At 43.4% G+C, this 57,671-nt stretch carries 49 protein-coding genes, 1 tRNA gene, 3 rRNA genes and 1 pseudogene (1 of these 54 running past the window's edge); 17 read left to right on the plus strand and 37 right to left on the minus strand.

Translation table 11 applies throughout. From position 1 onward, the window contains the following. Window positions 1-5 precede the first annotated feature (5 nt). The 5 genes from rrf to gmhB form a co-directional block, all read right to left on the minus strand. Window positions 6-121, minus strand: a 5S ribosomal RNA gene (gene rrf, locus CKY02_RS07945). A 121-nt stretch (window positions 122-242) separates the two neighbouring features. Beyond that, window positions 243-3,262: ribosomal RNA gene (locus CKY02_RS07950) — 23S ribosomal RNA — on the minus strand. Between the two features lie 187 nt (window positions 3,263-3,449). Then, a tRNA-Glu gene (locus CKY02_RS07955) sits at window positions 3,450-3,525 on the minus strand. 82 nt (window positions 3,526-3,607) lie between these two features. After that, window positions 3,608-5,152 (minus strand): 16S ribosomal RNA (locus tag CKY02_RS07960). The 16S, 23S and 5S rRNA genes sit together here with 1 tRNA gene alongside, the layout of an rRNA operon. A gap of 500 nt (window positions 5,153-5,652) precedes the next feature. Continuing rightward, window positions 5,653-6,219, minus strand: a complete 567-nt coding sequence (gene gmhB / locus CKY02_RS07965) for a D-glycero-beta-D-manno-heptose 1,7-bisphosphate 7-phosphatase (RefSeq protein ID WP_112894972.1) — start codon at window positions 6,217-6,219, stop codon at window positions 5,653-5,655. Window positions 6,220-6,414: 195 nt separating this feature from the next. Between gmhB and metN the strand changes: the two genes are divergently transcribed. The 6 genes from metN (at window position 6,415) to proS (ending at window position 12,062) form a co-directional block, all read left to right on the plus strand. Continuing rightward, window positions 6,415-7,446, plus strand: coding sequence for a methionine ABC transporter ATP-binding protein MetN (gene metN, locus CKY02_RS07970; RefSeq protein WP_112879165.1), 1,032 nt, complete (start codon window positions 6,415-6,417; stop codon window positions 7,444-7,446). Further along, window positions 7,439-8,092 (plus strand): methionine ABC transporter permease MetI, encoded by a 654-nt coding sequence (locus tag CKY02_RS07975; protein ID WP_112894883.1) that lies wholly within the window; start codon window positions 7,439-7,441, stop codon window positions 8,090-8,092. The genes metN and CKY02_RS07975 overlap by 8 nt, the downstream gene beginning before the upstream one ends. A gap of 65 nt (window positions 8,093-8,157) precedes the next feature. Further along, window positions 8,158-8,973, plus strand: a complete 816-nt coding sequence (locus CKY02_RS07980) for a MetQ/NlpA family lipoprotein (RefSeq protein ID WP_112894884.1) — start codon at window positions 8,158-8,160, stop codon at window positions 8,971-8,973. A gap of 142 nt (window positions 8,974-9,115) precedes the next feature. After that, window positions 9,116-9,514, plus strand: coding sequence for an Rcs stress response system protein RcsF (gene rcsF, locus CKY02_RS07985; protein WP_112894885.1), 399 nt, complete (start codon window positions 9,116-9,118; stop codon window positions 9,512-9,514). Continuing rightward, window positions 9,511-10,218 (plus strand): tRNA (N6-threonylcarbamoyladenosine(37)-N6)-methyltransferase TrmO, encoded by a 708-nt coding sequence (gene tsaA, locus CKY02_RS07990; protein WP_112894886.1) that lies wholly within the window; start codon window positions 9,511-9,513, stop codon window positions 10,216-10,218. The genes rcsF and tsaA overlap by 4 nt, the downstream gene beginning before the upstream one ends. A 125-nt stretch (window positions 10,219-10,343) precedes the next feature. Further along, window positions 10,344-12,062 carry a proline--tRNA ligase gene (gene proS / locus CKY02_RS07995; RefSeq protein ID WP_112894887.1) on the plus strand — a complete coding sequence of 573 codons (1,719 nt, stop codon included), beginning with the start codon at window positions 10,344-10,346 and terminating at the stop codon, window positions 12,060-12,062. Between the two features lie 107 nt (window positions 12,063-12,169). On the opposite strand, the gene nlpE is transcribed toward proS, so the two are convergent. Beyond that, window positions 12,170-12,835, minus strand: coding sequence for an envelope stress response activation lipoprotein NlpE (gene nlpE, locus CKY02_RS08000; protein WP_112879159.1), 666 nt, complete (start codon window positions 12,833-12,835; stop codon window positions 12,170-12,172). A 333-nt stretch (window positions 12,836-13,168) separates the two neighbouring features. On the opposite strand from nlpE, the gene rof reads away from it, so the two are divergent. Then, a complete protein-coding gene (gene rof / locus CKY02_RS08005) occupies window positions 13,169-13,435 on the plus strand; it encodes a Rho-binding antiterminator (protein ID WP_162120179.1) in 267 nt (88 codons plus the stop codon). Between the two features lie 32 nt (window positions 13,436-13,467). Here rof and tilS read toward each other — a convergent pair whose 3' ends face one another. The 19 genes from tilS to rpsB all read right to left on the minus strand — a co-directional run bounded on the left by tilS (window position 13,468) and on the right by rpsB (window position 34,721). Next, complete coding sequence (tilS, locus tag CKY02_RS08010) at window positions 13,468-14,796, minus strand: tRNA lysidine(34) synthetase TilS (RefSeq protein ID WP_112894888.1); 1,329 nt, start codon at window positions 14,794-14,796, stop codon at window positions 13,468-13,470. A 214-nt stretch (window positions 14,797-15,010) separates the two neighbouring features. Further along, window positions 15,011-15,970 carry an acetyl-CoA carboxylase carboxyl transferase subunit alpha gene (gene accA, locus CKY02_RS08015; RefSeq protein ID WP_112879156.1) on the minus strand — a complete coding sequence of 320 codons (960 nt, stop codon included), beginning with the start codon at window positions 15,968-15,970 and terminating at the stop codon, window positions 15,011-15,013. Window positions 15,971-15,983: 13 nt separating this feature from the next. Beyond that, entirely contained in the window at window positions 15,984-19,466 is a 3,483-nt protein-coding gene (gene dnaE, locus CKY02_RS08020; RefSeq protein WP_112894889.1) for a DNA polymerase III subunit alpha, read from the minus strand. Window positions 19,467-19,519: 53 nt separating this feature from the next. Then, window positions 19,520-20,113, minus strand: coding sequence for a ribonuclease HII (gene rnhB / locus CKY02_RS08025; protein WP_112879154.1), 594 nt, complete (start codon window positions 20,111-20,113; stop codon window positions 19,520-19,522). Next, window positions 20,110-21,294, minus strand: a complete 1,185-nt coding sequence (lpxB, locus tag CKY02_RS08030; protein WP_112894890.1) for a lipid-A-disaccharide synthase — start codon at window positions 21,292-21,294, stop codon at window positions 20,110-20,112. Before lpxB ends, rnhB begins: the two co-directional genes overlap by 4 nt. Before the next feature lie 4 nt (window positions 21,295-21,298). Then, the gene (lpxA, locus tag CKY02_RS08035) at window positions 21,299-22,087 is read right to left on the minus strand and encodes an acyl-ACP--UDP-N-acetylglucosamine O-acyltransferase (protein ID WP_112894891.1); all 789 of its coding nucleotides are present in this window, start codon (window positions 22,085-22,087) and stop codon (window positions 21,299-21,301) included. A 3-nt stretch (window positions 22,088-22,090) separates the two neighbouring features. Then, window positions 22,091-22,543, minus strand: a complete 453-nt coding sequence (fabZ, locus tag CKY02_RS08040; protein WP_112894892.1) for a 3-hydroxyacyl-ACP dehydratase FabZ — start codon at window positions 22,541-22,543, stop codon at window positions 22,091-22,093. 51 nt (window positions 22,544-22,594) lie between these two features. Beyond that, a complete protein-coding gene (locus tag CKY02_RS23715; protein WP_146747411.1) occupies window positions 22,595-22,801 on the minus strand; it encodes a hypothetical protein in 207 nt (68 codons plus the stop codon). Then, window positions 22,802-23,830 carry a UDP-3-O-(3-hydroxymyristoyl)glucosamine N-acyltransferase gene (gene lpxD / locus CKY02_RS08050; RefSeq protein ID WP_112894894.1) on the minus strand — a complete coding sequence of 343 codons (1,029 nt, stop codon included), beginning with the start codon at window positions 23,828-23,830 and terminating at the stop codon, window positions 22,802-22,804. A 3-nt stretch (window positions 23,831-23,833) separates the two neighbouring features. Next, window positions 23,834-24,331 (minus strand): molecular chaperone Skp, encoded by a 498-nt coding sequence (skp, locus tag CKY02_RS08055; protein ID WP_112894895.1) that lies wholly within the window; start codon window positions 24,329-24,331, stop codon window positions 23,834-23,836. Window positions 24,332-24,441: 110 nt separating this feature from the next. Further along, the gene (gene bamA / locus CKY02_RS08060; protein ID WP_112894896.1) at window positions 24,442-26,835 is read right to left on the minus strand and encodes an outer membrane protein assembly factor BamA; all 2,394 of its coding nucleotides are present in this window, start codon (window positions 26,833-26,835) and stop codon (window positions 24,442-24,444) included. A 34-nt stretch (window positions 26,836-26,869) separates the two neighbouring features. Continuing rightward, the gene (gene rseP / locus CKY02_RS08065; protein ID WP_112894897.1) at window positions 26,870-28,225 is read right to left on the minus strand and encodes a sigma E protease regulator RseP; all 1,356 of its coding nucleotides are present in this window, start codon (window positions 28,223-28,225) and stop codon (window positions 26,870-26,872) included. Between the two features lie 28 nt (window positions 28,226-28,253). After that, a complete protein-coding gene (gene cdsA / locus CKY02_RS08070; protein WP_112894898.1) occupies window positions 28,254-29,102 on the minus strand; it encodes a phosphatidate cytidylyltransferase in 849 nt (282 codons plus the stop codon). Window positions 29,103-29,111: 9 nt separating this feature from the next. Further along, window positions 29,112-29,807 (minus strand): (2E,6E)-farnesyl-diphosphate-specific ditrans,polycis-undecaprenyl-diphosphate synthase, encoded by a 696-nt coding sequence (gene ispU / locus CKY02_RS08075; RefSeq protein WP_238399107.1) that lies wholly within the window; start codon window positions 29,805-29,807, stop codon window positions 29,112-29,114. Between the two features lie 283 nt (window positions 29,808-30,090). After that, window positions 30,091-31,287, minus strand: coding sequence for a 1-deoxy-D-xylulose-5-phosphate reductoisomerase (ispC, locus tag CKY02_RS08080; RefSeq protein ID WP_112879146.1), 1,197 nt, complete (start codon window positions 31,285-31,287; stop codon window positions 30,091-30,093). A gap of 142 nt (window positions 31,288-31,429) precedes the next feature. Beyond that, window positions 31,430-31,987: a ribosome recycling factor gene (gene frr, locus CKY02_RS08085; protein ID WP_112879145.1), complete on the minus strand. Its 558-nt coding sequence runs from the start codon at window positions 31,985-31,987 to the stop codon at window positions 31,430-31,432. 118 nt (window positions 31,988-32,105) lie between these two features. After that, entirely contained in the window at window positions 32,106-32,834 is a 729-nt protein-coding gene (pyrH, locus tag CKY02_RS08090; RefSeq protein ID WP_112879144.1) for a UMP kinase, read from the minus strand. A 153-nt stretch (window positions 32,835-32,987) separates the two neighbouring features. Beyond that, the gene (tsf, locus tag CKY02_RS08095; RefSeq protein WP_112894899.1) at window positions 32,988-33,845 is read right to left on the minus strand and encodes a translation elongation factor Ts; all 858 of its coding nucleotides are present in this window, start codon (window positions 33,843-33,845) and stop codon (window positions 32,988-32,990) included. Window positions 33,846-33,995: 150 nt separating this feature from the next. After that, window positions 33,996-34,721, minus strand: a complete 726-nt coding sequence (gene rpsB / locus CKY02_RS08100) for a 30S ribosomal protein S2 (protein ID WP_112879142.1) — start codon at window positions 34,719-34,721, stop codon at window positions 33,996-33,998. 431 nt (window positions 34,722-35,152) lie between these two features. Between rpsB and map the strand changes: the two genes are divergently transcribed. Further along, a complete protein-coding gene (gene map / locus CKY02_RS08105; protein WP_112894900.1) occupies window positions 35,153-35,950 on the plus strand; it encodes a type I methionyl aminopeptidase in 798 nt (265 codons plus the stop codon). An 88-nt stretch (window positions 35,951-36,038) separates the two neighbouring features. Here map and CKY02_RS08110 read toward each other — a convergent pair. Continuing rightward, window positions 36,039-36,298: pseudogene (locus tag CKY02_RS08110) on the minus strand (hypothetical protein); the annotation flags it as partial. 231 nt (window positions 36,299-36,529) lie between these two features. Here CKY02_RS08110 and glnD point away from each other — a divergent pair. The 3 genes from glnD (at window position 36,530) to CKY02_RS08125 (ending at window position 40,651) form a co-directional block, all read left to right on the plus strand. Next, on the plus strand, window positions 36,530-39,178 hold the full coding sequence (gene glnD, locus CKY02_RS08115; RefSeq protein ID WP_112894901.1) for a bifunctional uridylyltransferase/uridylyl-removing protein GlnD: 2,649 nt from the start codon (window positions 36,530-36,532) through the stop codon (window positions 39,176-39,178). A 47-nt stretch (window positions 39,179-39,225) separates the two neighbouring features. Further along, window positions 39,226-40,050, plus strand: a complete 825-nt coding sequence (gene dapD / locus CKY02_RS08120; protein WP_112894975.1) for a 2,3,4,5-tetrahydropyridine-2,6-dicarboxylate N-succinyltransferase — start codon at window positions 39,226-39,228, stop codon at window positions 40,048-40,050. 214 nt (window positions 40,051-40,264) lie between these two features. Further along, a complete protein-coding gene (locus tag CKY02_RS08125; RefSeq protein WP_011145044.1) occupies window positions 40,265-40,651 on the plus strand; it encodes a DUF3461 family protein in 387 nt (128 codons plus the stop codon). Window positions 40,652-40,708: 57 nt separating this feature from the next. On the opposite strand, the gene CKY02_RS08130 is transcribed toward CKY02_RS08125, so the two are convergent. Next, a complete protein-coding gene (locus CKY02_RS08130; protein WP_112879138.1) occupies window positions 40,709-41,158 on the minus strand; it encodes a flavodoxin in 450 nt (149 codons plus the stop codon). Between the two features lie 419 nt (window positions 41,159-41,577). Between CKY02_RS08130 and CKY02_RS08135 the strand changes: the two genes are divergently transcribed. The 3 genes from CKY02_RS08135 to CKY02_RS24460 all read left to right on the plus strand — a co-directional run bounded on the left by CKY02_RS08135 (window position 41,578) and on the right by CKY02_RS24460 (window position 43,494). After that, window positions 41,578-41,856: a hypothetical protein gene (locus tag CKY02_RS08135; RefSeq protein ID WP_112894902.1), complete on the plus strand. Its 279-nt coding sequence runs from the start codon at window positions 41,578-41,580 to the stop codon at window positions 41,854-41,856. A 14-nt stretch (window positions 41,857-41,870) separates the two neighbouring features. Beyond that, window positions 41,871-42,899, plus strand: coding sequence for a hypothetical protein (locus tag CKY02_RS08140; protein ID WP_112894903.1), 1,029 nt, complete (start codon window positions 41,871-41,873; stop codon window positions 42,897-42,899). 379 nt (window positions 42,900-43,278) lie between these two features. Beyond that, the gene (locus CKY02_RS24460) at window positions 43,279-43,494 is read left to right on the plus strand and encodes a hypothetical protein (RefSeq protein WP_167405282.1); all 216 of its coding nucleotides are present in this window, start codon (window positions 43,279-43,281) and stop codon (window positions 43,492-43,494) included. Here the strand turns inward: CKY02_RS24460 and CKY02_RS08145 are convergent. The 4 genes from CKY02_RS08145 to syd all read right to left on the minus strand — a co-directional run bounded on the left by CKY02_RS08145 (window position 43,461) and on the right by syd (window position 46,696). Beyond that, on the minus strand, window positions 43,461-43,730 hold the full coding sequence (locus tag CKY02_RS08145; RefSeq protein WP_112894904.1) for a hypothetical protein: 270 nt from the start codon (window positions 43,728-43,730) through the stop codon (window positions 43,461-43,463). The genes CKY02_RS24460 and CKY02_RS08145 overlap by 34 nt on opposite strands. Window positions 43,731-44,539: 809 nt before the next feature. After that, on the minus strand, window positions 44,540-45,286 hold the full coding sequence (gene truC / locus CKY02_RS08155; RefSeq protein ID WP_112894905.1) for a tRNA pseudouridine(65) synthase TruC: 747 nt from the start codon (window positions 45,284-45,286) through the stop codon (window positions 44,540-44,542). 1 nt (window position 45,287) lies between these two features. Further along, window positions 45,288-45,620 (minus strand): YqcC family protein, encoded by a 333-nt coding sequence (locus CKY02_RS08160; RefSeq protein WP_112894906.1) that lies wholly within the window; start codon window positions 45,618-45,620, stop codon window positions 45,288-45,290. A 521-nt stretch (window positions 45,621-46,141) separates the two neighbouring features. Beyond that, window positions 46,142-46,696, minus strand: coding sequence for a SecY-interacting protein (gene syd / locus CKY02_RS08165; RefSeq protein WP_112894907.1), 555 nt, complete (start codon window positions 46,694-46,696; stop codon window positions 46,142-46,144). A 147-nt stretch (window positions 46,697-46,843) separates the two neighbouring features. Between syd and queF the strand changes: the two genes are divergently transcribed. The 3 genes from queF to xni all read left to right on the plus strand — a co-directional run bounded on the left by queF (window position 46,844) and on the right by xni (window position 50,001). After that, window positions 46,844-47,692 carry an NADPH-dependent 7-cyano-7-deazaguanine reductase QueF gene (gene queF / locus CKY02_RS08170; RefSeq protein WP_112894908.1) on the plus strand — a complete coding sequence of 283 codons (849 nt, stop codon included), beginning with the start codon at window positions 46,844-46,846 and terminating at the stop codon, window positions 47,690-47,692. Window positions 47,693-47,814: 122 nt separating this feature from the next. Then, window positions 47,815-49,182, plus strand: a complete 1,368-nt coding sequence (gene ppnN / locus CKY02_RS08175; protein WP_112894909.1) for a nucleotide 5'-monophosphate nucleosidase PpnN — start codon at window positions 47,815-47,817, stop codon at window positions 49,180-49,182. Between the two features lie 63 nt (window positions 49,183-49,245). Beyond that, complete coding sequence (gene xni / locus CKY02_RS08180) at window positions 49,246-50,001, plus strand: flap endonuclease Xni (RefSeq protein ID WP_112894910.1); 756 nt, start codon at window positions 49,246-49,248, stop codon at window positions 49,999-50,001. Here xni and CKY02_RS08185 read toward each other — a convergent pair. The 6 genes from CKY02_RS08185 to rlmM form a co-directional block, all read right to left on the minus strand. Next, window positions 49,998-51,374: a TolC family outer membrane protein gene (locus CKY02_RS08185; protein ID WP_112894911.1), complete on the minus strand. Its 1,377-nt coding sequence runs from the start codon at window positions 51,372-51,374 to the stop codon at window positions 49,998-50,000. The genes xni and CKY02_RS08185 overlap by 4 nt on opposite strands. Beyond that, a complete protein-coding gene (locus tag CKY02_RS08190; RefSeq protein ID WP_193493088.1) occupies window positions 51,374-52,702 on the minus strand; it encodes an HlyD family type I secretion periplasmic adaptor subunit in 1,329 nt (442 codons plus the stop codon). The genes CKY02_RS08185 and CKY02_RS08190 overlap by 1 nt, the downstream gene beginning before the upstream one ends. Before the next feature lie 66 nt (window positions 52,703-52,768). Next, window positions 52,769-54,499, minus strand: coding sequence for a type I secretion system permease/ATPase (locus tag CKY02_RS08195; protein WP_112894913.1), 1,731 nt, complete (start codon window positions 54,497-54,499; stop codon window positions 52,769-52,771). A 60-nt stretch (window positions 54,500-54,559) separates the two neighbouring features. Beyond that, on the minus strand, window positions 54,560-54,964 hold the full coding sequence (locus tag CKY02_RS08200; RefSeq protein WP_192880980.1) for a protease inhibitor Inh/omp19 family protein: 405 nt from the start codon (window positions 54,962-54,964) through the stop codon (window positions 54,560-54,562). Window positions 54,965-55,017: 53 nt separating this feature from the next. Continuing rightward, the gene (gene prtA, locus CKY02_RS08205; protein WP_274382163.1) at window positions 55,018-56,472 is read right to left on the minus strand and encodes a serralysin; all 1,455 of its coding nucleotides are present in this window, start codon (window positions 56,470-56,472) and stop codon (window positions 55,018-55,020) included. Between the two features lie 1,140 nt (window positions 56,473-57,612). Beyond that, window positions 57,613-57,671: the 3' portion of a 23S rRNA (cytidine(2498)-2'-O)-methyltransferase RlmM gene (gene rlmM, locus CKY02_RS08210; RefSeq protein WP_112876497.1), read on the minus strand. Its footprint extends 1,042 nt past the window's final position; the window shows 59 of its 1,101 coding nt (coding positions 1,043-1,101); the start codon falls outside the window, past its right edge; the stop codon is at window positions 57,613-57,615.

Genomic DNA, 57,671 nt, shown 5'->3' on the forward strand with positions numbered 1-57,671 from the left:
TTAAAGCCTGGCAGTTCCCTACTCTCACATGGGGAGACCCCACACTACCATCGGCGCTACGGCGTTTCACTGCTGAGTTCGGCATGGGGTCAGGTGGGACCGCCGCGCTATCGCCGCCAGGCATATTCGGTTTATTCCAGGCGGCGCGTCTCTTCTTCCACTGCCACCCAAATCAATCTGTTCAACAAGCTGAATATTTATCTCTCTGCTGTCTGCCAACAACAAAACACCTTCGGTGTTGTAAGGTTAAGCCTCTCGGTTCATTAGTACTGGTCAGCTCAATGCATCGCTGCGCTTACACACCCAGCCTATCCACGTCTTCGTCTTAAACGTTCCTTCCGTGACTTTTAGTCAAGGGAAAACTCATCTCAAGGCAAGTTTCCCGCTTAGATGCTTTCAGCGGTTATCTCTCCCGCACTTAGCTACCGGGCGATGCCATTGGCATGACAACCCGTACACCAGCGGTGCGTCCACTCCGGTCCTCTCGTACTAGGAGCAGCCCCTTTCAATCTTCCTGCGCCCACGGCAGATAGGGACCGAACTGTCTCACGACGTTCTAAACCCAGCTCGCGTACCACTTTAAATGGCGAACAGCCATACCCTTGGGACCTACTTCAGCCCCAGGATGTGATGAGCCGACATCGAGGTGCCAAACACCGCCGTCGATATGAACTCTTGGGCGGTATCAGCCTGTTATCCCCGGAGTACCTTTTATCCGTTGAGCGATGGCCCTTCCATGCAGAACCACCGGATCACTAAGACCTACTTTCGTACCTGCTCGAGCCGTCACTCTCGCAGTTAAGCTGGCTTATGCCTTTGCACTAACCTCACGATGTCCGACCGTGATTAGCCAACCTTCGTGCTCCTCCGTTACGCTTTGGGAGGAGACCGCCCCAGTCAAACTACCCGCCAGACACTGTCCTCAGCCCGGATAACGGGCCTAAGTGAGAACATCGAACATTCAAGGGTGGTATTTCAAGGATGGCTCCGCGCGGACTGGCGTCCGCACTTCTCAGCCTCCCACCTATCCTACACATCAAGGCTCCATGTTCAGTGTCAAGCTATAGTAAAGGTTCACGGGGTCTTTCCGTCTTGCCGCGGGGACACTGCATCTTCACAGCGAGTTCAATTTCACTGAGTCTCGGGTGGAGACAGCCTGGCCATCATTACGCCATTCGTGCAGGTCGGAACTTACCCGACAAGGAATTTCGCTACCTTAGGACCGTTATAGTTACGGCCGCCGTTTACTGGGGCTTCTATCAAGAGCCTCGCCTCGCGGCTAACCCCATCAATTAACCTTCCAGCACCGGGCAGGCGTCACACCGTATACGTCCACTTACGTGTTTGCACAGTGCTGTGTTTTTAATAAACAGTTGCAGCCAGCTGGTCTCTGCGACTGGCTTCGGCTCCGGGTGTCTCTCCCTTCACCTAACGCCAGCGTGCCTTCTCCCGAAGTTACGGCACCATTTTGCCTAGTTCCTTCACCCGAGTTCTCTCAAGCGCCTGAGTATTCTCTACCTGACCACCTGTGTCGGTTTGGGGTACGATTCAATGTGACCTGACGCTTAGAGGCTTTTCCTGGAAGCCGGGCATCAACCACTTCACCGCCGTAGCGGCTCGTCATCACGCCTCAGTGTTCACGGAAGAGCGGATTTACCTGCTCCTCCCACCTACACGCTTAAACCGGGACGACCGTCGCCCGGATGGCCTAGCCTTCTCCGTCCCCCCTTCGCAGTCACATTCAGTACAGGAATATTAACCTGTTTCCCATCAGCTACGCCCTTCGGCCTCACCTTAGGGGTCGACTCACCCTGCCCCGATTAACGTTGGACAGGAACCCTTGGTCTTCCGGCGAGCGGGTTTTTCACCCGCTTTATCGTTACTTATGTCAGCATTCGCACTTCTGATACCTCCAGCAGGCCTCACGGCACCACCTTCAACAGCTTACAGAACGCTCCCCTACCCAGCAACGCCTCAACGTCACTGCCGCAGCTTCGGCGCATGGTTTAGCCCCGTTACATCTTCCGCGCAGGCCGACTCGACCAGTGAGCTATTACGCTTTCTTTCAATGATGGCTGCTTCTAAGCCAACATCCTGGCTGTCTGGGCCTTCCCACATCGTTTCCCACTTAACCATGACTTTGGGACCTTAGCTGGCGGTCTGGGTTGTTTCCCTCTTCACGACGGACGTTAGCACCCGCCGTGTGTCTCCCGTGATACCATTCTTCGGTATTCGCAGTTTGCATCGGGTTGGTAAGCCGGGATGGCCCCCTAGCCGAAACAGTGCTCTACCCCCGAAGATGAATTCACGAGGCGCTACCTAAATAGCTTTCGGGGAGAACCAGCTATCTCCCGGTTTGATTGGCCTTTCACCCCCAGCCACAAGTCATCCGCTAATTTTTCAACATTAGTCGGTTCGGTCCTCCAGTTAGTGTTACCCAACCTTCAACCTGCCCATGGCTAGCTCACCGGGTTTCGGGTCTATACCCTGCAACTCATTCGCCCAGTTAAGACTCGGTTTCCCTGCGGCTCCCCTATTCGGTTAACCTCGCTACAGAATATAAGTCGCTGACCCATTATACAAAAGGTACGCAGTCACCCCACCCCAAAACGCTCCACTGCTTGATTAGTGTGTTGGGCGTCGCTGTCGCTCCGCCAACCCTCATCCGGGATGACGTTACGCATTTTGCGCGCCACGCAAAGCGAAACGCTTTGGTGGTGGGGCTCCCACTGCTTGTACGTACACGGTTTCAGGTTCTCTTTCACTCCCCTCGCCGGGGTTCTTTTCGCCTTTCCCTCACGGTACTGGTTCACTATCGGTCAGTCAGGAGTATTTAGCCTTGGAGGATGGTCCCCCCCTCTTCAGACAGGATTTCTCGTGTCCCGCCTTACTCATCGAACTCACAACCCGGTCATCTTCGAGTACGGGGCTGTCACCCTCTCTCGCCGGCCTTTCCAGACCGTTCCTCTGATGCCCTGGCTGATGTTGGTTCTGGGCTCCTCCCCGTTCGCTCGCCGCTACTGGGGGAATCTCGGTTGATTTCTTTTCCTCGGGGTACTGAGATGTTTCAGTTCCCCCGGTTCGCCTCATTAACCTATGGATTCAGTTAATGATAGTGCAACGCATTGCACTGGGTTTCCCCATTCGGACATCGCCGGCTATTACGCTTCATATCAGCTTACCGACGCTTTTCGCAGATTAGCACGTCCTTCATCGCCTCTGACTGCCTAGGCATCCACCGTGTACGCTTCGTCGCTTAACCTCACAACCCGAAAATGTCTCGAATTGTTCAGCTTGAGAGACTCTTCACTAATATCTCAGTGATATTAATGAGGATTTCAATTTTTCAGCTTGTTCCAGATTGTTAAAGAGCTTATATCGCTAAACAGATTCACTTAAATCCGCTTAAAGATAACTTGACAACGCCTTTCACCCGTCATCATGCAATATGGCGTCCCCTAGGGGATTCGAACCCCTGTTACCGCCGTGAAAGGGCGGTGTCCTAGGCCTCTAGACGAAGGGGACACGCCGGTCAGCTTCGCAGACTCATTTGCACTCTACTTTCATCAGACAATCTGTGTGAGCACTGCACTCAACCTATCTCAGGTAAGGAGGTGATCCAACCGCAGGTTCCCCTACGGTTACCTTGTTACGACTTCACCCCAGTCATGAACCACAAAGTGGTCGGCGCCCCCCTTTCGGTTAAGCTACCGACTTCTTTTGCAACCCACTCCCATGGTGTGACGGGCGGTGTGTACAAGGCCCGGGAACGTATTCACCGTAGCATGCTGATCTACGATTACTAGCGATTCCGACTTCATGGAGTCGAGTTGCAGACTCCAATCCGGACTACGACAGACTTTGTGTGTTCCGCTTGCTCTCGCGAGGTCGCTTCACTTTGTATCCGCCATTGTAGCACGTGTGTAGCCCTACTCGTAAGGGCCATGATGACTTGACGTCATCCCCACCTTCCTCCGGTTTATCACCGGCAGTCTCCTTTGAGTTCCCGCCATCACGCGCTGGCAACAAAGGATAAGGGTTGCGCTCGTTGCGGGACTTAACCCAACATTTCACAACACGAGCTGACGACAGCCATGCAGCACCTGTCTCTCAGTTCCCGAAGGCACTTCGCTGTCTCCAGCAAATTCTGAGGATGTCAAGAGTAGGTAAGGTTCTTCGCGTTGCATCGAATTAAACCACATGCTCCACCGCTTGTGCGGGCCCCCGTCAATTCATTTGAGTTTTAACCTTGCGGCCGTACTCCCCAGGCGGTCGATTTAACGCGTTAGCTCCGGAAGCCACAGCTCTGGGCCACAACCTCCAAATCGACATCGTTTACAGCGTGGACTACCAGGGTATCTAATCCTGTTTGCTCCCCACGCTTTCGCACCTGAGCGTCAGTCTTCGTCCAGGGGGCCGCCTTCGCCACCGGTATTCCTCCACATCTCTACGCATTTCACCGCTACACATGGAATTCTACCCCCCTCTACGAGACTCCAGTCAACCAGTCTTAGATGCCATTCCCAGGTTGAGCCCGGGGATTTCACATCTAACTTAATTCACCGCCTGCGTGCGCTTTACGCCCAGTCATTCCGATTAACGCTTGCACCCTCCGTATTACCGCGGCTGCTGGCACGGAGTTAGCCGGTGCTTCTTCTGCGGGTAACGTCAAAATCTAACCCTGTTCAGGCTCAATCCTTCCTCCCCGCTGAAAGTACTTTACAACCCGAAGGCCTTCTTCATACACGCGGCATGGCTGCATCAGGCTTGCGCCCATTGTGCAATATTCCCCACTGCTGCCTCCCGTAGGAGTCTGGGCCGTGTCTCAGTCCCAGTGTGGCTGGTCATCCTCTCAGACCAGCTAGAGATCGTCGCCTAGGTAGGCCGTTACCCTACCTACCAGCTAATCCCATCTGGGTTCATCCGATGGCGTGAGGCCCTTTCAGGTCCCCCACTTTGGTCTCGCGACATTATGCGGTATTAGCCACCGTTTCCAGTGGTTATCCCCCGCCCTCGGGCAGATCCCCAGACATTACTCACCCGTCCGCCGCTCGTCAGCAAAAGCGCAAGCACTTTCCTGTTACCGCCCGACTTGCATGTGTTAGGCCTGCCGCCAGCGTTCAATCTGAGCCATGATCAAACTCTTCAATTCAAAGCTTGATGCTCAAAGAATTTCACTGATTAACGCTCTTTTGTTTGGCTAACTTTGTCGGCTTCACTGCGCTACACCTCGCCGTACTGATGTACTGTCTCGGTGCTGCTCGCTTGCCTTCGCGTTATCCCGCCAAAATAACGTTACTAAATTAATTCGTAATGAATTAACTGTTGTTCACTCTTCAAGACTTTAAAACGTATTTTTTTGTGATACGGTCTTGTGAGTGCCCACACAGATTGTCTGATTAATTGTTAAAGAGCAGGCTGAAATAAAACGTGATATTCTCGTTCAGCCGGGCTGCGTATACTACGCTTTTCGCCCGCAGAGTCAAGCGCTTATTGGCTTTCTCTCTGCCCGACCTCACAATGTTTATCAGCGTTGTGTCGGTCAGTGGTGGCGCATTATAGGGCGTTCTTTGGCGCTGGCAAGCGTTTATTTGAAAAAAACTTTTATTTGCGTATTTTTTCCGCAAAATGATGATATAAAGAACAAAAAACCTATTTTTTGATGCCTTTAATTGCTTTAGGTAAGTCTGCAAGACTATTTATTATCAAATTAGCCGCTTGTTCAGCTTCAGTGTTAACGGGCTTACCTGTACGAACTAATACCTTAGTGCCAATTTTTGCCAGCGTCGCGGCTTGCATATCTTCGAGTTTGTCACCAATCATAAAAGAAGCTGTCATATCGATACCAAGCTCCCTCTGCGCATCCAGCAACATACCCGGCTGCGGTTTACGGCAGTCACAACTCTTCTTATATTGCTCTTCAGTTGCATCTGGGTGATGAGGGCAATAATAGATGCCATCCAAATCCACACCACGGTCTGCTAGCGACCAATCCATCCATTCCGTCAGTTGCAAAAACTGCTCTTCATCGAAAATTCCACGGGCAATACCTGACTGGTTTGTGACTAACACTAGTGCATACCCCATCTTTTTCAATTCAATCATGGCTTCAATGACACCATCGATAAATTGAAAATCATCTATTTCATGTACATAACCATGATCGATATTTATTGTTCCGTCACGATCTAAAAATACGGCAGGAATACCTTGTGTCACCCGATTGCTCCAAAAATGTAAGAAGCCCCCAGTATCGCACGATTTAGCCATGAATGAGAATGCAGCAATTAATTTATTCATAGTTGACTTAGACGTCTAGACACCTTAACATCCGATTCAACAGGTAGTTTGCTTTCTCAAAAATGTTCAAGCTATCAATTTTCAAAATTTTTATAAAAATAAATAAGAATAAAAATGATAAAACTGTTACATATCAATAAAATATTCCAGCAGGGTGCCCATTCTATTAACGCGCTTTCAGATATCAGCCTGCATGTTCCGCAAGGGCAAATTTACGGTGTTATTGGCTCATCCGGCGCAGGTAAAAGTACACTAATTCGCTGTGTAAATATGCTTGAGCGTCCAACTTCCGGGCAAGTATTGGTTAATGGTCAGGATTTAACTATCTTGTCTGATAGTGATTTAACTCGTGCACGTCGTCGTATCGGCATGATTTTCCAGCACTTCAATTTGCTGTCTTCAAGAACAGTGTTTGGCAACATAGCTTTACCTTTGGAATTGGATAACATTCCAAAGGCCGAAATCAAAAAACGGGTAGACGAGTTATTAGAGCTTGTTGGTCTTAAAGATAAGCATGATGCCTATCCAGCAAATCTCTCTGGCGGACAGAAGCAACGTGTTGCTATTGCCCGTGCCCTAGCTAATTCACCTAAAGTACTTTTATGTGATGAAGCAACCAGCGCTCTAGATCCTGCAACAACTCGTTCTATTCTAGAATTATTGAAAGATATTAATCGCCGTTTGGGGCTAACTATTCTGTTAATTACACATGAAATGGATGTCGTCAAACGTATTTGTGACCAAGTAGCCGTTATCAGTGGCGGACAACTGATTGAACAAGACATTGTTAGTGAAGTATTCTCTCATCCCAAGACACCTATCGCTCAGGCATTTATTCAGTCAACTTTGCATCTGGATGTCCCCGAAGATTATGTACAAAAAATGCAAAGCCACCCAGCACCAAATCTTAGTCCATTATTGAAATTAGAGTTCACCGGTCAATCTGTAGATGCCCCACTTATTTCAATGGCGGTACGTCGTTTTGATATTGATATGAATATATTAAGTTCTCAAATCGACTATGCCGGTGGCGTAAAATTTGGTGTGATGTTAGCAGAATTACACGGTGAAAATGGTGGCGTTGAGTCAACGATTAAATTTTTACAAGATCATCATGTGAAAGTAGAGGTTCTTGGTTATGTCTGAAGGAATGATTTTATTACTGGCTAAAGGCGTCTGGGAAACTCTAGTAATGACTTTTGTTTCTGGTTTCTTTGGCTTCATTATCGGGCTGCCGATAGGTGTATTGCTATATGTCACCCGTCCCGATCAAATTATGGAAAATAGTAAACTCTATCGTTTTCTTTCAGCGATAGTTAATATTTTCCGTTCTATCCCATTTATTATTTTACTGGTGTGGATGATTCCTTTTACCAGGCTAATTGTGGGAACATCGATCGGTTTACAGGCTGCCATTGTCCCATTAACCATAGGTGCTGCACCATTTATTGCCCGTATGGTGGAAAATGCTTTATTAGAAATTCCATCGGGACTAATTGAAGCTGCTAGAGCAATGGGAGCAACCCCATTCCAGATTATAAAGAAAATTCTGTTACCTGAAGCATTACCTGGTTTGCTCAATGCAGCCACAATTACCCTCATAACTTTAGTCGGTTATTCTGCAATGGGAGGTGCTGTAGGTGCAGGCGGATTAGGCCAGATTGGTTACCAATACGGATATATCGGCTATAATGCAACAGTAATGAATACCGTATTAGTGTTACTGGTTATTTTAGTTTATTTAATTCAATTAAGTGGTGACCATTTAGTTAAGGCCACAACACGTAAATAACAAGATTATTTTAATAGCAGTACCTGTGTCGGTGCTAATAAATCAGTATTCTATAGGGGTAAAGTATGTCTGTTAAATTAAAAACCATCGCAACTATCAGCGCTCTTTTAGGCTCATTAATTCTGTCTGGCTGCGGGCAAGAAAAACACGATCCAAACCATATTAAAGTAGGCGTTATCGTTGGTGCAGAACAGGAAGTGGCTGAAATTGCAAAAAAAGTCGCTAAAGATAAATATGGTCTTGATGTAGAACTGGTAACCTTTAATGATTTTGTATTGCCAAACGAAGCACTGAGCAAAGGCGATATTGATCTGAATGCATACCAGCACAAACCCTATATGGATCAGCAAATCAAAGATCGTGGTTATAAGATGGTCACAGTTGGCAACTCTTTTGTTTATCCAATTGCGGGTTATTCCAAAAAAATTAAATCTCTGGATGAATTGCAGGATGGTTCCCAAATTGCGTTACCAAACGATCCAACGAACTTAGGCCGCTCTTTATTACTGTTGCAGAAACAAGGTTTAATTAAATTGAAAGATGGCATAGGCTTATTACCAACGGTTCTAGACGTTGTTGAAAATCCTAAGAATTTAAAACTAGTCGAATTGGAAGCACCACAATTGCCACGTTCACTGGATGATCAAAAAATTGCTCTGGCAATCATTAATACAACCTATGCAAGCCAGATTGGTCTGACTCCAGCAAAAGATGGTTTATTTGTTGAAGATAAAGATTCTCCATATGTAAACCTACTGGTTAGTAGAGAAGATAATAAAGATGCTGAAAATGTTAAGAAATTCGTTAAGGCATATCAATCAGACGAAGTTGATGAAGCTGCCAATAAGATCTTTAATGGTGGCGCAGTGAAAGGTTGGTAATCTTTCATATTACGTTCATCGATATTAGAATAATCAGGCGGACAGGTTGTCCGCCTGATTTATTATGGCATCATGTTTTCGGTATTTTTTGTTAACCAGATCGATTCGCTTAACTCTAACAGTAAAAATTCGAGGATCTATCATGCGTAGGCTATTTGCCTCTTTACTAGCACTGTCGATAACTGGATGTTCAGTACAACAAACAACATTTCCTGACTCTTCCCAGTTATCAGATATGAGGCACACAAAACTATCAACCGGAGAAAAAAAACATTTCTCTTCATCCGTAAAGTTATATACCAAGAGTGAAGAATTATTAGGTGTCTTATTTAAAGATTTAGGGATTGTTTCTGGTCAATCGTGTCGTAGTTCCTTACAGGATCCACCAGCAAATATCACCGTGGCTCGCAACCAGATGGTAACCAAAGCAGCTTATTTGAATGCTAACGCTGTTTTATTGCATCAATGCGAAATATTATCAGGCCAAGGATGCTACCAGATAGCAATATGTGAAGGCTCAGCCCTGCTTATCACCCAATGACCGATTTCCATTTCACGCAGATAGGGGTTATCCACTCCCCTTATAAAGAAAAATTTGCCGTTCCGCGCCAACCAGGTCTTATTGAAGATGGTGGAGGGAAACTGGTACTTCTTCCTCCCTATAATCAACCGGATGCAGTTCGTGGTCTGGAACAATTTAGTCATCTGTGGGTTATTTTCATCTTCCATCAAACAATAGAAGGCGGCTGGAAGCCAATGGTGCGTCCTCCTCGTTTAGGTGGCAATGCAAAAATGGGCGTATTCGCAACCCGTTCGACTTTTCGGCCTAATCCAATTGGCATGTCTCTGATTGAACTTAGAGGGATCGAATACAGGAAAGGTCGAGTTACTCTGGAACTAGGTAGCCTGGATTTAATTGATGGTACGCCTGTTATCGATATTAAGCCTTATCTACCTTTCGCTGAATGTCAGCCTCATGCAATAGCGGGTTTTGCGCAGCAAGCCCCTTCTACCGATATGGAAGTGGTATTTTCGCCTACCGCTGAGCAACAGCTAATCTCAATTCAAAATATTTATCCGAATTTACGCCGTTTTATCAGTCAAGTTTTAGCCCAGGATCCTCGTCCTGCTTATCGGAGAAGAGAACAGGAAAATCGGGAGTATGCTGCTCATTTACTGGATTTTAATGTGCGCTGGAAAATATGTGGCACATTGACCGAAGTGGTCTCTATAGATCCCCATTAAAAATCAGCATATACCCTTTTGGCATCTTAAACTCACTGGTAGACTAAAGGCTTATTTTCGTTTTTTTATTGGCTGGCAAATTTCTGCCAGTCAGAAGCAATTTGCTGCTCTAATGGAACTTAACAATGCGTACTAGCCAATATCTGCTCTCTACATTAAAAGAGACTCCTGCCGATGCGGAGGTTGTCAGCCATAAGCTGATGCTTCGTGCGGGCATGATCCGTAAGCTCGCTTCAGGTCTGTACAATTGGATGCCTACAGGTATCCGTGTACTCAAAAAAGTCGAAAAAATTGTTCGAGAAGAGATGAACAATACCGGAGCGATTGAAATATCTATGCCTGTCGTACAACCGGCAGATCTATGGCAAGAAAGTGGCCGCTGGGAACAATATGGTCCAGAGTTACTGCGTTTTGTTGACCGAGGTGATCGTCCTTTTGTACTAGGTCCAACTCATGAAGAGGTCATCACTGATCTGATCCGCAATGAAGTCAGCTCATATAAGCAGTTACCCCTGACTCTATTCCAGATCCAGACTAAATTTCGCGATGAAGTTCGCCCTCGTTTTGGCGTGATGCGCTCCCGTGAATTCCTAATGAAAGATGCTTACTCTTTCCATGCTACCCAAGCATCATTACAAGAAACTTATGACAACATGTATGAAGCCTACAGCAAAATTTTTACCCGTATAGGTTTGGATTTTCGTGCTGTTCTGGCTGATACCGGTTCCATCGGTGGTAGTGCTTCTCATGAATTTCAGGTTCTGGCAGCCAGTGGAGAAGATGATATCGTCTTCTCCACTGAATCCAATTACGCAGCCAATATTGAATTAGCCGAAGCTGTTGCCCCCGCTCATGATCGCGCAGTACCAACAAAAGAGATGCATCTGGTAGATACTCCAAACGCAAAAACAATTGCTGAACTGGTTGAGCAATTCAATCTGCCAATTGAGAAAACAGTTAAAACCCTGATGGTTCACGCAGCAGAAGGAACAAGTCATAAATTGATCGCCTTACTGGTTCGCGGCGACCATGAACTTAATGAAATCAAAGCAGAGAAATTATCTTTAGTTGCCAGCCCACTGGCTTTTGCCACCGAAGAAGAAATTCGCTCAATTGTTGGTGCAGGCCCAGGTTCATTGGGACCTGTCAATCTGCCAATACCCGTTATTATTGATCGCAGTGTGGCAGTGATGAGTGATTTTGGCGCAGGTGCCAATATCGATGACAAACACTATTTCGGTATCAACTGGGAACGCGATCTACCGGTACCAGAAGTTGCTGATATCCGTAATGTTGTTGAAGGTGATGCCAGCCCGGATGGTAAAGGTACATTGCTCATCAAACGTGGTATTGAAGTGGGCCATATCTTCCAGCTTGGCACCAAATATTCTGATGCCATGAAAGCGACTGTTCAAGGCGAAGACGGCCACAATCAGATAGTCACTATGGGCTGTTATGGTATTGGCGTCACTCGTATTGTCGCCGCAGCGATTGAACAAAATCACGATGACCGCGGTATCATCTGGCCTGATGCAATTGCACCATTCCAAGTTGCTATTTTGCCAATGAATATGCACAAGTCATACCGTGTTAAAGAAGTTGCAGAGAAACTGTATGCCGATCTACGCGCTAGCGGTATTGATGTTATTTTTGATGATCGCAAGGAACGCCCAGGCGTGATGTTTGCCGATATGGAGCTTATCGGTGTACCACACACTGTCGTTATTGGTGACCGTAATCTTGATAATGGCGAAGTAGAATATAAACATCGCCGCGATGATGAAAAACAGATGCTGAAACTAGACGATGTTGTTGATTACCTGAAGCAACAACTTGGTTGTTAATTAGGATTTTTCAGTCACTTATTGAATAGTATGGTGATAATGGTCATGTCGCAACAGAGGATTTTACGCTTCTTAGCCCATTATCACCATTCATACTGAAGCTAGAATTATTTCTTCATATTACAAGATTTCGATTTATCGAAATGGATTTTACCCGTCTGAATCAGGGCAGGATCAAATTGCCCATCTTCCATTGAAGGACGGACGCTGTAATAGCCTTCAACTTCAACATAAACCGGCGTTCCACCTTCCACACCGACTTGGTGATAGCCTTGCTCCAAATCCAGACTTTCCGTTACAGCATACCGCTTACCTGTGCTACAATCTGTAAACAAAGCAGCATCAGCCATATAACTGTATTCACCCGCCAGTTTCTTCGGTTTTACCCGTTGCAGTTCATAATTGAATGATGATTCAATTTTATTGCCTTCAATATCCAACATTACCAAGTTTTCACCTTTCAACAGATAATAAGATTTCTGGTCGTCTGATTTTGTCAGGCGAATTTTCTCTCCATCTTTAGCCCATAAACCGGATTCAAAGAACGACTGGTCACCATCACGAGCGCCAATATAAGTTTGTTCCAGAATATAAGTACCGTCATTATCCAATAACAGTGTGGTATCAATACCAGAACAATCAGCGCAAGGAAGAGCACCATGAAAAGTCTGATCTACTGGCTGTGAACTCATTTGCTGTGCTGAGTTACCTTTACATCCCATCAAAGCAGATACGCCCACAGCAACTAACGCTGTCAAAAGTTTTTTATTCACATTTATCTCCACACAGTATAGTGAGTTCTATAATTCTCATCTTATAAGTAACAAAGGAACATAGCGATTATTCAAGCTTAATAGCGTAAATACTGTCCTTCTTAAGGATGTTACTCAATAATAGCAAAATAATGTGGGTCGATTTTAATACTTCTGTCAGGAACTTGCTGTGAAATAAGACTTTTATTTACTTACTGTTCAGAATGAATAACCAAAGTTATTCATTAATCACGATTGATTTCCTGTGCTATAGTCATTAATAGTGCTTTTGAGTTACAATTTTTAACAACCACGGGCGGCAATAACCGCCACTAACCATAGTGGTGAGCGAATATGTCTATAAATACTGAATATCAACCAATTAACTGTGACGACTACGACAATCTTGAGTCAACTTGCCAACATCAGCTCCACCTCCACATAAAGTTGCGGGGTGGGGAAATTATTGAAGGAAAAGCCTGTGATTTGGTTTTAAGAAAAAAAGTTGAATACTTGATAATTGAAACAGAAGGTAAACCCCGTGAATTGCGGTTAGATCATATTGCTAGTTTCAGTCACCCTAAAATTGGCACTATTATTATTGAACACTCTGAATCTTGATAGAAAACAGCCGCCTTTGGCGGCTTAACTTTTTATTTTAACAGCGTTTTATGCCAGTTAATTGTTAACATCTCTCTTCCTTCTACCGCTTCACTTTCCTTGGTAACAAAAATACCTAACGCCGCTATCAATTGTTCGTTGTAATAAAGCAATGGAATTCGCTCTCTAAGCCACGGAGCAACCCCAAGCTCTTGCCACAATTTTTTACTATGCCGGGAGTGTTGACGCCCCACAATACTTATCATTCCCTGGACACCAAAGCGAATAGTCACTCGTTCATTATCAGCCGGGGCCCTTACTTGAATACCGCAATCAGAAATATTCAATTCTCCTAAGCGATCAGGTAATACCAAAGTATTGCAAATATCCCACTCAAGAATAGTCTCTCTCAAAGATTGCCACTGAGGAACCAACCAGAGTTTTTGCTTATAACGGCGTACATCATATTTACCAAATTGTAGCCGAGGCTCAGCATCAGTACGAGCCAGAGCCACCTCATACCAAAGCCGGTTAAGCTGCTCTCGTGAAGGCATTTTCATTTCATGGTAACCAAACCAACGGCGTAACAAAGCATTTCGTTTGGCTTCTGAACATACAGCCAAAGACGAAATACCCAAAGCACCATCTTGGGTTATCAGCTCTTTCAAAGACTCATTCAGTAATTCATCTAGAAGCTGTTCTTGTTCACCACATAAACTTGCACTACGAGCAGCAACTTGAGGGAAATGCGGCCAACGTTGATTTAGTAACGGCATAATATGTAAGCGCAGAAAATTTCTGTCATAACGATCATCTTGATTACTGTCGTCTTCAATCCAATCCAGACGATGTTTACTGGCATACATTTCCAATTCATTCCGGCTATAGTCAAGTAATGGACGGAACAATAATGTATCAGCAAATACAGCGATTGAAGGCATAGAAGCAAGACCTGCCGGACCACTACCTCGCTTTAATGCCAGTAAAAAAGTTTCCGCCTGATCATCAAGATGTTGAGCTGTTACCAAAACTTCGTCTTTTTGTAATTCGCACTTGAATACCTGATATCGAGCATCACGAGCAGCAGCCTCAATCCCCTTTTGACGAGCATCTATCGTTACTCTTGCAGAATGAAACTCCACTTGCCAGTCATCACAGATCAGCTGACAATGTTCAACCCACTGATCTGCTTTTAGGTTTAAACCGTGGTGAATATGTATTGCCCTTAGTTGAATTTTCTGATTATGTTGATTACGCCAATTAACCAACAAATGAAGCAAAACCGAGGAATCTAACCCACCACTGAATCCAACCAGGATTTTCTTATATTCACCAAGCTGTTTAGCCAAAGTGACAAATAGTCTCTCATTAATGTTTGTCATTACAGATTCAAGCGTTCTCTAATGTGCAATAATATGAATTTGTTATCGCCTATTTTATTCAGTTTAAGATCACTACCCGTTAATAACGTTTTCCGTCACTTTCATTAAAAATACAAAATAAATAAAGAAAGCAGAAACAGTAGGGGATGGAAGTAGCTGAAATTTATCAGTTACAATCATTTCCATCCCTCCATTCAAACAATGAGTTCAGATATCAACAATAACCATATTGCATCAAACGCTGATATCGGCGGTTGATTAACTCTTCAGATGTCAAATGATCAAGCTCTGCCAGGTCAATCAACAACTGAGCTTTCAACGACGTGGATATTGCTTCATAGTCACGATGAGCGCCACCTAATGGCTCTGAAATCACAGAATCGATCAATTCCAGTTCTTTCAAACGAGGTGCAGTTATCCCCATTGCTTCTGCCGCCAAAGGTGCTTTTTCCGCGCTTTTCCACAAAATTGAGGCACAACCTTCTGGGGAGATAACAGAATAAGTACTATATTGCAACATATTCACTTTATCACCAACACCAATCGCCAGCGCACCACCAGAGCCACCTTCACCAATCACAGTACAAATAACAGGCACAGACAGGCGGGACATTTCACGCAAGTTGCGAGCTATCGCCTCAGATTGACCACGCTCTTCTGCACCAACCCCTGGATATGCACCAGGAGTATCAATGAAAGTAATAATTGGCAGTTTAAAACGCTCGGCCATTTCCATCAGGCGCAAAGCCTTACGATAACCTTCTGGCGCTGGCATACCGAAATTACGGCGAATTTTTTCTTTGGTTTCACGGCCTTTTTGGTGACCAATCACCATCACTGGACGTCCATCAATACGAGCCAGACCACCTACAATTGCTTTGTCATCAGCATAAGCACGATCACCAGCAAGCTCGTCAAAATCAGTAAAAATATGCTGAACATAGTCCAACGTATAAGGACGACGTGGGTGACGAGCAAGCTGAGCAATTTGCCAGGCACCTAAATCTGAAAAAATTTTGCGAGTCAATTCCAGACTTTTTTCCCGCAAACGTTGTATTTCTTCATCCAGATTTATATCTAATTTTTCACCTTGACGGCTAACTGCGGTTAGCGAATCAATTTTCGCTTCCAGCTCGGCAATCGGCTGTTCAAATTCAAGAAAATTCAGACTCATAACATTCCTAATTTTAGTCAAATTCTAATTCTACCTGCTCATTACCCAGCAGAGTTCGCAAATCTGTCAGAAGGTTATCCGTTGGCGTTACCCTCCACGTCGCGCCAAATCTTAAACGGGCGCGGGCGTCTTCCCTCTGGTAATAAAGATGAACCGGTATCGTTCCCGAACGATGTGGTTCCAATGCACTACGAAGACGGCTCAACAATTGATCATCAATTTGCCTGTCTGACAGCGAGATAGCAAGCCCACGCGCATATTTTTCACGCGCTTCACTAATATCCATTAATTCACGGGCTGTCATTTTAAGACCACCATTGAAATCATCAAAGCTGACCTGACCTGTAACGATTAATATCCGGTCTTGTTCTAGCAAATGCCGATATTTCTCCAAGGCATCGGAAAATAACATAACTTCTAGACGTCCTGAACGATCATCTAAAGTACAAATACCAATCCGGTTACCTCGTTTGGTTATAATCACTTTGGATGCTAACACCAAACCTATCACAGTCGTTACTTGACCGCGTGGGGTTGGATTCACATCTTTTAACCTCAATCCACTAGTATAGCGCTCAATTTCTTTTAAATAACGGGTGATAGGATGCCCAGTTAAATAGAGACCTAGCGTTTCCCGTTCACCATCAAGAACAATCTGTTCCGGCCATTGAGAAATATTGGCATAAGAGCGTTCCACTTCTTCTGGCGCTTCAGCTAATACACCAAACATATCAGTCTGACCAGTAGCTTCTGCTTTAGCATGTTGATCTGCCGCTTTTAGCGCATCTTCCAACGAGGACATCAGTGCTGCACGGTGCGGCCCTAAACGGTCAAATGCCCCTGACATGATCAGTTTTTCCATCACTCGGCGATTTAACTTCTTTGTGTCAACGCGGGCACATAAATCAAACAGTTCTCTAAAATAACCATCTTTCTGACGAGCTTCGATGATCGCTTCAATCGGCCCTTCACCTACCCCTTTAATTGCGCCGATTCCATATACGATCTCCCCATCATCATTAACGTGGAAATGATACAAACCACTATTAATATCAGGTGGTAAGATTTTCAGCCCCATGCGCCAGCATTCATCAATCAACCCAACGACTTTTTCTGTATTATCCATATCAGCAGTCATCACCGCAGCCATGAATTCAGCCGGGTAATGCGCTTTCAACCATAAAGTCTGGTAAGAAACCAAGGCATACGCAGCAGAGTGAGATTTGTTAAATCCATAACCGGCAAACTTCTCTACTAGGTCAAAGATTTTCATTGCCAGTTCGCCATTAACACCCAGTTTCTTTGCACCTTCTTCAAAGACAGAACGCTGCTTAGCCATCTCCTCCGGCTTTTTCTTACCCATCGCCCGTCGGAGCATATCTGCACCACCGAGAGTATATCCCGCCAGCACCTGAGCAATCTGCATCACTTGTTCTTGATAAAGGATGATGCCGTAAGTTGGCTCCAACACAGGTTGTAAAGATTCGTGCTGCCACTGTATATCTGGGTATGAGAGCTCTTCCCGGCCATGTTTGCGATCAATGAAGTTATCCACCATGCCTGATTGCAAGGGACCCGGACGGAATAAAGCGACAAGTGCGATCATATCTTCGAAGCAGTCGGGACGCAGACGTTTAATCAGATCCTTCATACCACGGGATTCAAGCTGAAATACTGCTGTTGTTTCAGCGCGTTGCAACATATCAAAGCTTTTAGCATCGTTCAGCGGAATCGCTGCAATATCAATCGGCTCTAGACCTTTTTTCGCTCTACGCGCGTTGATCATCTCCAATGCCCAGTTGATAATGGTCAGTGTCCTCAGTCCGAGGAAGTCAAATTTCACCAACCCTGCATATTCCACATCGTTTTTATCAAACTGAGTAACCGGGTTCAAACCTTCCGGGTCACAATAGAGAGGCGAAAAATCGGTGATCTTAGTTGGGGCGATAACTACCCCACCCGCATGTTTCCCTGCATTACGAGTGACACCTTCCAATTTACGCGCCATATCTATCAGTGCTTTAACTTCCTCATCCGCTTCATAGATTTCAGGAAGTTGTGGCTCCGCGGCAAATGCTTTCTCCAACGTCATACCGGGATCAAGCGGTATCAATTTGGAAATCCTATCAACAAATCCGTATGGATGCCCTAGCACACGGCCAACATCCCGAATTACCGCTTTCGCTGCCATTGTACCGAATGTAATGATCTGAGATACGGCATTACGACCATACATATCAGCCACATGATCAATCACGAGATCGCGTTTTTCCATACAAAAATCGACGTCAAAATCGGGCATGGAAACACGTTCAGGGTTAAGGAATCGTTCAAATAGCAGATCAAATTCCAAAGGATCGAGATCGGTTATTTTGAGGGCATAAGCCACCAGAGAACCTGCTCCCGAACCACGTCCAGGACCAACAGGAACACCGTTGTCTTTCGACCACTGAATAAATTCCATCACGATCAGGAAGTAGCCCGGGAATCCCATCTGGTTGATAACCCGAAGTTCAATATCGAGTCTCTCATCATATTCAGGACGTTTTTCTGCACGTACTTTAGGATCCGGATAGAGAAATGCTAAACGTTCTTCCAACCCTTGTTTAGATCTATCTATCAGATAATCTTCGGTACTCATTTCTCCTGTAGGGAATTGCGGCAGGAAATATTCACCAAGGCGAATAGTGACATTACAGCGCTTAGCAATTTCTACACTGTTTTCCAGCGCTTCAGGAATATCAGCGAATAGCTCACACATTTCCTGTTCACTACGCAGATATTGCTGAGGACTGTAATTTTTCGGACGTTTAGGGTCAGCCAAGGTATAGCCATCATGAATCGCTACGCGAATCTCATGAGCATCGAAATCTTCGCTATCAATGAAACAAACCTCATTAGTTGCAACAACAGGCAGGCTTTTTTCCGTTGCCAATGCAACCGCCGCATGAAGATAACTTTCTTCATCTGCACGGCCAGTACGAATCAGCTCCAAATAATAACAGCCGGGAAAATGTTCCTGATAAAACTCAAGGCATTGGTCCACCATAGCCTGATTACCACGTAGCAGAAATTTACCCACATCCCCCATACGACCACCGGAGAGCAGAATTAGCCCTTCTTTATGGTTTATCAGCCATTCCTGTTTAATTGTCGGACCAATCGCACCATATCCCTTCTGATAAGCCTCTGATATCAGCAATGTCAGGTTATGGTAACCCGTATTATTGCGCGCAAGAATGGTCAGGCTAGCGTGCTCATCACCAAGCAGTTCACTTTCTACATAAAAATCAGCACCAATAATCGGTTTTATTCCTGCTCCATGAGCACTGCCGTAAAATCTCACCAGTCCACACAAATTAGTAAAATCAGTGATCGCAAAAGCCGGCATACCTAATTGCGCAACCTTTTTCACTAAAGGGCTGGTTTTGGCTAAGCCATCAATCATTGAATAGTCGCTGTGAACACGTAAGTGCACAAAATGGGGTTCGGCCATATATTTATCCAGACGATATTAATTTGAAGAATAGCTATATTCAGTCAACAAGTTTATTTAAGGCCAATTGCTCTCTTAACCGGCGCAAAACTTTTACGATGATGTTCTGTCGCTCCCAACCGAACCAACTTTTCTAAATGAAATGCCGTCGGGTAGCCTTTATGCTTAGCAAATCCATATTCAGGAAACAGTTGATCAAGTTCAGCCATTTCCCGATCTCTGGTAACTTTCGCCACAATAGAAGCGGCACTGATTTCAGCAACCAGTCCATCGCCTTTTATCACCGCTTGTGCCGGCATGGGCAATTTAGGGCAACGGTTACCATCAATCAGCACATATTCAGGAGAAATAGGCAAATTAGCCACAGCCCTTTGCATCGCAAGCATAGTTGCATGCAGGATATTCAATTGATCAATTTCTGCCGGTTCTGCACGCCCCAAGCTCCAGCACAATGCTTTTTCTGTGATCTCCAGATACAGTGCCTCGCGGCGTTTTTCACTAAGTTTTTTAGAATCAGCCAAACCAACTATCGGCTGTAATGGATCTAAAATAACAGCCGCAGTCACAACCGCACCCACTAATGGACCTCGACCAACTTCATCAACTCCAGCAATCAAACTTGCCTGAGGATATATAAATTCCATCATTTTCCTGCCAATTCCAACACGGCTTGTGCTGCCTGTTCGTCAGCATTACAACGAATGCTTTCATGCAAATGTAAAAATATCTGTTTCAATGCTTCAACTTTTTCACTGCCTTGTAGTAACGGCAACAACTCATCTGCCAGTTTTTGCGGCTGACATTTTTCCTGCAATAATTCTTTAACTAACTCTTCACCGGATAATAAGTTAGGCAATGAAACATAAGGCGTTTTTACCAGGCGTTTTGCCAACCAGAAAGTCAATGACTTCATCCGATAACCAACTACCATTGGACATTTTGCCAACATACATTCCAGAGCAGCAGTACCTGAGGCCAAAAGTGCAGCATCACTTGCGATCATGATTTCTCTCGCTTTGCCATCCACAAGATGAACATTCAGCTCTGGCGCAACTTCTTGCTTAATGCGCTCAAATTGTTCACGCCGTTTAGCATTCACCAACGGCACAAATACATGCAGATCAGGTATGTTTCGCTTCAATAACTGAGCAGTTTTAAGAAAATCCGCACTCAGCATCTCAACCTCAGAATGGCGACTCCCCGGCAATAAAGCCAAGCAAACAGACTCTGGCCGAATACCTAATAGCTCACGTGCCGTCACTTTATTGGGTTGCAATGGCATAGCATCCGCCATGGTATGTCCAATAAACCGGCACGGAACATTAAACTTATCGTAAAACGCTTTTTCAAAAGGTAAGAAAGCCAGAACCATATCTGTGGCTTTACCAATTTTAAAAACACGTTTCTGCCGCCAAGCCCATACCGACGGACTAACATAATGAATGGTGCGGATGCCCCGCTGTTTTAACCGACCTTCTAGAGTAATATTGAAATCCGGCGCATCAATGCCCACAAACACATCAGGTTTTAGTTCCGTGAAACGGGTTGTCAGATCCTTACGTATTTTCAGTAAACGAGGTAAACGTTCGAGAACTTCGACAACCCCCATTACTGCTAGCTCTTCCATCTCATACCAAGCTTCACAACCTTCAGCCTGCATAAGAGGGCCTGCCACACCAACAAAACGAGCATTAGGTACTTCAGCTTTTAATGCACGAATTAAACCTGCTCCAAGGATATCACCGGAGGTTTCTCCGGCGATTAATCCAATAGTCAACGGACGCAGACTATCAATAGAAGAAATGGTAGCCAAAGGGGTATCCTTCATCTACTTAACGGACAATGCCACGGGTAGAATTTGCCAGAAAATCGCTGAAGATTTTTACATGCTGATTATTTTCAGCCAGCTCAGCAATTTCTTGTTGTGCTTCTTCTAACGTTTTTCCGTTACGATACAAAATCTTGTACGCATTTCTAATTGCATTCAATGAATCTTTATCAAAACCACGGCGTTTCAGGCCTTCAACATTAGTGCCAAAAGGTGTTGCATGATTCCCCTGAGCAATAACGTATGGCGGAATATCCTGTACCACACCGGAACACCCGCCCACCATAGCATGAGAGCCTATCTGACAAAATTGATGAATCGCACTCATACCACCAATGATGACATAATCACCCAAGATAACATGCCCCCCCAAAGTACCATTATTAGCAATGACACAACGATCACCGACAATACAGTCATGAGCAATATGGGCATTAATCATCAACAAATTATCATTACCGATTTTCGTTACACCGCCACCCTGCGCAGTGCCACGATGAATAGTGACACTTTCGCGGATACGGTTACGATCACCAATCTCAACTCGGGTTGGTTCACCGTGATATTTCAGGTCCTGATTCATTTCGCCAATAGAAGCAAACTGAAAAATCTGGTTATCATGGCCGATTTTGGTTATTCCATTGACAACAACATGAGACTTCAGCTCTGTACTTTCGCCAATTTCAACCTGAGAACCAATACAACAAAACGGCCCAATACGAACATTGGCACCAATAACCGCACCATCTTCTACAATAGCGCTAGGATGTATATAAGCGGTTTCATCAATCATGGGCTAAACCTCACGACGGCGAGCACACATCATTTTTGCTTCGCAAGCTATTTCTCCATCGACTTTCGCTACGCCTCTACAACGCGCAAACCCTCGACGCTCCTTAATAAATTCTACTTCTAATATCATTTGATCCCCAGGCACTACCGGGCGTTTAAAGCGGGCACCATCAATACCGGCAAAATAATAGAGCTCATTTAGCTCTAACTTGCCCACACTCCTAAATGCCAGAATTCCGGTGGCCTGTGCCATAGCTTCAAGGATCAGAACGCCTGGGAAAATAGGTTTGCCGGGAAAATGCCCCTGAAAGAAGGGTTCGTTAAAAGATACGTTTTTTACTGCACGTAAGAATTTACCTTCCTCAAAATCAAGTACGCGATCCACTAATAAAAACGGATAACGATGTGGAAGTAGATCTAAAATTTCTTTAATGTGCAGAGTATGATTATCACTCATCTAAATACTCTTCCTGTCAAAAGGACTAATTGTATTAACGACACGGCCCGCTTAAACCCCAAATCCAGAGTTCCCAGGCAGGCCGCAAAAATAAGACACAACCAAAAATATAGTGCAATTAAATATATACCCGTTATCTTTCAAGTTGCCTCTTTGTTGGCTGCACTCACTCACCCCGGTCACATAGTTATCTATGCTCCCGGGGATTCGCTCCCTTGCCGCCGCAATGCATCTTGAAATCCATAGGGTATAGTACAATTACTCGTTTTCGTCTTCCAGCTTACTCTCCATTGACTTAAGACGTTTATTCATTTCATTGATATTCATGACTAAAGCTGCCGTCTTACGCCAAACTTTATTTGGTTGTGCCGGAATTCCAGAGGAGTATACACCAGGTTCGGTGATAGGACGCATCACCATACTCATCCCAGTGACTGTTACCTTATCACAGATTTCCATATGTCCATTAATGACACTGGCACCACCAATCATACAGTAACAACCAATTTTCAGACTACCGGCCATGATCACACCGCCAGCAACCGCCGTATTGTCACCAATGATAACATTATGAGCAATCTGACACTGGTTATCGATAATGACACCATTACCAATAATGGTATTATCCAAAGCTCCTCGATCGATAGTTGTACAGGCACCAATCTCAACCCGGTCACCGATAATGACTGAACCTAATTGAGGGATTTTAACCCATTTACCACGATCATTCGCATAGCCAAAACCATCAGATCCAATCACTGTTCCTGACTGAATCAAACACTGTTCACCCATTTCAACATTATGATAAACAGAGACATTCGCCCAGAGACGAGTTCCCGTGCCAATACGCGCATTTTTACCAATAAAGCAGCCTGCACCGATAACAACATTATCGCCAAGGACAACGCCAGATTCGATAACCGCATTGGCTCCAACAGCAACGTTTTTACCCAAAATTGCCTGAGGTGAAATCACCGCAGAAGGGTGAATATCCTGTGCGGGAACCGGTGTTGTATCCATAATCTGAGCCATATAGGCATATGCCAGATAAGGATTATCGACAACCAACGCCGGAATATTGCAATAAGGAAGATCTGACGCCTGGAGAACAACAGCGCCAGCCTGACATTCACCTAAACGTTCACGGTAACGACTGTCAGACAAAAAAGTGATCTGTTCGCTATTGGCCGAATGCATTGGTGCAATACTGGTGATAACAATATCGCCATCACCATGTAATTGTGCATTCAACTGCTGAGCTAAATCAGCCAATCGAATTGAAGACATCTATTATTTAACCTGTTTTAATACACTTGCAGTAATATTTTTGCCAGATACTGAATAAGCAACAGCATTCGCATCAATAACGACATCATAGCCTTCTTTGCCAGCAACCACTTTGATTGCGTCCTGGATACGACTTAGAATTTTGTTGCGCTCTTCCATCTCGCGACGACGGTGATCTTGTTCAAAAGCTTGGGCTTTTTTGCCAAATTCTTCACGCTTAGCCATCACCTCTTTTTCCAGATTAGTACGTTCACTGGATTTCATAGTGGAGCCATCGCGCTGTAATTTCTGGATCTTGGACTGCAAGTCAGTTTCCATCCGTTGCAATTCAGATGCGCGGTTTTTAAACTCATTTTCCAACTGCTTCACAACAGCTTCGCGGGCTGGTAGCTGCTGGAAAATCTCACCAACATTTACAACGGCAATTTTGTCTGCTGCCTGAGCACCAACAGAGAAAGCTAATGCAATACCAAAGCTTGCTGCACACAACCATTTTTTCACTATAAACTCCTTAAACCACGCTATCTGTAACCTATTGGAAAACTTAGTTAATGCTCTGAAACCTACGATTTCAGAGCTTGCTCTATCAATAATAAGATAAAAACGCATTATCACCAGGTTTTGCCAATATTAAATTGGAATTGCTCCGATCTATCACCTTCGTAGTCTTTGATCGGCTTAGCATAAGAGAACACCAGCGGACCTAAAGGAGACATCCATTGCAATGCAATACCCGCCGAAACACGGATATTACCTGGTTTACTGTAATCAGGTATACCTCTGCTCTTCATCGCAGCAGAATCATTCCAATAAGTATCCCAAACCGTACCTGAATCAATAAAGAATGAAGTTCGGACAGAATTCGAATACTTACTATCGAGGAATGGCGTTGGCGTAATCAACTCAAGGCTGGCTACCGCCATTGCGTTCCCCCCCACCGCATCGCGAGATGGACTATCTTTCTTAGGCAGCCCGTCCTTATTCAGGTAAATAGCCTTAGGACCGATATTGTTTGAGCGGAAACCACGAACCGTACTGGAGCCACCTGCATAAAAGTTTTCATAGAATGGTAACTCTTTACCACCTAATCCATCACCATAGCCTAAACGGCTGCGCCCCAAAATCACCCAAGTATGATCATCATTAATCGGATAATACGCAGAGGTGTCAAGAGTCACTTTATAGAATTTATTATCCGAACCAGGAATAGTCACTTTACCATTCAGTGTCGATTTCACCCCGGATGTTGGGAAGAAACCACGATCAAGGTTGTTATATGTCCACCCCATACTTAGAGCAAAGTCATCCGCCTTGAATTCAGCTTTACTTTCAAAATCTGGTTTCTCTCCCATAGAATTCAGATAACGCCACATTGCAGCCTGCGGAAGCATATCAGACAGCGAGTTATGAATATAATTTAATCCAAAACGCAGAGAGTTATTTTCATTAATCGGAAAACCGAGGAAACCATCTATACCGTAGCTTTGGTTAGTATAGCCGGATAATTCAGCATCATCAGCCCTGAAATCGTTGTAGAATACCCGGCCACCAAGACTCACTCCATTAACTGTGAAGTATGGATCAGTGAAGGAGAGCTCTGCATAGGTTGAATAATCGTTCTTACTGGCATTAATCCCCACAGCATTACCTGTACCTAACCAGTTATCTTGCTGAGCACCAATCTGGAAACTAACGCCGCTTTCTGTACCAAAACCAACACCAAAGTTCAAAGAGCCGGTATTACGTTCTTTCACTTTATAAACGACATCTACCTGATCAGGGCTGCCTGGTACACGCTGAGTTTCAACATCTACCGTTTCGAAATAACCCAAACGATTAAGACGCTCTTTACCCAGTTCAATCAGATCACTTCCTAACCATGCTCTTTCCATCTGACGCATTTCACGACGTAGAACGGAATCTTTAGTGGTGTCATTACCAGAGAAACGAATTTTACGAACATAGAAACGGTTACCTGCATCAATATTGACATGCAGTTTTACTGTCTTGTCTTGATCATTGATTTCAGGTTGCGTCATTACTCGTGGGTAAGCATAACCATAGCGACCAAGCAAGTTCTTGATATCATTTTCCATTTTAGTCACCTGAGTCCCGTTATACAGAGATCCAGGCTCAATGGCAGCCAGTTTAGTAATTTCAGACTGATAACCCGCCATATTACCGTTCAGGTCAATACCTGATATTTTGTATTGATCACCTTCAGTTATATTTATCGTGACATAAATACCTTTTTTATCTGGCGTCAAACTGACCTGAGTCGAATCAATGTTAAAACGGGCATAACCGCGATCAAGGTAAAAACTGCGCAATGCTTCAAGGTCACCAGTCAGTTTTTGTTTCTGATATTTCTGATCGGCAGTCAGATTCCACCACGGTACATCATCTCTAAGTTGGAAACGATTCAATAACTCATCAGAAGAAAATGATTTATTACCAACAATGTTAATTTGCTGGATTTTTGCCGAAACACCTTCAGCGAAAACCAGTTTCAAATCGACACGGTTACGTGGAAGTGGCGTAACAACCGCTTTTACACTGGCGTTGTATTTACCCACACTATAATAGAAATCCTCCAACCCTCTTTCGATATTGGACAACATCGTACGGTCAAGGGCTTCTCCGATCCGAACATGAGATGCCTCAAGGTTTTGTTTCAACATGTCATCTTTCACCGATTTATTGCCAGAGAAAGTGATGCTGGCAATAGTCGGCCGTTCTTTTACCTGAACAATAAGTGTATTGCCATCACGCAGGACACGAACGTCTTCAAAGTTACCAGTAGCAAATAGTGCATGAATGGTACGACCGATATCTTCATCGCTGACCGTATCACCTACGCGAACTGGCATATTCAGTAATGCTGCACCTACGGCGACGCGTTGAAGACCTTCAAAGTGAATATCCTGAACTACGAATCCGTCTGCACCGTATGCAGTGGCGCTGCCAAACAGCAGCGACGCTATGAGTAACTTTTTCATCGCCATCGTTGTAATGCGTCTTCCTAACTAGTCTTCCGCTTTAAAAACGGGAGAAATCATTGAAAAGTGCAAGCCCCATCAATAACACCAGTACTATGGCACCGATGCGATAGCTGAAGTCTTGTACACGCTCGGAAACTGGCCCACCTTTTATCTTTTCGATAAACAAGAAGAGCAAGTGTCCACCATCTAACACAGGTAATGGGATCAGATTAATAATCCCAAGATTGACACTTATTAGCGCCAAAAACATCAAATAATACACCAAGCCGGAATCAGCCGACACCCCCGCCCCTTTAGCGATAGAGATAGGCCCACTCAGGTTGTTAATTTTCACATCACCAACGATCAGCTTACCAATCATACTGACAGTTAATCGCATCAGTTGCCAAGTCTTATCTCCTGCCTGATACATGGCAGAGAAAGGCCCGTATTGCTGAACGATTCTATATTCATCGGCTAATGGCACAACTCGCAGTTCCACACCGGCAAAACCAGCTTTCCTGCCACCAGACTGTTGTCTTGCTTCTGGCGTCATAGAGAGAGAAATAATATGACCAGCCCGATCCACGGAAAGTTCCAGCGGGACATTCGGATTATTGCTGACAAAGGATGTAAAAGTATGCCAAGTATCTATTTCCTGGTCACCGACTTTAACTATCCTATCCCCCTTTTGCAAACCCGCTTTTTCTGCTGCGGAGCCAAGGATAACTTTTTCCACCAGAGAATCCAAACGAGGACCGACAGGCATAATCCCTAGTGACAATACAGGATCCTGCTTATCCGGATCAAAGCTCCATTGCTGCAAATCCAGAGTTTTCTCCACCGGATATGATGAGCCTGGAGAGATAACCTGAACAGTCATGTTATCGTCACCTATCTTACCTACCAGAGCAAAACGAACTGAATTCCAATCAGGCGTTTCGATACCATCTACGGATTTTAGTTCCATTCCCGATGAAATATTTGCTTGCGCAGCGATAGAATCTGGTTTGATATCCGCAACAACAGGACGTATTGCCGGCACACCAATAATAAACACTAACCAATAAACCACAGCCGCCAATAAAAAGTTAGCAATTGGCCCGGCACTGACTACCGCAGCACGCTGACCAAGTGTTTTATTATTGAATGCCATATGACGGTGTTCAGGAGAAACAGGTGAAACACGCTCATCAAGCATTTTCACATATCCCCCCAGTGGAATAAGGGCTATAACATATTCAGTTCCTTGACGATCTGTACGCCGCCATAGAGCTTTACCAAAACCAATGGAGAAACGTTCAACGTGAATACCACACTTTCTGGCCACCCAAAAATGGCCAAACTCATGCACAGTGATCAATATCCCTAGCGCAATAATAAAAGCCGCCAGATTCCAGAGAATTCCCATCATATTCTTCAAACACCGTCAAACATAGAGATCAAAATACCAGCAACATTAGGCCAGTAAAAACAGGGATCGCAGCCGTCAGGCTATCAATACGATCCATAACACCGCCATGTCCCGGAATTAGCTGGCTGCTATCCTTAATACCCGATTCACGTTTGAACATACTCTCAGTCAAATCACCAAATACAGAAGCGATAACAACAATAGCAGAACACAACATGAGTTTTTCAGGCATTGCAGGTACTGGAGCATATTTCCCAAACAACCATGAAATAATGGCCGCTGTCATTAACCCCCCCATTAATCCTTCCAGCGTTTTTCCTGGAGAAACTTTCGGTGCCATTTTACGTTTACCTAAAGTACGTCCGAAGAGATAAGCACCGGAATCCGCTCCCCACACTAGCAACATGACATACAATAACCACCATGCACCATAATATGAATTATCATCATATCCCTGAGTCCGTAACACCATCATTCCACAGTAAAACGGCACTAATGTCAGGACACCAAACAAAAGGCGCAATAAAATGGAGCTCTTCCAAATTACAGCGGAAGAAGGATAGGTAACAACCAGAAGTGTCGCGACAATCCACCAAATCATTCCCCCCCATAGGATAAAAGCGATTTGTGGTTGTCCAATCAAATCAGTGAAATCTGGCAGAGTATATTGTAAGGCCAATAAACCAATAGCAAACAGAAGCGCCAAAATAGCCCGTTTCTTTTGGTTAAATAAGCCAGCGAATTGCCCCCATTCCCATGCAGCAAGGGCTGAAACAGCAATAATCACCAGCCCAAACGCTACTGGTGGCAGCAAAAATAGAGCGGCAATCACAAGAGGGATTAATATCACAGCCGTTATAAGGCGGTACTTCAGCAAGAGTTCCTCCTATGATCCCACATCGGCATCGTCTGGTATTGTTCCGCCAAACCGGCGTTCTCTTTTGGCAAAGGCATTAATTGCACCTTCAAAAACGTTTTCATCAAAATCAGGCCAGAGTATATCGGTAAAATAGAATTCTGCATAAGCTATCTGCCATAACAAAAAATTACTGATACGATGTTCACCGCCGGTTCTGATGACTAAATCAACCTGAGGCTGCTGGCTTAGATTCATATAATTATTAACTAATTCTTCAGTAATATCCTGTGGCCCAAGGGAATTATCCTTAATCTGCTGAGCAATTTTCTGAACACTTTGAACAACATCCCAACGACCACCATAATTTGCAGCAATATTAAGTTGCAGACCCGTATTATTAGCGGTCAACTTAACTGAGCGATGGATTCGATCCTGTAAACGCTCACTGAACCGGCTGATATCACCAATAACAGATAATCTAATATTATGCTTATGTAAACTTTTGATTTCGCTATCTAGTGCAAAAATAAATAATTCCATTAAAGAGCTGACTTCTTGTTCCGGCCGATTCCAGTTTTCACTACTGAAAGCATACAACGTCAGTGACTCAATTTTATGTTTAGCCGAGAAACTCACCGCACTACGTACCGCTTTAATCCCTGCACGATGACCAAAGGCTCTTAATTTCCCTCGTTTCTTTGCCCAACGGCCGTTACCATCCATAATAATAGCAACATGTTTAGGTAATAATGACAATAAATCGTTCTGATGATGATCGCTGGATAATATCACTCAATTAATCCTTTGCTGGTCAGGGTAATTCTCTTACAAGTTCAGGCATCCAAACATAAAAAAGCCGTGTCTGATATCCACGGCTTGGGTAAAAGCCTAATTATCTGGAAGAGAACTTCCAAAATCTGAACCGTTAATTATATCAACCAACAGTTATACGCAAACTATACCATCAGGTAAAAATGCGGACAAATACCCATTTGCCAATCAAAGACTATCTGATAAATGAACGAATAGTCTTTATAGCTAAATCTCTTGCGAGATTATCAATCTGTAAGACTTCCTCAATGCTCTGAGGTTCCGGCAAATTTAGTTTTTCTACAACCTGCCGGTTTATAATTGCAATATCTGTGAAAGAGATTCCATTTTGTAAAAAAATCTTAACGATTTCTTCATTCGCTGCATTCAACGCCGTCGTTGCAGCCTGACCTGCGTGGCAAGCTTCAATAGCCAGCTTCAAACATGGATACCGTTCATAATCTGGTTTCGAGAACGTCAGTGTACCTAAAGAATAAAAATCAAGAGGTTCAACACCAGAAGCAATACGATTTGGGTATGCCATTGCATAGGCAATTGGTGTACACATATCCGGTGTTCCTAATTGAGCAATAACGCTACCATCCTGATAACGGACCATAGAGTGAATGACTGACTGAGGATGGACTACCACTTCCATTTCCGCAGCAGATGCATTGAACAGACAACACGCCTCAATATATTCCAGGCCCTTATTCATCATTGTCGCAGAATCTACCGAAATCTTACGCCCCATCGACCAATTCGGATGAGCACAAGCCTGGTCCGGTGTTACAAAAGCTAATTGCTCCAAAGGGGTATGACGAAAAGGCCCGCCAGATCCTGTCAGAATGATATTAGCAATTCCATATTGTTTTAGATCTCCGCGCCCAAGGTTTCGTTGTATTACCTCTGGTAAGCTCTGAAAAATAGCATTATGCTCACTATCAATGGGTAATAATTGAGCATTATGTTTCGCTACGGCATCCATAAAAAACCGGCCGCTGGTGATCAGCGACTCTTTATTAGCAAGTAAAATCTGTTTACCCGCCCGGATGGCAGCCAGCGTTGGCAATAAACCAGCCACACCAACAATCCCAGACATAACCTGATCAACATCATTCAAAGCAGCCAAATCACACGCAGCCTGTTCCCCGAAAAATACCTCGGTTTTACAACCTTGTTCAATAAGCAGCTGACGCAACTCTTTTGCGGAAACTTCATCCGCCATTGCAGCATATTGAGGCCGAAACTCCAGACATTGCTCAGCCATAACCTGGATATTTTTTCCAGCGGCAAGCGCTGTTACTTTGAATTTATCAGGATTATTGCGAACTACAGTAAGTGTACTTTTGCCTACGGAACCTGTGGAACCAAGGATGGTCAACCTTTTCATACTGATGCTCTGAATTGTTTTATTTGATGTGTATTAATACTTGTCTGATTTGCCTGGCTATGAACGCTCATGACTTCAGAGAAATGCCGAATAAAAAATAGCGCCGCACGATAGCAGCGCTTGATGTATCTCATAAAAGAGATTAGAACTCCATCAGTTCTTCTTCTTTCTTCGTTAAAGCTTCATCAACTTTTTTGATGAAATTATCCGTCAGCTTTTGAATATCATCCTGCGCACGACGCTCATCATCTTCACTGATCTCTTTGTCTTTCAGCAGTGCTTTGATTTTGTCGTTAGCGTCACGACGAATATTACGCACAGAGACACGCCCCTGCTCAGCTTCGCCACGAACCACCTTAATCAGATCCTTACGGCGCTCTTCTGTCAATGGTGGCAAAGGAACACGGATTGTTGTTCCCGCAGAAGATGGATTCAGCCCTAAATCAGAAGCCATGATTGCCTTTTCAATCGCCGGCGTCATAGTACGATCAAATACCGTGATAGCTAGGGTACGTGCATCCTCAGCGACGACGTTAGCAAGCTGACGCAAAGGCGTTGGTGTACCATAATACTCAACAGTGATACCATCCAGCAGACTAGGAGAAGCCCGGCCAGTACGAACCTTGCTGATTTGGTTTTTAAGTGCTTCGACGCTCTTTTCCATACGGTCTTGTGCGTCTTTTTTGATTTCATTAATCACGTTACAAACCCTTGGGAACTGGTTGTTTTAAAGCCATAAGCTATTATGACCATGTTTGTTAAATTTGGCGTATCAGGCGACTCATCATACCGCTAAACATCTCTGGTGTCTTTGAACATTACTCGTGAGAAATCAGGGTGCCTTCATTTTCCCCCATTACCACACGACGCAACGCTCCCGGCTTATTCATGTTAAATACGCGAATAGGTAAGCTGTGATCACGAGCCAGCGTGAATGCCGCCAAATCCATAACTTTCAATTCACGCTCTAATACCTGCTGGTAAGAGAGCTTATCGAACAATACCGCTTCCGAATCTTTAGCCGGATCAGCCGAGTAAACACCATCTACTTTAGTTGCTTTTAGCACAACATCTGCTTCAATCTCAATACCACGCAAACACGCTGCCGAATCTGTAGTAAAGAACGGATTGCCGGTACCCGCAGAGAAAATAACAACACGACCATGACGTAATAAACTAATCGCTTCTGCCCAACTATAGTTATCGCAAACGCCATTTAAAGGAATTGCAGACATTAGACGGGCGTTCACATAGGCGCGATGTAATGCGTCCCGCATTGCCAGACCATTCATCACTGTTGCCAACATGCCCATGTGGTCGCCGACTACACGGTTCATCCCTGCTTCTGCCAAGCCAGCACCACGAAACAGATTACCACCGCCAATGACGACACCGACTTGTACGCCTAACTCAACCAGTTCTTTGACCTCCTGAGCCATGCGATCTAACACGCTGGCATCTATACCAAAACCTTCTGCACCTTGCAGGGCTTCTCCACTGAGTTTAAGCAGGATACGCTGATATACGGGTTTTGCATTGGTTGCCATGATGTTCTGTCCTAAGCAGAAAAGTATATTGGGGATTTACATACATCCGAGCCATTCTGACCAGATGCAAAAACTCAACACCTACTGGGATAGGCGATTTAGATTAGATAAAACAGAACCGCCATTTGGCGGCCCTGTTTGTAAAAATTAAGACTATTTACTCATTGCAGCAACTTCTGCTGCGAAATCAGTCTCAACTTTCTCAATACCTTCACCCACTTCATAACGGATGAAGCTAGTCACTGTAGCAGTGTTTTCTTTCAACAGATCGCCAACTGTTTTGCTTGGATCCATCACGAAATTCTGACCTGTCAGAGAAATCTCACCGGTGAATTTATTCATACGGCCAGAAACCATTTTCTCTGCGATTTCGCGTGGCTTACCAGACTGCATTGCGATATCCAGTTGGATTTGGTGCTCACGATCAACAACATCAGCTGGTACATCACTTGGGTTAACATATTCTGGCTTGCTCGCAGCGATGTGCATAGCCACATGCTTAATCAGCTCTTCATTAGCGCCAGCGCCTTCAGCCGCAACCAGAACACCGATACGTGCACCATGCAGGTAAGTACCCAGTTGTTCACCTTCTAATACAGAAACGCGACGAATGTTAATGTTTTCACCGATTTTAGCAACCAGTGCAGTACGTTGTTCTTCAAACTTAGCTTTCAGAGTTTCAATATCAGAGATTTTATCAGCCAATACTGTTGCCATAACTTCTTTACCGAAAGCGATGAAACCTGCATCTTTGGCAACAAAATCAGTTTCACAGTTCAGCTCAACCAGAGCGCCGAATTTGCTATCAGCAGCCACTTCCGCCAGGATTATACCTTCAGCAGCAACACGGCCAGCTTTCTTAGCCGCTTTCGCTTGACCTGATTTACGCATGTTGTCAATCGCTAATTCGATATCGCCATTAGCTTCAACCAGCGCTTTTTTACATTCCATCATACCTGCGCCAGTACGCTCACGCAGTTCTTTTACCAAAGCAGCGGTAATTCCAGACATTTGTTTTATTCCTCGATGTATCCCGCAGGAAGAGAGTATTCCGCATGGATAGTTCTTATATCAGATACGTAAAAGGGGGCCATAACAGGCCCCCCTAACCAATATATTTCAATACCTGGTTAATAAGGGCTCAATAATGAGCTTGCCTTATTATTCAGCTTCTACAAAGCTTTCTTCTGCCTGAACAGCCAGATCTTGAGAACGACCTTCACGAACAGCAGTAGCAACAGCACCTAGATACAGTTTTACTGCACGGATTGCGTCATCATTACCAGGGATGATGAAATCAACACCATCTGGATCAGAGTTAGTATCAACAACAGCGAATACTGGGATACCCAGGTTGTTTGCTTCTTTGATAGCAATGTGTTCATGTTCAGCATCGATAACAAACAGAGCATCAGGTAAGCCGCCCATATCTTTGATACCGCCCAGACTATTTTCTAACTTACCAAGTTCACGAGAACGAATTAACGCTTCTTTCTTGGTCAGTTTGTCAAAAGTACCGTCCTGAGACTGTGCTTCTAAATCTTTCAAACGTTTGATGGATTGACGAACGGTTTTCCAGTTAGTCAGCATACCGCCTAACCAACGGTGATTAACGAAGTATTGATCACAGTTCTGAGCTGCTTCTTTAACCGCTTCGCTCGCAGCACGCTTAGTACCAACAAACAGAATTTTGCCTTTGCGTGAAGCAATTTTGTTCAGTTCAGCTAACGCATCGTTGAACATTGGAACAGTTTTTTCCAAATTGATGATATGCACTTTGTTACGAGCACCAAAGATGAATGGTTTCATTTTTGGGTTCCAGTAACGAGTCTGGTGACCGAAGTGAACACCCGCTTGCAGCATATCGCGCATGGAAACAGTTGCCATTGTAAACCTCTGTAAAATATTAAGTTGGGGTTATGCCTCCACGAGCCCCATAACACCGACTCTTTAGCTGCATGTTCTGCATGAGAGCACCCCGGTGTATGTGCCGACCCGTGTGTGTTATTTACACAGTGAGTATGTTTAACGCCACCCTGTTTTGCCTCAGTGGCAAATACACAGAACGCCGGCGCGCTTTATATCATAAACCGGCCTAAGACACCAACTTTTGTTGCCATTCTCTGATAGCTCAATGTGGAAAGAAAAGCCCGGTTACGAACGGTATTCTTGATGAGTAAATAAAGGTAACGAGGGAAATAGGGCTGCCAACTGTTATTGGCAGATATTCTGTAGGCTGATACCATTAGTTCAATAATTTTTTCCTTGTTGAAAAACAGACAACCAGCAGATTCGCTGGCTTTGAATGGACAAGTTTCATGGCAATCTCAATTAAAACCTCTGAAGATATTGAAAAAATGCGCGTCGCCGGTCGGCTGGCGGCAGAAGTGTTGGAAATTATTGAACCTTACGTCAAACCTGGTGTAACAACAGGTGAATTGGATCGTATCTGTCACGATCACATTACCAATAAACAACAGGCTGTCTCTGCCTGCCTTGGCTATCACGGTTTCCCAAAATCTGTTTGTATCTCTGTTAATGACGTAGTGTGTCATGGTATCCCAAGTGATGATAAGACCTTGAAAGATGGCGATATTGTTAATATCGATGTGACTGTCATCAAAGAGGGCTTCCACGGTGATACATCAAAAATGTTCATAGTTGGTAAACCAACCATTCAGGGTGAGCGCCTGTGCCGCATCACTCAGGAAAGCCTCTATCTAGCCTTGAAAATGGTGAAACCCGGTATTCGTCTGCGCACCCTTGGTAGAGCCATCCAACAATTTGTTGAAGCCAACGATTTTTCTGTGGTCCGTGAATATTGCGGTCACGGCATCGGCGCAGGCTTCCACGAGGAACCACAAGTATTGCACTATGATGCAGATGATAGTGGTGTTGTTCTGCAAAAAGGTATGGCTTTCACTATTGAGCCAATGGTTAACACCGGTGACTACCACATCCGTACCATGAAAGATGGCTGGACAGTCAAAACCAAGGACCGCAGCCTGTCTGCGCAGTATGAACATACCATCGTTGTTACTGATAACGGCTGCGAAATCATGACATTGCGTAAAGAAGAAGAGCCAACGCTTTCCGCAGTCTTGGTAAATGAATAATTAAAGCAGCAAACTATGAAGCCTTGTTGAAATCATACAAGGCTTGTGACTGCTCCCCGCCATAAAAAACGGCGAGGCTTCCCACTTCTCAGGCCGCCACCGTCGATGCAACGGATTTACGCTGGCCTCCGTGGGCAGAAACGACGAGTCCCGCCGCCTGTAATTCTGTTATGCCCTTGCGCTGGATGTTGATCGCCGCATTGATATCGCGGTCATGTTCGACATGACAAACCATGCAAGCTGTATACGAGCTTTGCGACGATTGGCATTCCCCCCTGTTCTTATCTTACGGGATAACGCTTTCTGTTTACGCCGCAGGTTGCGGCTGGTGTTGATAAGGTGGCGTGGGATAGAGTGCATTCATTTTAGCCTGTTTTACAGGCAAATATCAATTTAGCCAGGATACGTCGCAGTAGCCAGCCCTAAAGCCCTTTGGGCTTTTCGCCTTATATCCCTGTACTGGGCAAGGGTTTACGGCGGTTTTTGCTAAATCTCTTCTCCGCAATATCCCCTTGTTTAACACCCTACTTTCTCAGTAATCTGGCCGTTATGATTCGCCTTTCTCATAGGTTTATACTTATGTCAGCAGATATCGCCACAATTCAAGCCCCTATCCCGCCACTTTCTCCCGCTGATTTTTCCAGTGAAGATCTTCGCTACCCCGTGTTGAAACAGCACCTCGAAGAATTTCAGCTTTGGCTGGAACATGCATTTAAAGCGGGTATTTCCGCGGAAGCCTTGATTTCCGCACGCAGTGATTACATAGACCAGTTGTTACAACAATTATGGTATGCCTATGGATTTGATAAAATTTCATCACTTTCATTGATTGCCGTCGGCGGATATGGCCGGCGAGAACTGCATCCGCTATCTGATATCGACGTGCTGATACTCAGTGAACAACCACTCACACCACCTCAAGCTCAGAATGTCGGACAATTTATCACTTTACTATGGGATATCCGACTGGAAGTCGGCCACAGTGTCCGCACACTTGAAGAGTGTTTGCTGGAAGGGTTATCAGATCTGACTATTGCGACAAATTTAATCGAATCACGGTTAATTTGTGGCGATCCATCCATTTTTCTTCGATTACAGCGACATACCTTCAGTGATGGTTTTTGGCCTTCCACTGAATTTTTTGATGCCAAAATTGTCGAACAACACGAACGCCATCAGCGCTATCACAGCACCAGTTATAACCTGGAACCTGATATCAAAAGCAGCCCCGGAGGATTGCGAGACATTCATACCCTACTGTGGGTTGCCCGCCGCCATTTTGGTGCAACCTCCATAGATGAAATGGTCGACTTTGGTTTCCTGACAGCAGAAGAACGTAATGAATTAAATGAATGCCAAAGTTTCCTCTGGCGTATCCGCTTTGCTCTTCATCTGATAGTCAATCGTTATGATAATCGTCTGTTATTTGATCGCCAGTTCAGTATTGCTCAATTACTAGGCTATCACGGAGAGCGTAATCAACCGGTAGAACGAATGATGAAAGATTTCTACCGGATGACACGCCGCGTTAGCGAACTCAACAATATGCTACTGCAACTGTTTGATGAAGCCATTCTGGCATTGGAAACCCATGAAAAGTCCCGCTCGTTGGATAGTGAATTCCAACTACGGGGGCAACTTATTGATCTCATCGATGAAACCCTGTTTATCAAAGAACCCGCCGCTATTATGCGAATGTTTTATCGCATGGCGGAACATGAAGAAGTTCAAGGTATTTATTCTACTACGTTACGCCACCTCCGTTATGCACGCCGCAACCTGTCTCAGCCATTGTGTGAATTACCGGAAGCTCGCCAAATCTTTATGGATATCCTACGTCACCCAAGGGCGGTTGAAAGCGCATTTGTGCCCATGCATCGTCACAGTGTCCTTGGCGCTTACACACCGCTTTGGGCCAATATCGTCGGTCAGATGCAATTTGATCTGTTTCACGCCTATACCGTCGATGAACATACCATCCGCGTACTGAGAAAACTGGAAAGTTTTGCCGATGAGAATAATCGTCCAGCCCATCCACTCTGTGTTGAGCTATACCCTCGTCTGCCTCAACCAGAGCTTCTACATCTTGCTGCACTATTTCATGATATCGCCAAAGGGCGTACCGGCGACCATTCTGAACTTGGCGCTGACGATGCGCTAGCGTTTTCACTGCAACATGGGCTTAACTCACGAGAAGCTGATTTGGTAGCCTGGCTGGTTCGTCATCATCTGTTAATGTCAGTCACAGCTCAAAGGCGAGATATTCAGGACCCAGAAATCATCAAGCAATTTACCCATCAAATCCTCAATGAAACCCGGTTACGCTACCTGATATGCCTGACAGTCGCTGATATCTGCGCCACCAATGTCAACCTATGGAATAGTTGGAAGCAGAGTTTGTTACGGGAACTCTATTTCTCTACAGAGAATCAATTGCGCCAGGGAAATACGCCAGATTTTCGGGAACGCATCCGTCATAACCGTTTCCAGGCACTTGCTCTGTTGCGCCAGGATAATATTAACGAACAGAAACTTCATCAGCTTTGGAGTCGTTGTCATGCAGATTATTTTCTTCGCCATACGCCAAAACAACTTGCCTGGCACGCCCGTCATTTAGTGCAACATGATTCTCAAGAGTCACTGATACTGATAAGTACCAAGTCAACCCGTGGCGGTACAGAAATTTTTATCTGGAGCGTAGATCGTCCTTCCCTGTTTGCGGCGGTTGTCGGCGAACTGGATAGACGTAACCTGAGTGTTCATAATGCTCAAATCTTTACCAATCGTGATGGTATGACAATGGACACTTTCGTGGTACTGGAACCCAATGGTCATCCTTTAGCATCGGATCGCCATGAAATAATACGTAACTCACTTTTACAAGTTGTTCTGGCTCCCCACACCAAAACACCGAAAACACGAAAATTGCCAACCAAACTGCGTCACTTCAACGTACCAACAAAAGTAACCTTCTTACCTACCCATAACGAACGACGAACCTATATGGAACTATTTGCCCTGGATCAACCGGGATTGCTGGCAAGGGTCGGTAATATTTTCGCCGAAATGGAGGTTTCACTGCATGGTGCACACATCACCACCATCGGTGAACGTGTCGAAGATTTTTTTGTGCTGGCAGATAAAGACCACAAGGCATTAAATAAAAAAGTCAGAGAAGAATTGTCAGAAAGGTTGACAGCAACCCTAAATCCAAAGGATAAAATATAACTCAATATAAGCCCATGATTCGGGCGATAACCAAGGAACCCGATGCAATGCAGCAATTACAATCCATTATCGAAAATGCTTTTGAAAACCGTGCAACGCTTACTCCAGCAACCGTCAACCATGAAACACGTGATGCAGTTACTCAAGTCATCAACCTGCTGGATAGTGGAAAGCTACGCGTTGCAGAGAAAATTGACGGTCAGTGGGTCACTCATCAATGGCTAAAAATGGCTGTACTGCTCTCTTTCCGTATTAATGAAAATCAGATCATCGATGGCACAGAAAGCCGTTATTTCGATAAAGTTCCGATGAAATTCTCTGACTATGATCAGGCAAGATTTGAAAAAGGGGGCTTTCGTGTAGTGCCTCCCGCGGCAGCACGTCAAGGGGCCTTTATTGCCCGTAACTGCGTACTGATGCCTTCCTATGTCAACATCGGCGCTTATGTCGATGAGGGAACAATGGTAGATACCTGGACAACAGTCGGCTCCTGTGCCCAAATTGGTAAAAATGTCCATTTATCCGGCGGTGTCGGTATCGGTGGTGTATTGGAACCATTACAAGCGAACCCAACCATCATTGAAGACAACTGCTTTATTGGCGCCCGTTCTGAAATTGTAGAAGGTGTGATTGTCGAAGAGGGTTCAGTGATTTCAATGGGGGTCTATATTGGTCAAAGCACCAAAATCTATGATCGTGAAACAGGAGAAATCCATTATGGTCGTGTCCCTGCGGGTTCTGTTGTTGTCTCTGGCAACCTCCCATCAAAAGATGGTGGTTACAGCCTGTATTGTGCTGTCATTGTCAAAAAAGTGGATGCCAAAACACGAGGAAAAGTGGGCATTAATGAACTCCTCAGATCGATAGATTAAACTTTAAAATAGCGGATAATAAATAAGTCCGCTATTTTTTTGCTTTTTATCATCATTACCAACCCCAGTTAGTGTTATTAATATAGGCAGTTTGAATACGGACAACATGCACGCTCCGAAACGTACACAGAGTCCGTAAGGTATTCGGAGACGATCCGGATTCAAAATGACGCATAGAATAACCTACTGGGAAAAATACCCTTAAGGTGGTGCCATGTACGATAACTTAAAGAGTCTGGGGATCACATATCCCGAAGAAATTGACCGCTATAGTCTGCGTCAAGAAGCTAACAACGATATTCTGAAAATCTATTTTCGTAAGGATAAAGGTGAATTCTTTGCTAAAAGCGTGAAATTCAAATATCCGCGTCAGCGCAAGACTGTGACTGCAAACAATGCAGAGCAAGGATACAAAGAGATCAACGAAATCAATACCAACCTGCGTTATGTGATTGAAGAGTTGGATCAGATTTGCAAACGTGACCAAGTAGAAATCGATTTGAAACACAAAATCCTTGACGACCTGCGTCATCTTGAACACGTTGTTGCCAACAAGATTGCCGAGATTGAAGCCGATCTGGAAAAACTAACCCGTAAATAAAACGGTTCTATTAATTACACCGCCTATATCCTATTCGGTATAAGCGGTGTATTGTAATTATTCAATTAATTCTCCCCATTGCCTGATCCAAGGCTGAGCAAAAACTTCCGGTTCAGCTTCTTCCACTGCATCCACCATCAAAACTTCACCGATTCTTATTGATCCTTGCTCTTGTAGTAATTCATCAAAAGTGCGGCCACCACCACAAAAATTCTCGTAACTGCTATCACCCAAGGCGATCACACCATAGCGTAATTCTGGCTGATAACCCAGTTCATCTCGCAAGGCATAATAAAGAGGTTGAATATTATCGGGCAAATCCCCTTGTCCAGTCGTTGAAGTGATAACTAAAACCATTTGATCGAGATAGGATTGCCACTGTTCCAGCTCCCCCTCTTCAAAGACTTCTACATCGTGACCTTGTTGTTCAAAGATCTGCTGTGCTTCTTCTGCAACAGCGAGCGCGTTACCATAAACAGTACCAACAAAAATACCTATCTTTGCCATAACTTATTTATCTCTTTTTAAAGGAATTATTAGTTATCCTCGCTGGCAACAGCAGAAAACTCAACCCTTCCCAAATCAGGGATAATTACCTTACCAGCTAAGTCGTCGCGTCAAATCAAATATTGCCACTATCAAGTTGACTCTGTCATGTAAACAGTATCCTAAAACGGTAACAAGTAATCATCAACAGCATCGTTTTCTATAACAACCAAGATAAAGTAACAGAAGTGACACCGTCTTAAATCAAGTTATTTAATCAATAATAATTCAGTGTTAAAATCACTTTTTTAAACAACTTTAGTTGATAATATTGATATTAATATGAAAAATGACTATATCCTTTTCTTCAAGATCAACAATAGCATAATGAGATTAATAGAATGGCACAAATAAGCACTAAATAAAGGAAAACCCTCACCATGTTTAACAATAGAGCTGTTGTGCTGAGTATACTATTAAGTGCCGCAAATATTACCGGCTCATCGGGTCTCATGATTTGGGTAGATACCGAGCTTAAAAACGGAGGCATGATTTTAAACGCTTATATTCCTGTTTTTTCCTATTTATTGGGGTTATCTCTGGGATGTATACCTGTCATCCTTCAAGTTGCCTCTTTGTTGGCTGCACTCACTCACCCCGGTCACATAGTTATCTATGCTCCCGGGGATTCGCTCCCTTGCCGCCGCGATGCATCTTGAAATCCATAAGGTATATGACCATATCCTTTTTTATTCGAAAATTGAATATTGCTTTGTTTGAAAAACATATTTTTGGCTTATTCTTATTAATAGCAACGATAAACTGCATTCTCTTTGCAAGAGAAACAACACTTATTCCAGTTTGGCTGGATGCTCTGCATAGAATATTATGGGGAGTAATAAGTGGATTTATTGTCATAATGGGAAGAAATATTCTTATAACTACAGGAAATGAAAAGAAAACGAATAGTAATTTTTCTATTTTAAGCCTGGCGTTATTAAGTCTACCATTTTTAATTCCTGTTATTTTCTCTCTTTTAGGTTTAAATTCCCGTACATCAGCAGACTTTTTTTCTGCTTTTATTTACTCTATTGCTTCAATTATTTATTTCACTGACTTTAAAAGCCATAATTTAAAAAATAACAATTTAAAAAGTAATAACTTAAAAAAACAAAAACACAATATTAAATATCCTGTGAAAATAACCAATAAATTGGTTGTTTTCTTTGCCTTTTCCAGTTTAGTTATCATCAATGTTTGCTTTTTCCTATCCTTAATGATTATGCCAGCAATGCGAACAAAATATTTTGAACATATTGATATAATTCGAATGTATATCATATTACTGATTATATGGTTCCCCTGTGCAATTAGGATCATAAAAATCATTAAATCCGCACTTTTAACCAAAAGAATCATGATAGGTAATATCATGCAATTATTCTCTCTCGGATTCTGCTTACTTAGCATTATAACAAATTCTGGCATACTCTATTTGCTATTCACAATTATGGTATTTTTAGCTAATACCATTATGCAACCTGTTTTTTTCTCTTATCTAGGGTTATATTCAAAAAACTCTCTTTATACTTTGGGTATGCAATCAGGGATTTATGTATTTATTACTATGGTCATTCTTTTTTATACTATTTATTTAGGTGTTGGCGTTGAAGAAATCATTGCTGGATTTACAATATTATTAATTTCTTCAATAGTTATCTCGACTATTTTTCTCTTTGCCATTAACTCTAAAAAGCAATAAAGCCAGCGTAATTATTATATTAAAATACTTATGGAGCGATGAAGAGGCATAATAATGATAGGTATTTCACCCGAATACAAATCAACCGCACTGACTAATAATACAACCAAACTTCCTTTTCTCAATAGAAGAAACATTCATATTCTTCAATTATATCATCTAAAAAATTCAAATACTTATATACTTACAGAAAGTATTTATTTTATGCCAAGTGATGAGGATGATAAATAAGTTTTCATAATTATGCTCCACTTCCAACCAGCCCTTGTGTACCAAGACATACAGCCTTTTCATCCAAGTGGTCCGTAGAATCAATGAGATAGGCTACAGAACCAATATTGTTCAAAAAGAAAACAAAAGGCATAGGTGTATCGGTATTATGGAAAGCTATTTATATACCTTATGGATTTCAAGATGCATCGCGGCGGCAAGGGAGCGAATCCCCGGGAGCATAGATAACTATGTGACCGGGGTGAGTGAGTGCAGCCAACAAAGAGGCAACTTGAAGGATGACAGGTATAGACCTAATAATATTTTTGCATCATTAATTTTATATCCATCTTATAATTCTATTAATTTTCTTGGGGTTGGTTGAACACCATTAAGCAAAACAGGGTTATCTTTAACATGAATAGCAGTATATTTCTCATACCGCTTAAAATGATAAAATTCTTCTCTAATACTACGAGGCAACTCTTGTGCGAAAATTGAGGCTCTTTCTAGAAAGTCATATTGATTATCTAATTTCTCATCAAAAACAATATGATCTATTAAATCTTTAATCACTTTACTTTCACTTTGCTCAGGCTTAATTTCCTTAATATATGTCATCTTCCTACTCTAATATAGTTAATATAATAAAGACCAATTTGGTTCAGAGAATTTGTATTATTTTTTAGTTTAAAACCAAACTATCCTTACATTTATTTACATTTTTATTATTTCTAAAATTTTATTTTATTCATAATTTTCAAAAAGTTACATTCACCTTCATGGAAAAAACATCTTTTTTCAAATCGAACAAAAATATTTCCGAAAATAATATTTAAATCCATTTTTTATTTAAATACTAACGTAATATGCGAATACTAGCTTTTTTGTTGTTTCCGCACGAAGCATATTCAAAGTCAGATCATATACAAGCCAGAATTTCAGCAGTATCACCAACGGGTTCTTAAACTTACGCCTAACTCAACGCACTAGTGCTTTATTGAGTTATCCGAACACCTTGTACCTTTCTTATTATCATGAAATTAAGCCAGGCCACTGTCTGGACGATATTCAATTCTATCCGTATTCTCAATCTTCGACTTGTGGATTTTGAATCTCATGGCTTTTTGAGCTACTTTGCTCATTACTGGAATAAAACTCACAAGCAGATCGTTTCTCTTGTAGCTTTACTAAGCCTCGGCTGAAAAGGTATATCCAAGGAAGTCGCAACGGGTGTGTTCATACCATCCTTTTGTTCCCCGTCTTTGCGCTTTGCAATAGGCAATTCGGGTTTTGTCAGGGTGAAACATTCCATCTACTACGCCAGCAACATACCTATTTACGGGTGCAAAGCAAGACTGGGTTACTGTCGTCGAGAACCTGCTTTGCTCGTAGTACTGGCGGGTGGCGAGAGTCGACGACGGCTTTCGCTAATTACCATCACACTCCAAATCTGGGATAATACCTTGCCAGCCAAATTGTTGTATTAAATGCTGCCATGATGCATCCCATTTTGCCGTAAGCGATAATTTCTCCCCCGTAACAGGGTGATCCAACTCAAGACAACTGGCATGAAGCATCAACCGACTGGTTTGATAATGAGCGGTAACCCCTCTGTTTTGCCGTAAATCGCCATGCGTTGTATCACCAATAATTGGGTGACGAATATGTGCCATATGGCGTCTTAATTGATGTTTTCGGCCTGTTTTCGGTGTCAATTCCAACAAACTAAAACGTGATGTAGGATAACGACCTATTTCTACCGGACACTCCACCGTTGCCAGTGGTCGGTAATAAGTCACGCAGGGCTGAGCCTCTTTATCACCCTCGGCAAATTTATCCGCGATCTTATCCAGTTCCTCAACTAGAGCGTAATCAATAATAGCTGATTCCAACACATAACCGCGCACGACGGCGTGATAAGTTTTTTGTAACTGATGATGTTCAAACTGTTGAGAGAGCTGACGGGCAACATCGCTGGAAAGCGCCATCAGCAATACGCCTGACGTTGGTCTATCCAGACGGTGTACAGGGAAAACATGCTGACCAATCTGATCACGCAATGTCTGCATAACAAAGACAGTTTCGTGACACGCCAACCAGCTACGATGAACTAACCACCCCGCTGGCTTGTTAACTGCCACAATATGATCATCCTGATATAACACTTCCAACATATCAGACGTTATCCTGCATAAATAAGCGATCCAACGCACGAAGATGTTTAAACAGTTGCTGGTAACGCCCGGTAGTATCTTCTTTATAAGACTCCTCAAAGTAAGGCGCGATAGCAAATGCCGTAGGCAACACCAATCCCTGCTCCAACAATGCATACATTCTCGGAATTAATACCCACTGCAACCACTCTTCAGCTAACATCCTATCAATGGAAAACGGCTCAACACTTTCGAAAGCTTCCGGTTTAGGCGGATGACTCTGCCACAGGTCAATTTCCCTCATGGCTTCTTCAATTAACTGTAATTTATACAGAATTTGTTTTGCAGTACTCATATTTTCAGCCTGACTCAATTTTTATTCAAAACAACCAAGCTCGCAAGAATACCATCGATACCCCTTAGCTGAAAATTTGCTTGTTCCACCAATAAGAGAAGGGAGCGCACAAGCGCTCCCCTTAAGTTAAATTCTATAGCAGTCCCGCTAATAACACGCTCCCTGCTCACTCCTTGACAAATTGTCCCTAGTTGGTCATCCCTTACCCATCATTTTATTTGTTGCATATCATCCTGTTATGCATTGTGTCATCCTGACCATCATCACTCATCTGTCCTTGAGAAATTGTGCGCAATGATTCCTTTCCTGCTGAGGACAGAATGAATTAATTCTTTCGATGAAACAAGCCACACATAATGGAACCAGTAAGTCAGGGCAGAGAATAAAATCTGTGATTATTTATAGGCTATTGAAATAAAATGAAAATAATAAACTAATGTGAAACTCACAAAAGTAAACTATGATATCTCTTACATGAAGTGTAAGAGATATCTCACAAAGGCAGCGTTAAAAATCGGGGTCTAACGCATAGAGACAGGTTCAATTGCGCCAAGAAACCTAATTAAGTCGGTAAATAAGCGTTTTCGTTTATGACTGCCAAACTGTTCCAAGATCACTTCACCGGTCAAATTACACAGAGAAATGATACCCATATCATCTGATTCCATCGTCGCAATAAACGCCGTTGGCGACAGTTTCAGCCGTTTCTGTGTCACCAAATGTCCTATCAAGTTTTCCTGTAAACGGATAAAGTCATCCTCACTCCAAACCTGAATCAAACTAAGCCGTTGACCTTCAAACGTTACCGTCATATCACCGGCCAATTGTGATGTATAAAAATCATGAATTGCTGGCTGCAATTGTATATCCAGTGCAACTTCGACGCTATTCAGCTTATCCTCTAAAGGAAAAGGCTGAGGAAGCCAATAAACTTCGTTGTCACCAGTTTGGGTAATACAAGGTGATGGTACACCATAAAGTTCACGGCTTGCAGGAGGGGCTCCGGTTTTCTTCTGCCACAAATCAACATAACAACGGGTAAAATTAGACAACGCTTCTGTAACATTAGAAATCATATTATTTTCAACCAGTAACTGTTAGGGTGTACTTAGCAATTTTATAGTAAACCAAAGATAGTAAAATGAGCGAACAAATAAAATTCAGGCAAACGCGCTAACTTGCTAAACTTAAGCAACCACTATTATCAGATTTTGAGGAATAACATGTCGTTATATCGGGATCACCAAGCTCTTGAGCAACTTACTCTGGGTAAAACCACTTTATATCGTGACCAATATGATGCCAGCTTATTGCAAGCTGTACCCCGTAATATGAACCGTGAACCTCTGGAAATTTTCCCTGATAATTTGCCATTTCATGGCGCTGATATCTGGACACTGTATGAACTGTCATGGCTGAATAGCCGCGGTTTGCCACAAGTTGCTGTCGGACATGTTAGTTTAAATGCAATAAGTAAAAACCTGATTGAATCTAAAAGTTTTAAGCTCTATCTGAACAGCTTTAACCAAACTCGTTTTGAAAACTGGCAAGCCGTCGAAGAAACACTACAGCGCGATCTGGCTGCTTGTGCTGAAGGCAAAGTGGAAGTGGCACTTTATCACTTAGATCATTTCAATAACCAGCCAATCTCCGCTTTTACAGGTGAATGTATTGACGATCAAGACATTGAAGTGACTGAATATGATTTCAATCGTCATTATCTGCAAGATGCAGCACAAGGTCCGCTGGTAGAAGAAGTTTTGGTTAGCCATCTGCTGAAATCTAATTGCTTGATCACTCATCAACCTGACTGGGGATCTGTCCAGATTCACTACAAAGGGTTAAAAATCAATCGGGAAGCATTGTTACGTTACTTGATATCATTCCGGCATCACAATGAGTTTCACGAGCAATGTGTCGAGCGTATCTTCAGCGATTTACAACAATTATGTGCACCAGAAAAGCTCTCAGTCTACGCTCGTTATACCCGTCGTGGGGGATTAGATATCAATCCGTGGCGTACAAATAGTGAAGGCTTTGTTCCAGCAACAGGCAGATTGGCACGTCAATAAATCCGTTTTAAATCTGCTTTCCTAAACGCAATTCGTGAAAAATAAGCTGAAATAGGGCATGTAATACATTCAGTTTAGTGATATTGATATGTAATCCATACACGGTATACAAGGAGTCATTCTTGATCACACATATCAACCCACTCGGCTCGATGGATTTATTATCTCAACTTGAAGTAGATATGCTAAAGAGTACCGCAAAAAGTGATCTGTATCGCCTGTTCCGTAATTGCTCACTGGCCGTACTCAATTCAGGTAGCCAAACCGATAATAGCAAAGAGCTGCTCTCTAAATACACCGATTTTGAGATTAACGTATTGCGCCGTGAGCGCGGGGTAAAACTGGAACTGGTGGATCCACCAGAAGATGCATTCGTTGATGGAAAAATTATTCATTCACTACAAGCTAACCTGTTCGCAGTGCTGCGGGATATCTTGTTTGTTCATACACAGATTACCGATCCAGAACAACAGGATTATTCCGATTCAGAGAATAGCGCGCATATCACCAACAGAATATTCTCTATTCTGCGCCACGCCAGAGCACTGCATACCGATGAAGATCTCAACATGATCGTCTGTTGGGGAGGCCACTCAATTAGTAAGCAAGAGTATCAGTATGGCCGTAAAGTCGGTAATCAGCTTGGGTTACGTGGACTGAATATCTGTACTGGCTGTGGTCCCGGAGCAATGGAAGCACCGATGAAAGGCGCGGCTGTCGGCCATGCCCAACAGAATTACAAAAATAGCCGTTTTATTGGTATTACCGAGCCATCAATCATTGCGGCTGAACCCCCAAATCCATTAGTGAACGAGTTGATTATCATGCCAGACATCGAAAAACGTCTGGAAGCTTTTGTTCGTATCGCTCATGGTATCGTTATTTTTCCAGGTGGTGTCGGTACAGCAGAAGAATTGCTTTATTTGCTAGGTATTCTGATGAATCCAGAAAATCAGGAGCAAATACTGCCATTGATTCTTACCGGACCGAAAGAGAGTGAGGACTATTTCCAGGTTCTGGACGAATTTATTGTTCATACATTGGGCGAAGATATACGACGCTACTATCACATCATCATTGATAATGCGCCTGAAGTTGCCAGAATAATGAAAGAAGCGATGCCATTAGTGAGAGATAGCCGCCACAGTACCGGTGATGCATATAGTTTTAATTGGTCAATGAAAATCAATTATGATTTGCAACAGCCGTTTGAACCATCCCATAAAAACATGGCTGATCTTAATCTCTATCCTGATCAACCACCTGAAAAACTGGCAGCATCACTGCGCCGGGCTTTTTCCGGAATTGTTGCAGGCAATGTAAAAGAGGTGGGTATTCAAGCGATTGAAAAACAGGGTCCATTCAAAATCCACGGTGATGCTAGGATAATGCGCCATATGGATAAGCTACTGAAAGACTTTGTGGAACAGCACCGAATGAAACTACCGGGAGGTACTGCCTACGAACCTTGCTACGAAATCATCAAATAAAATTACCTGAAAAAATATCTGCGCTCCACGGATGGAGCATTATGCTATTTAAAGTGATCCCATATGATACATCTTCTCATTGTTGACGCTCTTAACCTTATCCGACGCATTCATGCTGTACAGGGTAGTCCATGCATTCCTGCTTGTGAACATGCGCTCCGGCAGCTTATCCAACATACTCATCCCACGCATGCCGTTGCAGTATTCGATGAAGAGAATCGCAGTCACAGTTGGCGTCACCAGATATTACCTGACTACAAAGCCGGCCGTTCGCCCATGCCTGACAATCTGCAACAAGAAATGCCACAAATCAGAGCATCATTTGAACAACAAGGGGTCACCTGCTGGCATGCCAAAGGGCATGAAGCTGATGATCTGGCAGCAACACTAGCCGTAAAAGTGACTTCCGCTGGTCACAACGTGACGATTGTTTCTACTGATAAAGGTTATTGCCAATTACTTTCACCCAATATTCGTATCCGTGACTACTTCCAAAAACGCTGGTTGGATATGCCATTTGTTCAACAAGAGTTTGGCGTTTTACCAGAACAACTGCCTGATTATTGGGGGCTGGCGGGAATAAGTAGCAGTAAAATTCCGGGGATTCAGGGGATCGGGCCGAAAACCGCTGCCACTTTACTGCAACAGGCCGGTACACTGGATAATCTGTTCCAGAACCTCGACCAACAACCCGATAAATGGCGCAATAAACTAGAATCAAATCAAGAAATGGCATTTATCAGCCGGAAAGTTGCATCATTACGTACCGATCTGGCTTTAAATGGTAATCTGCAACAACTCCGGCTGACAACAACCTAACGAAAATACTTCGCTATCTGATCCAGATGTTCGCCTTTTAATTCTCCGGCCTCACTAAGCAGGCCGATCCAAGCCTTAATATAATGATATTTTGCTTGGGAGAGATCGCGTCGAGCAGTATATAACTGCTGTTCAGCATTCAAGACATCCACATTAACCCGCTGCCCAAGCGCAACACTTTTACTGGTCGCGTCTACCTGTAAGCTAGCTGATTCAACCGCCATTTCATAAGCACTAATCCGTTTTTCACTATTTAAGTACTGATTATAATTGCGGCGTAATGCATTGAGGATTTCTCCAGCCTGAGCGTCAAGATCATATTTAGTCCTGCCATAGTGGGCCGCCGCCTGACGTACAGAGGCAGACGTAGCACCACCATTATAGATATTCATGCTCATCCGTAAGCCAATGGTATCGGTTCGATATTTTTGATCTACGGTATTATCGCTGCTGGATTCGTTTTCAGAATGAGAAGCATAGAACTCCAGCTTAGGTAAATAGCCTGCCCGATTACGCTGTACTTCATGGTACGCGGCTTTCACCTCCTGACGCGAAGCGGCCAGAACCGGATTGTTGGCTAATGCCAATGCTTCCCACGCCTCATAACGTTCAGGTAACAACTTCAATATCTGGAATCGTTTTTTATTTGATAACCGTTGCACCGGTAAATCAACAGGGAGAGAGACACCCACTATGAGCTGTAAACTTCGGATTGCCGCATCCAAATCGTCTTTAGCTGCTATCTCATCAGCAATCGCCTGACTGTAACGAGATTGTGTTTCCACCACATCAGTACGTGTCCCTTCACCAGAAATAAACAACTTTTTATTCAGTTCCAGTTGTTTTTCATAAGCCATTTTCTGCCGTATGACTAAATCAATCTGATCCTGTGCATAAGCCACATCTACGTAAGCATTCACGACCCGAACAGCCAATTGCTGAAAATCTGCCCGAAAACGCTCATTACTCATCAAAGTGTGAGCTTGGCTGGCTTTATAACGAGCCCATATTTCAAAATCGATCAACGGCTGAGTCAACACAACAGCCGCGTTATAACTGCTGTATTGGCGATCCCGGCTGCTAGTTGTCTTCCTACCCCAGAAGTCATACCCAACAGACTCCATATGTTGCCAATTCCGCGGTGAATTTTGGTAAGACATTATTACTTTAGGTAACAAGTCTGCTCTGCCGAGCTTTTCATACTCTTCACCGCCTTCCCGCTCTTTCGCTGCGGCAAGAAAAGTGGGGTCATTTTCCAACGCCAGCGCATAGGCCTCGGTCAAACTCAATGCCCATGCCGGAAAAGAGAACAAACCGACACAGAAAAAAATCAGCAAACCCATTGATAAAGAAGCATTATTCAGTTTCATCATCACTCCTCTATCAACGATGTTGAAGCCCGATCCAACAATGGCTTAAACAGATAACTTAACAGAGAGCGGGAACCCGTTTTGACAAAGACCTCAACCGGCATCCCCGGCCTGATATCCAACCCTTTCAGTTTTTCCATTCCCTCGGGAGAGACAACCACTCTCATCTGATAATAAGGTTGACTGGTTGCTGGATCGACCAACCTATCTGCGGAAATCACGGCAACTTTTCCTTCAACTTTTGGCGTCCGATTCTGGTTAAAAGCGGTGAACATCAGATCCACATTCAACCCTTTACTAATCTTATCGGCCAAATTAACCGCAACACGAGTTTCCACTTCAAACGCCATCTGGTCCGGCAGAATTTCCATTAGTTTTTCGCCGGGAGCAACAACCCCACCTTGGGTAAAAATATTTAATCCCACCACGGTGCCATCAACCGGCGCAACAATTGAGGTATGAGTCAGTTCAAACTGTGCTGTATCTAGCTTATTTCTATATTCACTGGCAGAGACTTGCACCTCTGCTAATTGCGCGCGCACTTCCCGCTGATAGTCTGCTTTGCGCTGAATAATACGCTGCTGTGTTTCCTGTAATTGCTTTTCAAGCTGACCCGCTCGTCCTTCCATTTCCGCTACGCTGCTGTTGAGTTCAGCCTGTTCGCGCAGAAGTTCCAGATAACGATTTCGCGGAAAATAGCCCTCATCCGCTAAAGATTTCAGATTAGTTATTTGCTCTTTAAGCGCCGCCTGCTGCATGCGTTTACTGAGAAAAGAAGATTTCAGCCCTTTAATTTGGAAATCTATTCCTTCGACAGATTGCTCAAGCCCTGCCAAGTCGCTTCTCAACACTTCACGGCGTGAGACAAAAAGTTGTTTTTGCAGTTCGATAATCTCATTCACCCGTGGTTCAGATTGTAATTGCTGTAATATGTCGGGGAAAATTAACGCTTCATCACCATGCTGCTCTGCTAATAAACGGGCTTCCGTTGCCAGCGTGGTATACAGTTGATCTTGAAGTGCATCGACCTGTGCCTTTGCCTGCACCTGACTGAGCTGGACGAGTGTCTGACCCGCTTTTATTGTTTCTCCTTCAACAACCTTAATCTGGCTGATGATACCGCTTGCCGGGGCCTGAACTGTTTTACGATTACCATCCACCACCACCACACCTGAAGATGCAACCCCTTTATCCAACGGTGCTAACGCGGCCCAAATGAGAAATCCCAGGATCCCCACACCAATCACTAACCATCCTAGTCGTAAAAAATGCCTTTCTTCCAAAGGCAACAATCCTTTTTCATCTCTTACCGGCGTAATCTGATCAGACATATCCACTCCCGGACAGAAATCTCCGTCTCAGCTATTTGATATTATTATCATTAAATGCACATTTACCTATGATGCTTGTGGGACTGCCTTAGTCGCAGAATGTTCCTGACTATTATTCCTTTGTGATAAAGCGGCCATCACCTGTTGAGATGAACCGAACATCTTCATTTTCCCCTGAACCAGTAGCAATATTTTGTTTGTCTGTGATAGCAATGAGGTGCGGTGAGTAATCACAATCACAGTCTTTCCTTGTGCCTTTAACTGAGAAATCGCCTCATTTAATGCTCTTTCCCCTGCCTCATCCAGGCTGGAATTAGGCTCATCCAACACGACCAATGACGGCTCGTCATATAGCGCACGAGCAAGGCCAATTCGCTGTTTCTGCCCACCAGATAATCCAACTCCGCCAGCACCAATCACGGTGTCATAGCCCTTATCAAGTGCTAATATCAGCTCATGAACGCCCGCTTTCTTTGCCGCCCGTACCACTTTCTCTGGCTCCACTTCATTAAAACGAGCAATATTTTCAGCGATAGTGCCACCAAACAACTCAATATCTTGCGGTAAATAACCGATTGAGGAGCCCAGCTCATCTTTATTCCACTGATAAATATCCGCATTATCCAGACGAACAACGCCTTCCTGTGCCGGCCATATTCCGACCAGTAACCGGGCAAGAGTCGATTTCCCAGACGCACTGGGACCAATTAATCCCATCACATCACCGGCATCCAACGAAAAGCTAATATCCTGTAAAACAACCTTACTGTTTCTTCCCGGCGGCGCTGCGGAAACTTTATCCACGGCTAAACTTCCTTTTGGCGCCGGCAATGACATTCCCGGTTTACGTTCCGGTTGTTGTTCCAACAGGTTGGTTAACCGTTGCCATGACAAACGAGCACCACTCCAGCCTTTCCAGGCTTGAATCAGTTGCTCAATCGGTGAAAGTGCCCGTCCCATCAAAATTGAAGCCGCAATCATCATACCCGGCGTAATATGCCCACCAATCGCTAACCAGCCCCCCAATCCAAGGATCAGTGACTGCAAGGCCAAACGCACTGTTTTAGTGACTGAATTAATCACTGAAGCCCGCTCACTCGCGATGCGCTGGAAATCCAGGAAACGCTCATGTAATCCAAACCATCTCCGACGTAGCACCGGCAACATACCTAACGCCTCGATGACTTCGGCATTACGTAAATTAGTGCTAGCAAGACTTGCTGAACGTAGAGAGAGTTTACTGGCTTCGGATAATGGCTGACTTGATAACCACTGATTCAGCACAGCCAAGGCAATCAATACTAGGGCACCTCCCAGTGACAACAGACCAAGCCAGGGGTTAAAAAGAAAAATAACGAGCAGATAGATTGGAAACCAAGGGGCATCAAAGAAGGCAAACAAGGCGTTACCCGTCAAAAACTGGCGGATATTGGCCAAGTCATTGAGCATCTGACCGGCATCAGTAGTGCCATTTTTCAGATTCGATTCATAAGATGCGGTATAAACCCGGTTATTCAGCTTCATATCAAGCTGGCTGCCAATACGGATAACAATCATGCTACGGATATATTCCAGCATTCCCATCATGGCAAACATGCCGAGGGTAATCAGAGTCAACATCAGCAAAGTGATTTCATTGCCCGACGGCAATACTCTGTCATAAACCTGCAACATATAAACAGACGGAACTAACATCAGCAGGTTAATAAAAGCAGTGAACAACCCGATAGCCCAGAATACCCGGCTACGAGCACGAATGACATCCGTAATTTCATCCTTCGGGAGCAGTAGTTTCACACTATTTCCTTATTTTTATTTTTTTAAAAATATAACTATCTGATGTTAATGCTTCCTTTCTTATTCATTTTTCTTATTAGTCTTATTGGGCTTTATCATTAATTCCCGACCATCGGCAAAGCGGGCAAACCAACCATCTGGCTCATGAGCAAAAAAAGCCAAACCACTCCCCTGTTCATCCGTAATTGTGAGCCCATCTGGAGTTGGCCGCCAACCGGCAGGCACTTCGCCAAACATATACGCTAAACAATCGTTATCACCATTAAGTGACCAAATTGATCCCTCTGGTAAGGGATGGTCAGTCAATAACACATCGCATTGTTGATGTTTATCCGACAATTGCCACACGCCTTTCAATTCACTCGCGTGTGGAAGATCAAGACTACTAGCCATACTTCCTCCGATAATGCTGAATGTCAGAGCAACAAAGAATGCAAATTTCAGATACCAAGCTGCAAAAACCATGCCGCCTCCAAACAAATAACCGCATCTAAGTCAGATGCGGTTGTGTTGTTGTGTTACGAAAGGATGAAATCAGACTCTAATATGGGTTCTCCAACAATCTTCACCCAAAAATCATCGTAGGAAAATTTACCGCCCAAATTAATGGCGAAATCATTCACCTTATCAACAGTGTTATAACGAAGCACAGCTTCTCCAACTTCACCCGTGAATTCCTCTACAAATTTAACGCCCCCCTTCCCGGCTTCACCCAGATCAAACAGTGACACATCAATCTTGTCTTCACCGGAAACAAAGTCATGGATCCAATCACGCTCAAGAGGAGGTGATTCCTTGGCACTCAGGTAGACAAAGGTATCTTTGCCTTCCCCACCCCAAAGATTATCTGCTCCCAAGCCACCGTAAATGATGTCATCACCAGCCCCACCTTTCAGGGTATTGGCGGCGTCATTCCCGATTAAAACGTCATTACCACTGCCACCAATCGCATTTTCAATCGTGACACCACGGGCAATAGAGACGTTTCCTTTCAGCCCACCGACATCAGAGAAAGAAGCTTCATTCAGGTTGATACGTTGATCCTGAGTAAAACCAGAGAAATCAAACGTATCATTACCCCCTGTATCCCAAGCGGTGAACAACAGTTTGCTGTTCTCATCTTTTGCGGTATAGAAGTCACGATCTGTGTTGGAATTAAAACCATATATGGTGTCATCAGCACGGATTGTACTATTCGCGCCGTATACCGCCTGAATGGCAGAAATATCGTTGAGTAATGGCGCAGAAGAATAAATACCTTTAAAGTCCTGACCCGTATTTTTCTCACCAAAATAACTCATGACGGTATAAGCACGGCTATCTTCAAAATAAGTAGCGCTGTTCTTATAAGTCGGGCTGACCTTATCAGACGCATTATAATCCGCCGGATGTTGCAACCCTAGAGTATGGCCAATCTCATGAGTAAACGTCTGACGGCCATAACCATTCACGTCGATATCGTTGTTTAAGAAAGTACGGCTTTTCGCGTTATACCAAGTTCCTATCTGTGTCTTATCGGGGGTTGGCAGATAAGCAAACGCATAACTCCCCGTCAAGCTAACATCAAAGAATCCAAAGGTGACATTTGCCTCTTTGACATCAGTGGTTTCAACGAAATTAATATTAGCAACATCAGCCCAAGATTGTATTGACAGCTTTGCAGCCGCTTTTTGTTCTTCATTAAATGCTGAAAATTCAGAAATATGCCACGGCATATTATCCGGCTTACTTTCCAGGAAAGTATACTTTAATTGGAAAGCTTGAGATTTATCGTCGTCCTGATGCCCCCAACGATAATCACCCCGGATTAATTCTTTAGCAGCATCTTTACTGGGCTCATGCTCAACAACAATATTAGAATCTTTACCTGGTATATAAGCCTGTAACCATTTCAGCAACTCATTTGCTTTTTCTGAACCGCTAACGTCTTCCGAGTATGAAATTTTCTTCTTTAAAGACATATATTTCTCCATAAATTCAGGACTTAGATATAAAATTCTTTTTATTTAATTAAATACAAGTCAATAAAACCTGAAAACAACAGACCGCCCTTGGTCATACAAATTAACAACTAAAATCCCTTTCACATAAACGTAACACTAAAGTTAATTATGTAAAAAGCAATTAACATATTTTTTTAATATAAACGTGATAAAAATAACATAAAACAAATAAACGATTGTTTTATATAACATAACTGTTTAAGGCGAAAAAAATACCGCTAATTTCTTATCGGTATTTTCTTACGGTTTAATTATCTATTTATCTAACTATCTATGAAGTAAACTTTTAAAAATTTATAACATTATTATTAATAATTTTAATCTGAGATTATCCCAGGCCGTTATATAAATAGACAAAATCAGAATAATCGACCGCCTTCGACTGCAATATTGAACGATATGACTCATATGAAAAGGCTCTAAACCAGTAAACACCTATATATTATTAATAAATTAATAACAACTTGATTAAATCAATAAAAAACATATATCACAGAGTAGTTAATATTTCATTTATTCTAAATCACTCTGTCATGATATAATCAAATTATATTTGTGACTTTTGAACATAGAATAACAACATCAACACAGCCAATTAATCCATAAATATATTAAATCTAAAACAGAAATTTAAATTTATATAATACAAATATTATTCCCATTTAATATCACAATTAAATTTCATACTCATAATCTTAATTAAACTAATTAAAAAAACAATCTCTTTCATTATTTTCCATTTTACAATCTTAATTTATTGGATTATTTAACATTAATTTCACGTTTAATTAAACGCTTATAATAATATATTTATTTTTATATTTACCTTAAGTGAAGTAAAAAAATCAACAATTTTACGACATAAATCATACAATATTCATTGTTACATTAAATCATAATCACCTCACACATAGAGTATTATGTAATACTTTCTTAGTTAAAAAAATGAATTAAATCATTCTAATACACTCATTTTACTCCGCACGGTAATAAGAGATAAAATGCAATAATGCCATTCAATACTGAAAAAAACGCCTCAGGGTATAGCTGAGGCAATTTAGGAAATCTTATTTTATGAGTTATTCCAGAATGATGATGAACAACAGTGAATCAGTAATCATTCCGGCTAGCTGCATAAGCAGACCAAATACGACGAACATGAACCGTTA

It is taken from the genome of Photorhabdus bodei, assembly GCF_003287735.1.
In the GTDB taxonomy this organism is placed as follows: domain Bacteria; phylum Pseudomonadota; class Gammaproteobacteria; order Enterobacterales; family Enterobacteriaceae; genus Photorhabdus; species Photorhabdus kayaii.

Excerpts from the sequence above, each read along its gene's own strand:
- metN (WP_112879165.1), top strand. The coding sequence starts at position 6,415 with ATGATAAAACTGTTACATATCAATAAAATATTCCAGCAGGGTGCCCAT.
- CKY02_RS07975 (WP_112894883.1), top strand. The coding sequence starts at position 7,439 with ATGTCTGAAGGAATGATTTTATTACTGGCTAAAGGCGTCTGGGAAACT.
- CKY02_RS07980 (WP_112894884.1), top strand. The coding sequence starts at position 8,158 with ATGTCTGTTAAATTAAAAACCATCGCAACTATCAGCGCTCTTTTAGGC.
- rcsF (WP_112894885.1), top strand. The coding sequence starts at position 9,116 with ATGCGTAGGCTATTTGCCTCTTTACTAGCACTGTCGATAACTGGATGT.
- tsaA (WP_112894886.1), top strand. The coding sequence starts at position 9,511 with ATGACCGATTTCCATTTCACGCAGATAGGGGTTATCCACTCCCCTTAT.
- proS (WP_112894887.1), top strand. The coding sequence starts at position 10,344 with ATGCGTACTAGCCAATATCTGCTCTCTACATTAAAAGAGACTCCTGCC.
- rof (WP_162120179.1), top strand. The coding sequence starts at position 13,169 with ATGTCTATAAATACTGAATATCAACCAATTAACTGTGACGACTACGAC.
- tilS (WP_112894888.1), bottom strand. The coding sequence starts at position 14,796 with ATGACAAACATTAATGAGAGACTATTTGTCACTTTGGCTAAACAGCTT.
- accA (WP_112879156.1), bottom strand. The coding sequence starts at position 15,970 with ATGAGTCTGAATTTTCTTGAATTTGAACAGCCGATTGCCGAGCTGGAA.
- dnaE (WP_112894889.1), bottom strand. The coding sequence starts at position 19,466 with ATGGCCGAACCCCATTTTGTGCACTTACGTGTTCACAGCGACTATTCA.
- rnhB (WP_112879154.1), bottom strand. The coding sequence starts at position 20,113 with ATGATGGAATTTATATATCCTCAGGCAAGTTTGATTGCTGGAGTTGAT.
- lpxB (WP_112894890.1), bottom strand. The coding sequence starts at position 21,294 with ATGAAGGATACCCCTTTGGCTACCATTTCTTCTATTGATAGTCTGCGT.
- lpxA (WP_112894891.1), bottom strand. The coding sequence starts at position 22,087 with ATGATTGATGAAACCGCTTATATACATCCTAGCGCTATTGTAGAAGAT.
- fabZ (WP_112894892.1), bottom strand. The coding sequence starts at position 22,543 with ATGAGTGATAATCATACTCTGCACATTAAAGAAATTTTAGATCTACTT.
- lpxD (WP_112894894.1), bottom strand. The coding sequence starts at position 23,830 with ATGTCTTCAATTCGATTGGCTGATTTAGCTCAGCAGTTGAATGCACAA.
- bamA (WP_112894896.1), bottom strand. The coding sequence starts at position 26,835 with ATGGCGATGAAAAAGTTACTCATAGCGTCGCTGCTGTTTGGCAGCGCC.
- rseP (WP_112894897.1), bottom strand. The coding sequence starts at position 28,225 with ATGATGGGAATTCTCTGGAATCTGGCGGCTTTTATTATTGCGCTAGGG.
- ispU (WP_238399107.1), bottom strand. The coding sequence starts at position 29,807 with ATGGATGGTAACGGCCGTTGGGCAAAGAAACGAGGGAAATTAAGAGCC.
- ispC (WP_112879146.1), bottom strand. The coding sequence starts at position 31,287 with ATGAAAAGGTTGACCATCCTTGGTTCCACAGGTTCCGTAGGCAAAAGT.
- pyrH (WP_112879144.1), bottom strand. The coding sequence starts at position 32,834 with ATGGCAACCAATGCAAAACCCGTATATCAGCGTATCCTGCTTAAACTC.
- tsf (WP_112894899.1), bottom strand. The coding sequence starts at position 33,845 with ATGTCTGGAATTACCGCTGCTTTGGTAAAAGAACTGCGTGAGCGTACT.
- rpsB (WP_112879142.1), bottom strand. The coding sequence starts at position 34,721 with ATGGCAACTGTTTCCATGCGCGATATGCTGCAAGCGGGTGTTCACTTC.
- map (WP_112894900.1), top strand. The coding sequence starts at position 35,153 with ATGGCAATCTCAATTAAAACCTCTGAAGATATTGAAAAAATGCGCGTC.
- glnD (WP_112894901.1), top strand. The coding sequence starts at position 36,530 with ATGTCAGCAGATATCGCCACAATTCAAGCCCCTATCCCGCCACTTTCT.
- dapD (WP_112894975.1), top strand. The coding sequence starts at position 39,226 with ATGCAGCAATTACAATCCATTATCGAAAATGCTTTTGAAAACCGTGCA.
- CKY02_RS08125 (WP_011145044.1), top strand. The coding sequence starts at position 40,265 with ATGTACGATAACTTAAAGAGTCTGGGGATCACATATCCCGAAGAAATT.
- CKY02_RS08130 (WP_112879138.1), bottom strand. The coding sequence starts at position 41,158 with ATGGCAAAGATAGGTATTTTTGTTGGTACTGTTTATGGTAACGCGCTC.
- CKY02_RS08135 (WP_112894902.1), top strand. The coding sequence starts at position 41,578 with ATGTTTAACAATAGAGCTGTTGTGCTGAGTATACTATTAAGTGCCGCA.
- CKY02_RS08140 (WP_112894903.1), top strand. The coding sequence starts at position 41,871 with ATGACCATATCCTTTTTTATTCGAAAATTGAATATTGCTTTGTTTGAA.
- CKY02_RS24460 (WP_167405282.1), top strand. The coding sequence starts at position 43,279 with ATGGAAAGCTATTTATATACCTTATGGATTTCAAGATGCATCGCGGCG.
- CKY02_RS08145 (WP_112894904.1), bottom strand. The coding sequence starts at position 43,730 with ATGACATATATTAAGGAAATTAAGCCTGAGCAAAGTGAAAGTAAAGTG.
- truC (WP_112894905.1), bottom strand. The coding sequence starts at position 45,286 with ATGTTGGAAGTGTTATATCAGGATGATCATATTGTGGCAGTTAACAAG.
- CKY02_RS08160 (WP_112894906.1), bottom strand. The coding sequence starts at position 45,620 with ATGAGTACTGCAAAACAAATTCTGTATAAATTACAGTTAATTGAAGAA.
- syd (WP_112894907.1), bottom strand. The coding sequence starts at position 46,696 with ATGATTTCTAATGTTACAGAAGCGTTGTCTAATTTTACCCGTTGTTAT.
- queF (WP_112894908.1), top strand. The coding sequence starts at position 46,844 with ATGTCGTTATATCGGGATCACCAAGCTCTTGAGCAACTTACTCTGGGT.
- xni (WP_112894910.1), top strand. The coding sequence starts at position 49,246 with ATGATACATCTTCTCATTGTTGACGCTCTTAACCTTATCCGACGCATT.
- CKY02_RS08185 (WP_112894911.1), bottom strand. The coding sequence starts at position 51,374 with ATGATGAAACTGAATAATGCTTCTTTATCAATGGGTTTGCTGATTTTT.
- CKY02_RS08190 (WP_193493088.1), bottom strand. The coding sequence starts at position 52,702 with ATGTCTGATCAGATTACGCCGGTAAGAGATGAAAAAGGATTGTTGCCT.
- CKY02_RS08200 (WP_192880980.1), bottom strand. The coding sequence starts at position 54,964 with ATGGTTTTTGCAGCTTGGTATCTGAAATTTGCATTCTTTGTTGCTCTG.
- prtA (WP_274382163.1), bottom strand. The coding sequence starts at position 56,472 with ATGGAGAAATATATGTCTTTAAAGAAGAAAATTTCATACTCGGAAGAC.